Consider the following 57671-nt stretch of genomic DNA (forward strand, 5'->3'; position numbering starts at 1 on the left):
AAAACCGGCGGAAAATCGACGGTTTTCCAGCGAATGCCCGATACAGTCCGGCATATTCAGGGGCCGTTTTGCCGGGTACAGGGACGGCGTCCAACGCCCCGGAAGGACCTTGGAACCTCACGGCCAGACGTCTGTGCGGCTTGCGCACATGTCTCTGGATCGCAGTGCGCTTGGGTTGCGGCCCACCAAAAGGCGGACCGCCTTAGGATTGCCACGGAACGACCATGTCCTCCTGTGAAAACCCTTGATAAAACTTGCTTGCGTGTCATCGGCCACAAAAAAATCCAATATTTTCAAGGGTTTTCGCTGGACGAACCGACAAAAGGTCAGTAATATTCGTCACAAATCGGGCCGGTGGGCGGCCCGGGTCTTTTGCAAGGAGGTTTGTAATGGCCAAACTTACGAAATCGGCCACCGCCAAGACGCTTGCAGAAAAGGTTGGGATTACCCGCAAGCAGGCAATGCTGTTCATGGAAGAATTGGCGACACTGGCCTACAAGGAGGCCAAGAACAGCTTCACGCTGCCGGGTCTTGGCAAGCTCGTGCTGGTCAATCGGAAAGCCCGTATGGGCCGCAATCCGGCGACCGGCGAAGCGATCAAGATCCCGGCCAAGAAGGTCGTGAAGTTCCGTGTTGCCAAGGCATGCAAGGATGCGATCCTTGGGACCGCCGGCAAGAAGCCTCCCAAGAAGAAGAAGTAAGCCCACAGGGTTCGGCCGTCGCAATGCCACGATTCGCGACGGATGACAGCCGAAACGAACCATTGCGTTGAGAGGCTCCTTGGGAGCAGCCGGCGCCGATCGCCGCGAAACTCCGGACTGGAATACGCGAGTCCAGGGTCTTGCGGCGATTCGTTTTATGGGGAAGTGATGCCGGCTTCGTCTTCCGACGTGATCGGCGCGAAGGCGAGTAGCGCCGGCGGGGAGTCAATCGTCTGACCGCGCACTTCCGGCGGTCGCAGTTGCCGCATTTCGCCACATTGTTGTGTTGACTTCGGGCGAAACAATAATGTCGGTATCGCGGTGGCGACGGAGTAAACGATCCGACCGTTGGTCGAAGCGGAACAGGAAACTGCTTCTGCTCAATCAGTCTTGGCGATTACCAAGGTGCGGGTTGCGCCGTTGCCCGTCGGCACATGGAAACCAGTTCCGCGACTTCCGCAGCGACGTCGCTGACGCACGTGGCTGCTCTTGCCGACTGTTCGAGAGCCGCCGCCATGGCACCGATCGTTTCAAAGCCAAATCCGCCGCTTGCCCCTTTCAACTGGTGTGCCAATCGCACCAGTTCGGCGGGGTTGTTCGAAGCCACGGCTTGCTCGATCGCCTGAACACGATGTTGCAGGTTGCCGACAAACTCCTCGATCAGTTCCACCATGTCGGGATCGTCCTTCAAAGAGCTATAGATCGGTGAAGTATCCGTGTTGGCCATCGGGTTTGTCCCCGCGGTTTTCGAGCCCTGCAATTGTGCGTTTTGAGCCTGATACGGGCACAGGACGCATTGTTTATATCGGTTCACAAGAGGTGCCGGGTGACTACACGAATCACAGTGGCGTCTGACGGCCGGTTATCGGCCCACGCGAATTATGCGGACACATGGCAAAGCCGGGGCCACCCAAGGTGGAGAATCTGCTGTACGAGAGCGGCGAGGGCTTTACTTGCCCGCGTAGTCAATGATCCGGGCAATCTCGGTCCGCAGATTTCTTCGGTGGACGATCCGATCCACGAACCCGTGTTCGAGCATGAACTCCGCGGACTGGAATCCTTTGGGCAGCTTAGCTTTGATGGTGTTCTCGATCACCCGCGGACCCGCAAAACCGATCATGGCACCGGGCTCAGCCAAGTGAATATCGCCCAGTGATGCAAAGCTTGCGGCCACCCCTGCGGTGGTCGGGTCAGTCATGACCACGATGTATAATCCCCCGGCGTCGTCCATTCGAGCGACGGCCGAGGCGGTCTTGGCCATCTGGACCAACGAAACCATACCCTCCTGCATCCGGGCACCTCCGGAGGCGGTTACGATGACAAACGGGATGTTCTCGTCCGTGGCCCGTTCGAGGGAAGCCGTGACCTTCTCGCCGACGACCGCGCCCATGGAAGCCATGATGAAGAACGGATCCATGACGGCCAGGATCACCGGTCGGCCGCGAATAAAGGCCTTACCCGTCACGACGGCCTCGATCTCGCCGGATTTTTCCTGTGCCTGCTTAAGTCGATCCTTGTACTTCCCGCGATCGGAGAACTTCAGCGGGTCGGTGCTGACCAAGTCTCCCAGGAACTCCTCGAAGGTGTCCGGGTCGACAAGCTGCCTGATCCTCGTCCTGGCCGGAATGCGATGGTGGTATCCGCACTCCGGACAGACGTGAAGGTTTTCCTCCAACGCCTTCTGGTAGACGGTCGCCTGACAAGACGGACACTGCGTCCACAGTCCTGCCGGGACGTCCACACGATTCAAAACCGGCGGCGAAGTGGCCGCCGGGGTGGTGCTGGGTACGTCTGGGTCTGCCAAATGAAATCTCCCGCATGCCGACCGGATGCCACGAGACCGCTCCCGACGCCCGGTGGGGGCTCCATTATTACGGCTTCCGGGCACGGTTGTCCACCCCGGGGATCCGCCGGGGCAGGCCGGGTCCGTAATGGTTCGGCCGGATGTCGCGGTCGCCCGTTACAGGACGCGGCGAGTAAGTCACAGGCCCTTGACCGACCACCGCAACTCGGTCAACGGACGATTGTTTACCTGCCTAAAAGTAGCGAGGCTGCTTCGCTGGGGGACGGCGATCGGCAAGCTGTGTCAGAGCCTACTGATCGGCGTCGTCCTGCAGTTCCTGGCTGTTTGTCTTAGCGGGGGGAGTGCCCTCAATCACCACGGTCCTGGCCAAGAGATCGCCGATTCGCTGCCGGTAAGGCGTAAAGAACACAATCGCCAGGAAGAAGATCATGGCAGGTTCGAGCTCCAATGGCCGGGTCAGGTTGCGGGCCAATACCTGCAAACGACTGGGCCGGTCGAGCGACTCGGTCACAACGGAGAAACCCATCAGCCGCTTGCCCGGCGTTGCCGACCAGAATAGCTCGAAAACAAGGCAGTACGCTGCATAAATCAGCCGAAACGCCAACCCGGCCCAGAACAGCGCGTGGGGTACGGGAATATCGTTCGGGAATCGTCCGAGGAGCCCGATCGTGGAGAGGTCGTCCCAAAAATCCGCGATTGGCGTCCGCCAGAGCCAACCGACGAGGATCATGGCCGGAAGCATGTCGATGAGGGCCGCCACCACGCGCTTGCCCAGGTTTGCCACGACCACTTCGGCCGGCAACATCGCCGGGGCTATGGTATGCTCGTGGCGTCTGCGGAAAATCACGAGGACCACCGCCATCAACACCCCAATGATGATGACATCCGCCAGGTTACGATACGAAGAGGGAGGTTTGGGTTCCCCCTGCCTTGTGGGGACATCCACAAACGGTTTGGCCGGCTTGCCATCCTTTAACGACCATAAGCCTGCCTCCGCCTTGTTGCCTGCCGGCCGGACCACCGCGAGATAGTCTCCAAAAGCCGCCACCGCAGCCCCCGCGTCCATCTCGAGCGGCTTCCCATCGTCCAGGACCGGCGAAGAGACGGCGAGCCATTCTCCCCGCATACCCGTGTTGGGCGGTGACATCCGCCACACCCAGCATCGCAGCCCCCCGGCGTTAATCCGCTCACGTATGATCGCGGCAAACAACAGGTCGTTGCCGCTGGACATCGCGAAAGCAGCCGTCGGGGCCTCAGGCAGTCTCAGTGTTTCGTTCGCCCGCCACTGGTCGTCGATCCTCCACGACGAGAGAATCTCATCAGACTTGGCGTCCACCTGCCACAGAAGAATCTGACGGTTCTCGTGGGCGCACAACCACACGCGGGCCGCCGTCGTGAATTCCGGAGCGGCGTCGAAGCCGGGACGCCAACCCAAACCGTCGTATCGAACCAGGGAGTAACCGCCCAGTGATTGAGTCGTGCGTTTTGGTTCTTCAATCACCGGTAAGGAGGAAGCTGGTGAAGACCGTCCGAGCTCTCGGGTCGCCGGCTTGGAGGCCTGACGCCGTTGCTGTTCCAACCACTCAGCCTCAACGCGGCCGGCCGTGTGCGAGGTGACCAAGGCCCATAGCAAAGGCGGCCGACCGGTGGGTGTTCCGGCAATCGCCGCCGGGACCGCGGATTCCGGCAGGCGCAGCTCGCGACGATCGCCCGACTTCGAATAGGAGTAATGAACGCCGTCGGCAAAGAAGACGTGAATCGTATCCTGGACCGTGGCGACGCGGGCGATCCGGCCGAGCTGAGGAGAGACCGGTGCCGCGCGAGGCGGATCGTCCGGCTTATCCAGATAGGAGAACCATTGTAGCAGCGTCTGTCCGCCAGGTTCGCGGATGCCGGTGACCAGCCAAAGGACGTGCTCGCCCCCCGATGCGTGCAGTTGAACAATTGCCCGCTCGGCCCGGGCCGCAGCCGTTGGCGCTCCCACGGCCGCCAGTGCCGTCAACCAGCAAATGATCTTCGGAAACCTCGGCGAGTCGGTCATCGTGTTTCCACCGCATCTGGCTGCGTCGCGGGCTCGCACGGCCGGCTCGTTTGCGGGAACCGGGAAGTGGCGGTGTCGGCCGCGGGGGCCGTCTTGGGAGCCGGCCGGCTCACCGGTTGCCGCTGGGCTTTCCATCCATCCACGCGGCGCACGTAGCTGAGGCCCGCACCGCCCTTCTGCATCGGCGAAACAAACAACTGGTCGGCCGCCGGTTGGTCAAAACGTTTCAACGAGGGAAATCGCAGAGTCATGTGATTGTCGTTTCCCGCTTCCATCGAATTCATCTCGATCTTGTGGGGGGCGCGCACCTCACTCCCTTCGACCAACCGATAGTCGGACAGCAACACTTGCATCACCGGCCGGCCGTCAGGATGAAAATAGAGAATTCTCTGCACCAGGTAGGGTTCGCGCCGGCCAATCTCCATCACTTTGCTGATATACCCCTGTCCCTGTTCGTCGTAATCCAGGAAAACAAGCTGGTAACCGTTCTCACACACCCAGAGTACCGGGCCCTGCGAGCCGGTAGTATCAGTGGGCAAATCGCCGACGCCCAGAACGTCAAGCAACACGTCCGGCCGCACGGGCAGGTCAATCTCAGCGTCATTCGTCAGCCATTGGTGCTCGCCCCAATAGTAGCGATTCTCCTTGGCCCGCTCCCAGACCCAGAACTCACGGCTGTTGGAGCCGGCCTCGATCATGCCGCCCAGCGTGTGCTCCATCCGTAAATAAAGGTTGCGCGGCTTTCGATAAAGCAAGACTACTTTCATGTCGAAGGAAGTGCTTGGGGTGGTGTCGTCAGAGCTGCGCCGCCACCGCCCGACAGCCGACCCGTTCACTCCCCGTAACAAGAAATCCATCCGCCCGCTGTTCCAGTTCACTCGCTCAATCACCGCTTGCAGCGGCAACGGCTCTTCGGGCGGGCCGAGCCCGGGCTCGACACGTGGGCATCCGGCGATCCCGCAGGCCAAGACAAGCATCCCCGCAAGTTGGGCAAACGATCCAGGCTTGGCCACTCCCGGCAGCCGGCCCGCACCGGGCCTGAATGAGCGATCAGGTTGACTGGGCATCAGTCTCGACTGCTCCGTAAGATCGGTTTTCTTCATCGCCGGCCGGGGATGGTTCGGTATCCGGCTGTTCGACCACCTGCAGGGCATCAACCTCGCCGCTGAGAATGGCCGTGAGCTGGGCGCTGAGCCGCTCGATCTGTTCCTTTTCCAGCCGGGGGTTGAGCACCCGGTGCACGGTCTGGTCGCTGCTCATCCGCAGGTGCCAGTACTCACGGCCTTCTTCGGTCGTACTCCGGTCCATCTTCAGCAGCCGTTTGCGCATCAGCAGAAGGGCGAGGACGAAGCGCAATTGTTGCTTCGACTCCGATTGGGCGTCTTCCAGTTGTGTGAACAGTTGCGACAAGATGGCCATATCCACCGCGTAGGTGCCCGGCTTCTTCTCGCGAACCGGCACCCGGCCTCGCCAATAACAGAACGTGCCTTCCGGTGGGCCCTGCCAGACATCGACGGCATAATCGCGGCGTTCAAACCCGCTCGCCGTCTCGAGCAACACCGCGTAATAGGCCTCACCCTCGGCCAGCACCCGATCCGACGCCGCGCACCTGCCCGTCGTCCGTGATACTTCCCAATCCTCGACCATCGATCCTGCTCGTGCCTACCTGTGACCGTGATACCACCCGGCCGCCAGAGACAAAGGTACACGATCCGCGGCAAGGCGTAAATGCGGGAGGGTCCGCGCCCACAAGCCGGAATCCGGGACCAGCGAACGGAAATCATCGAACCGGCAACTTGGCCCGGGGCGGTACCATGGGGCTCAGGGGTTGGGATACCTCGCCGCCGCAGTGCCTCTCTGGACAAACATAAGGCAGACCGCCTTTTTGCGGGCCGCAACCCAAGTGCTCTGCGATCGAGAAACATGCGCGCAAGCCGCACCCCTCTCTGGCCGTAAGGTTGTAAAGCAGATCACCAGCCATGCCGGTCACGGCTGGGCGGCAACCTGAATCTGATGCTTGAGGATGCTCGGATGGCGAATGGCCGTGGCGACAGAGGGCCGCCAGGTTCTCAGGCTGCCACCGTGGGCATACCTTCGTCAGAAGCTTCAATCCTTGCGCCGCATGAGGAGCCGATGCCTCCGGCACCGGGGTCGTTGTACCGAGTTCCTCATCCACCAACGAACCCTCGATCAGGCAATCCATCGCCATCACCTTGGCGCTGCCCGGGCTTCATCTCGGGTCTTCGGTCAACTCCGATACCATTTGCTCGTAAGCCTTTCTGACGAGGCTGGCTTCCAGGCCGTTCGCGGCACTGGCATGCGAGGATGACCATTTCATGCTGGTGGTATCGGCTTCAAGGGCCTTCGCCAGACGCTTCATTTCAGGCAGCAGGGTCTTGGCCTTGTCTCGACGGCCGGCCTGAACAAGCCGGCGGGCCCGGACAAGCGCGTCGAAGAAGTGCAACGTGTCAGCAGCGTAACGGATGGGGCCGGCATCCTCCATGATTCGCGACCGCACGCGCTCCGGCCACTGCTGCGACTGCACTTCCTCCATCAGCTTCACACATTTGTCGATGGATGCGACCATCTCGACCAGATCGGGCCCGTCGTCGGCGTCAAAACGCGCGGCCTCATGCTTGAGGTGACGTGTCGGGAAGAGCTCCTTGTTATCACGGTTGAGCCGGTCGACCAGATGGTATTTCAGCGGCGTGGCGTTACACAAAGCGGTGTCGAGTATGCCGTACAGTTCTCGCAGCTTTCCGGCAGCCGGACCATACCGGTGGGCGAAGTAGTCATCGAGCAGGGCCTTGCTGTCGAGCTTCGGATCCCACAGCATGCGGGCGAACTGCCAGTTGGTCAGAGTCCTGGTGCCCCAATCCCTGGTCGTGCAGTGCATGTAGTGCATGTGCCGGGCGCCTTGCTCGAAGTAATAAGGGATGTCCACAGACATGGTCCGCTCGAAGACGATTGGCAGGCACTTGTATCGGCTCACATTATAGTATTCGCCGATGAAGATCTGCCCGCGGTAATGGCGGTCCGGATTGACGAACCAGTTGATGAAGTGGTTCATGTAGCTGCGGTTGAACTCGGTGCAGGCCGGATCGTCGAAGCGGTGGACATAGCAGCGCCGGATGGGGAAGAACGTCGCGATGCAGTTCTCGTAGTCGAAGTCGTCCGGCAGCGGCCGGGTCGGTGGTTCGATGACGTCGGAGTATGCAAGGAAGTAGATGCGGATGTTGCGGTGCAGGCGGTTTTCCTGGGTCGCCCGTTCTGTCTCCTGTCGCAGCCGGTGCACCAGCAGTAGATTGCGATCCGTCGGGGTGCCGAGGGTCTTGCATGAGTCGCATTGGCACCATTTGCCGGCGTCGAGCGTCCAGAAGTTGATGCTGTCGGCGTCCTTCCACTCGCCGTCTATCAAGTCTTTCACGAGGTTCTTGAAAAACTCGTCGCATGCGTGGTGATTGGAGGTGCAGAAGTTGTCGCCGAAATCGTCCCGGATGCGAAAGCTCCGCTTGCCGCCGATGAAGCCGTACCATTCGGGGTGGGCCTCGCTGTAGCTGAGCTTGCCGTCTTCATCCGCATCGCCCTTGAAATCGGGGCTGACCGGATATGGGTCGGCCGGACGGTCATCGTCACCCGCAAAGCCGCTGTGGTTGTAGGGATACGCAGCGTCCGGGCTGATAAACCGGTGCGTGAGCAGATGCCCGCCGCAGTTCATCTGAATGCCGCGTTTCTTGAGGGCGGCCTTGTCGGGCACTTGGACGCACCAGTAGTTCATCCGGTTACGGGCCATCCAGTCAAAGAACTCCGGATCACCGCGATCTTCCCAGGCGTGAAACCCGCGCGAGACAAAAGCCGGTTTCTCTTTGATGTTCAAGGACCGGTCCAGACTGCGTAGCCGACGATCGGGGATCTCCTCGCCGATCTTGCCGGGTGACAGCCACCGGACACCCAGGTGATCGAGGAAGCGGTAGACGCCGTAGAGTGTGCCGATTCGTCGCTCACCGCCGATGTGCGTCGACCGCTCTGCGCTCCGGATGATGTAGCCTTCCGGTCCGAGGTCGCCGAAGTCTGCAGGCGGCAGCTTCACCGCCTTGTTTGTTTGCGGGTTGCCGAGCAGGATGATCTCGCCCTTTGCAGGCAAGTGATCGTCATCGACGATCCGGTAGTCTTCTTGCCCTTCCGGCCCGGCCATCATTCGCAGGTATCGTTGCAGTTCGAGGGCCGCGAAATTCTCCGTGCAGATGACGTCGTCGGCATCGTCTCCATCGTCCCACTTGACGTTGGCTTCGTCGTTGCCGGCTTGTTCGGCGGACTTGTATTCTCCGCGGTTGACCACGATGAAGGTAGTGGCGGGCGCGGCCGGGGCGGCAAAGCCGAGAAGGGCAAGTGTCACGGGCAGAGACCGCATGCGTGATGCTCCTGTGCTGCGAGACCACGGGTGAGAAATCCAGAATGACGAAATCCGGATGACGAATGAAGCCCGAATGATGAACGTCGAACACCGGCCTTGGGCAATTCGACATTCGGGTTTCGTCATTCCTTCGTCATTCGGATTTCGACATTCGTCATTCCTTGGCTGTTCAATTCGTCGCGACTACTGCGCGAGGACGGGGATCTCCGTCACCCGCAGGCGCGTATTGCCGTAGGGGATGAGTTCAACGTCAGCCAAAGGCTGGTCCGACGTCACCGGACTGACGGGCGGATCGTCGGCCGAGTTGTCCACCATGCCCCACTGGGGGATCAGCCGCCCCTTGGCCTTGAGGACCACAGGCGGGTTGCGCTGATCAAACGGCAACTTGCTGATCGAGCGTTTTTCGACGGCGATCGACTTTTCCGGATTCTCGCGATCGACCAGCAGGCCGTAGTTCCAGGGGGTCGTCGGCTCGATCGACCAGTCGATTGCCGGCAGCGTCTCGTGATGCCGCTTAATCTCCTTATACTGCTCGCCGATCTTGAGCGAGAAGTACAGCGGCCCCCGGAGGATCGAAACCGCGTTGTTGTAGCGAGTCTCGGTTCTCAGGTTCATCGGCAAGGTCACTTCAAGCATGTCGCCCTGTTTCCAGAGTCGATCGACAACGGCAAATGACCCCGGCCGCGTGTCGACGGTCTGTTCTGGAGTCTTGATCCGGGCGCCGGCAGCCCATGCCGGGATCCGCAGGTGTAGCGGGAACTTCGCGGGTTGCGGCGAATCCATGCGGATGCGGACCAAGCCGTCGAACGGGTAGTCCGTCAGCTCGACGAGCGTCACCTCGACCCCCTCGCCGACCTTCGCTTTCACGATGCTGGGGCCGTAGGCGATGACCGCAAGACCCTGGTCGTGCGTTGCCATCCACAGGTGAGCCACGAATTTTGGCCAGCCCTGGTGCATGTTCGCGGTACAGCAACCGAAGTTCGGTTCCAGCCCGTAGACGTTCGATGCGTCGCCGTTCGTACTCCAGCGGCGTTTGGCCACGCTGACCAGCACCTGGTTGGCCTGCTGGTCGTACTGATGGGCCCAGTAATCCGGTGTGCACGTGCCGGGATTGGCACTGTAGGCCAGCATTTCCAGGCGGTCGGCATAGTACACATCTCCCAGTTGGGCCGCGAGATTTTCCAGGGAGAACATGAACTCGACCACGGCGCATAGCTCGGTGCCTTGTGTCGGGCGTCGGCCGGAAAGATGTTCATCGCCGGCAAAGCGCCCGGTCACCTGCCCGTGGTATTTGTCGAGGCTGGCCAAGCCGGTTTTGACGGCTTCTACCAGTCTCGGGTCGTGAGCCTGAATGTACCGCATACCGGGGTGCTTGACGGCCATCGCAATGTTCACCACGTGGGTGGGGTGGCCGTACTTGACACCCATGGCCATGACGTCATCGGTGTACGGGAAGTTGAGAAAGTAGTCGGTCCACTTGAAGCTGTTGTTGTAGATCGAGTCGGCCACTTCCAGGATGGTCTTGTCGCCGGTGCGGTTGTAGAGCCAATAGGCCGTGATGATGTTTTCCATCGCCCGGACGCCACGCCACTCCTTGTCGGGCCAGTCTGGGGGGGCCGCCTTCAGGTAGTTGAAGTAGTTCTGCAGCAAGGGGATGACGCGCGGGTCGCCGGTGGCCTCCTGGTATTGGATCAACACCTTCATCGCCACCGCCAGGGGCCAGCGATCGGTGTTCTTCTCAGGGCCGAACCATCCGTCCGGTCTGGCCGAGGCGATGATCGGCTCGATCCACGACTTGACCTTGGCGATCAAACGCTGGTCGTTGAGCAGATACGCCAGGGGAACCAAACCGTCGAGGTAGTAAGGCCCTCGCTCCCAGGCTTCTGCATCCTTGTCCTTGCTGCCTCTCCAGGCGTTGTTGGCCAGGCTGGGCCAGAACTCATCGAGGCGGCCGGTCAATCCGTTGGCCTGGACAGTCAGTTGATCTTTGAGCCAACCTTCGGGCCTGACGGTTCCCAAGGGTAGGGGCACAAACTTGCTTTGAAGCAGCGGTTCACGGTTGACCGGATAGTGCTTGTTGGCCGGCTCGGCCGCCAGCCCGCTGGTCACCAGTAATACGATTACACACAGTCCAATCACCAACGATTGCATCATGGTCATTACTCCGTCACAGCGGGGGCAAGGAACACGCAAACGAAGATGACTATATACTGCCAACTGCGTCCCATTGCCATGTGTCATACGAGAGGCGCGTGGACGGGCAGTCCATCAGACAGGCGAAGCCGCCGCTCATAAATGGTTTCGCGGTAATGGTTAACGGGCCGAGCGGATCATGAGGGAGTGCTGACGGGGGCGTCGGCGCCGCTTGCTACACCTCCAGCTTCCATGGTGCCCGATACGGATACCGGAGCAGGTCGTCCAGATCGGTTCGGCCGACCGGTCGCTCGTTCTTGGCGTCCCAGATGATCGTGGACCTGCTCCGCAGGGCCAGGTTGCCCAAGTGGGCGGCGGTGCTGATCGCGTGGCCGAGTTCGAAATCCTCGACCGGGCGCTGCCGCGATCGCATGCAATCCAGGAAGTTGCGAACGTGCTGCGGACGGCCGGCCTCCGCGAATTTGCTCTCGTGCTTCTCGGCGGGGAGAGGTTCTTCCTCGGATGGCACCCGCTTGTCCTTCACCGCAGGCGCGACTTCCCAGCCGTAAGCCCCGACAGTCAGCGTTCCCTCGGTGCCGTAGAATGCGATGCCGTGCTCCTTGCCGTCGACGCCGCAGCCTGCGGTCATCTGGTGCTCCCATATCAGGGCAAAGCCGGGGTATTCGTACACGGCGAACTGCGTGTCGGGCGTATCGGAGATGTCGTCGTAGATGTACTTGCCTCCGGACGAGGAGACGCGCTCGGGCATCCCGACCTTCATGCCCCAGAGGGCGATGTTGATCAGATGCACGCCCCAGTCGGTCATCAGGCCGCCGGCGTAATCCCAGAACCAGCGGAAGCTGAAATGGAATCTTGCCGGGTTGAACGGCCGTTTGGGCGCCGGCCCGAGCCACATGTCATAATCGACACCGTCCGGGGCCTTGTCTTGGTCGGCCGGCTTCCCGACGCTGTGGACCCAGTTCAGATAGGCCCAGCAGCGGACCATGCGTATCTTACCCAGCTTGCCGGAATGAACGTACGCAATCGCCTCGGTGAAGTCCGGGTTGCTGCGCCACTGGGTGCCCATCTGCACCACGCGGTTGTACTTGCGGGCGGCATTCAGCATCGCCCGGCCCTCGCCGACGCTGGTGGCCAAGGGCTTCTCACAGTAGACGTCCTTGCCGGCCTGGCAAGCCATGATCGTCGGAATGGCGTGCCAGTGGTCGGGCGTGGCCACGACGACGGCGTCAACGTCCTTGCGGTCGATGACCGTGCGGAAGTCCTTCACCGTCTCGGGGGCCTTGCCGCGGGCTTTCTCGATCTCCTTGACGCCCTCGGCTAGCATCTTGTCGTCCACGTCGCAGATGATCGGGCACTCGACGTCGCCATATTTGAGAAAAGTCAGAATGTCGCCCCGGCCCATCCCGCCGCTGCCGATCAGGCCGACGCGGATCTTCTCGTTGGCCCCCAGCACGGACCGGGGGGCGGCCAATGATGACCAGACGGCCGAGCTGGCGGCCGCGGCCATGGAACTGTTGATAAAGTGACGACGAGTGATGCGGGACATGGAAGATCTCCTAAAAGAAGCTGTCAGCCGTCAGCTTTCAGCGGTCAGCTTGAGAACCAAGATTGCGATATCTGCCCGAATACCGTACTCGGCCGCCTGGACGACCGCAACAGCAGAACCTCAAGCCTCGGCGGGCGTAGCGCATCCGGCTCGCAGATGATCTCGCGTCCTTCTTCGGCTGATGGTTGAACAAGTTGGCTCGGGGCTCTTCTGCAGCGTCGAGGCATTCAGTGATTCAAGTCGAGTAGCGCGCATCGCCTTGTCGCGAAAGCCCTGTCTGTGGTATGAATGCATCCATGAGAGGCAAACAAATCATCAGCGTCCTCATTCCAGTTGTCTCACTCTGGCCCTGGATTGCCCTGGCCGAGTTTCCCGGCGAGCGGCCTTACCCGGGAATCACATACGTGCAGGAAACCCGTCAGGATCCGCCCATGCGCCTGTTTATTGCTCAGGTGGATTTGGCCGACCCGAAAGTGCGTGTCGATGTTGCCCCGGGCGGGCCTGACCCGGACGGGCCCGGCGAGTGGGAGACGACGCTGATGGTTCCAAGCAAGGTTGCGTCCCGCGAGCGATTCGACCTGGCGGTCAACGGCGATTTCTTCAGCATTCCCAAGCCCGCCAGCTCCGCAGCTCAGCCGTCATATCGCCCCGAGGTCTGGGCCAACGCGATCGGGCCGGCGGTGACGGACGGAAAGGCTTGGTCCGTTGCCGAGAAGAAGACGCCCTGCCTGATCGTTCGTAAGAACGGACGTGTTTCGATCGAGATGATCGACCGGCCACCGTCTGACGCGGCCGAGGTTGTCGCAGGCAACGTGATGCTGGTTGAGAACGGCAAGCCGGTGCGGCACGAGAGCAAAGCCAGACATCCCCGAACGGTTGTCGGTCTGGACAAGAAAAAAAACCGGTTAACCATCCTGGTGGTCGATGGTCGCCGGCCGGGCGCGTCGATCGGCATGAGCTACGAGGAACTCGCCAAGGAAATGATCCGCCTTGGCTGCCACACGGCGGTTAATCTCGACGGCGGCGGCAGTTCGGTCATGGTCATGCGCGATCCGGAAACCAACGAGTATAAGATCCTCAATAAACCCAGTGACGGGCGGGAAAGGCCGGTCGCCAACGTGCTGGGGATTACCGTCGGGAATGGGGAGAAGAAGTAGTCAGTTATCAGTTCTCAGTGATCAGTCGAGCGACTTGCGTCTTGCCTTGCCGACAGCTACATGCTGATGGCTGACCGCTCTCCTCAGTGCCCCGGCAACAACTCGATCAGTTGGTCGATTTCCTCGAGCGTGTTGTAAGCATGTGGGCTGGCGCGCAGACGGCCTTCACGGCAGGAAATGATGACGCGGTGTTGCTCCTGCAGACGCTTTCGGATCTCTCCATGGTCGTGGTGGTCTGAGACGAATGCGACGATGCTGCTGGCCTCACCGGGGAGTCTGGATGAAACCACCCGGTAGCCCTTGCCCCTCACGCCTTCGACCAGCCGATCGGTCAGCGCGAGCGCCCATTGGGCCACGACATCGATCCCTGCTTCGAGCCACATCTCAATCGACGCGCCCAGGCCGCAGATGCCCGCGAGATTGTAACTGCCGGTGTCGAACTTGCGGGCCGATCGCAGGAACTCAAAACGGTAGTTGCCGAAGTCTAGCGCGTCCTCCATGCACAACCAACCGGCAAAAACCGGCGTCAGCCTGTCAAGCAGTTCGCGCCGGCAGTAGAAGATGCCGCAACCCTCGGGCCCGCACAACCACTTGTGCCCGTCGGCCGAGAGGAAATCGATTTGCATCGCTCGAACATCGATCGGCAAGACTCCCAGGGCCTGGATCGCGTCCACGCAGAGAAGAACGTCTCGCTCACGGCAAACCTGCCCCAGGCGTGGCAGATCCATGCGAAATCCGCTGGCGTATTGGACGGCTGAGACGCTCACCACGCGCGTCCGCTCATCGATGGCCGCGATGACGTCCTCCGCCGGCACGCGTCCGTCGACCTCCTTCACCATTCGCAGATCGACGCCCTGCCTGCCGAGCCCCATCCATGGGTAAACGTTGGCCGGAAACTCCACCGCCGTGATCACGACGTTGTCTCCGGCCCGCCAGGGCAACCCGCCGGCCACCCAGCCGATGCCTTCGGTGGTGTTTTTCGTGAAGGTGACCTCATCGGGATCGGCACCGATCAAGGCGGCGGCGAGGGAGCGGGTTTGCTCGGCATTCATATAGAAATCCGCGCCGATCGTGGCCTGCCCGCAAGTATGTTCGATGTAGCGGCACATGGCCTGGGACGCCGGACTGCTGAGCGGGGCCACCGCCGCGGCGTTCAGAAAGTTGTACCTTCGCGTTATCGGAAACAGTTCTCGGAGTTGGCGCACATTCATTCGTTGGCAATCTCCCGTGCTTCCACCGTTATCGGCACGTCCGATCATCTCTTGACGGCCAAGACCGATAGGTAAAGGTTCCCTGAAAACAAGGAAAGCAACATCATATCAGACGTCCTGTTTCTCCGCTCGCGCCAATTTGCCTGAATTGCCTGTCTTCTTTGCCCGGTGGGGCAACTGAATCGTAAGTTTTCCCTGCGAGCAAGTTGCTCACGGGGAAAGCGAGCCACCTCCGCACCGCGGCGGGTCTGGCCGCGGAACCAAAGAGTGCTTTGACGACAGCTTTCGCACGTTGCAAGGGGGGACAACCGTGTCGCGCTCTGCCTCATTCATTCGGATCGCCATACTCTCATCCGTCGTGCCGGCATGCCTGGTCGGATGCCTGCCACTTGATTTCAGCGGCTGGGGAGATCAAGTTCTGTCATTCCCCGCACCACAACCGCTTTCCGGACCGCAAATCAATGAGGTCGAACCCAACGACGACATGGCTGCGGCCAATGCAGTTGTTTTCGATGGCCAGGTGACGCTGGTCGGAAGCATAGCGGCCAAGGGCAGCTTCGACTTCGACGTCTTTGCGCTTGGACCGGTGAACGCCGGTGACCGGGTGGTTGCCGAGCTCGCTGCCAGCGCCGGCAGTGACGTCGTGCTCGGGCTGTTTGACGGCGGCTTCAACCTGCTGGGCTACGTGGATTACTCGCGGGGAACCGCGGCTCCCGGACGCATCGACCTGGTTCTGCGCGACTCGGTCGACACGCTTTATGCCATCGCCGGCACGCGTTCCTTATCGGAAGCGACCCGACTGTACAATGTCGGCATCAGTGTCACACCGAACGTGGGTGTTCCGCAGCCCAATCCGCAGATGGTAGTGCTGAACTTCATCGGGGCCTCCGGAGTTCGAATCGGACGCCAGGCACCGGTCAACGTGCCGCCGTTTGATGTGGCCACCATTGATTCGCGCTTCGCCGGAAAGACCCAGGAGGTCATCCAGTCCATCCTGCAAATGGTCCGCGAGGACTATGCAGGCCTCAACGTCGTCTTCTACCTGGCCGGTGATCCGAACATCCCGGCCGGCGACCTGACCGTTATTCACTTTGGCACCTACAGCGACCGCTATCTCGGGCTGGCCGACAACGTCGATCCGTTCAATCGAGACAGCACGCAAAACGCGATCATTTACACTGACACGTTCTCGCTGTTCAGCACCTTGTGGCCGACGCAGGAGCAGATTGCCCAGGTATTGGCGAACGTGGCCAGTCACGAACTCGGCCATCTCCTTGGCCTGCGGCACACTGCTGACATTCAGGACCTGATGGACATCACCGCGAGCGCCCGGCAAATGCTTAGCGACCAGTGGCACAAGGTGGCCGATCTGCATCCCTCGATCATGGCGATCGGATACCAGGATGCCGCCACGATGCTGTCTTGGTGCGTGGGCGGCACACCGCCGGCACCTCCTGCGAACTTGTCGGCCAAGACACAACGGATGGCCAAAACGGCCTACGACCCGGACGATTTCTACATTCCACGAGGGTGGCTGGCAGAGAACTCCGCTGAGGCTGATGAAGCCGTCGAGGATCCGGCCGAGGAGTAGCTGACCAAAGCCGGCGGCTGCCCGGGGGGTCAACTCTTCATGCAGCTTGGATCAACCGATACGCCCCTGCCGCTGATGCACTGCCGGAACAGGGCAAAGTCGCTTTCGTCCACGTCGTTGTCGCCGTCGAACTTGGCGTTCTGGCATCTGGGCTCGTTTTGCGACGTGCCGGACCCGGACAGACATGACTGAAAGTGTCCGAAATCCTCCTGATCGACGTCGCCGTCTTGGTCGAAATCGGCCTGGACCGGCCTCGGCCCCTCGACAGTCAGCGATGCCGCGTTGGACGCTGCGCTGCCCTCCGAATTGCTCACGACACAGCGGTAGAAGCCGACGTCCGACCCATCCGCGTTCGACACAGTCAGCAGAGCAGTCGTGACGCCTGAGCAATGGCCTGCCTCGGCCAAGTCAATCAAATCCTTCTGCCACTGGTAACTTACGGGCGGAAAGCCGCTTGCGGTCACGCTGAACACGGCGGTCTCACCCAAGTAGACGGTTTGCGAAACGGGGTGTTGGCTGATCACCGGTGGTTCGACCACCGGACCGATGGTCACGTTGTCCACGAGGGTCTTGGCTCCGCTGATGCTACTCCGGTAATTGTAAATGAACGGCCGGCCCTTCAACAGCGAGCTATCATGGATCGGGGTCGCGGTCAACAGTTGGTCGTCGACCCAAACGCTCAGTTCCTGTCCCTCCATGGAAAGCCGCATCTTGTGCCAGCCGGCTACGTCCGGGTAGGTCCAGTTTGCCAGCACGGTTTCGATTTCGTTCTGCCGCCTTATAAGCACACAGTGGCCGTCGGCCGCCAGGTTGTCATTGCGCACAAATGCGAGCGCGTAGTAGCTACGCTCGGCCGCGGAGAAGAACAGGCGGCCGCGCAGGCCAACGCCGAACCGGTTCTTCACGGATGTGCTGTTGTCGTAGTATACCTGGGCTTCAATGCTCTGATTGGTGAGCGCCTCATCGGCCAGCATCGGGTAGGCGTACTGGTGGCCGCTGGTGTCAGCGACCTCGAATACATATCCATCCCCGCTCGGGTTGCCGGGACGGGCAACGAGCCCGCACTGACTCCCGAAGTTCCACGGGGCGATCCAGTTCAGTTGTGGGCCGGCGGCCGGAAAGGCATCCTGCCAGGGCATCGCGATGGCCGGCTTGTCGATCTGGAAACCGTCCAGAACGGTCCCATCTGAGGTCTTGAGGCACCGGCCAAGCAGGCGGCTGCCCTGGATATCGAGGCGTGTGAAGCAGTAATACTGGTCCGCGTACGCCCGAACGTAGGGCTGGCTGTCATCGGCATGCTTCGTCGACCACGGCTGGCCACCGGTACCCTGATCGATGTAGCACACGCCGTTGACGACGTTGCGCTGATAGTTGTGGTAGTGGCCGTGCAGATAAAGATCGACACCGTGCTGCTCGAAAAGCGGTACCAGGCTGGTTCGCATCGTCGTGCTGCCGTTCGAGCCTCCGTCCTCGCTGACGTACGGGCCGTTGTGCCCGAAGACGATCTTCCATGGCTGGGTGGTACCGGTGAGGTCGCCGGCCAGCCAGTTGCTTTGCGCCGAACCCACACCGTAGGAGGACCAGAACGTGTCGATGCTCGCGAAATGCACATGGGCTTTGTCGAACGAGTAGTAGAATTCGGTGCCCGAACTAGCCTTTGGGAGCGACCAATTGGCCAGGTACCGGGCGGGATACACGTAGGTGGCCGTTTCATCGTACAGCTCGTGATTTCCAATGGCTGTATACATGCAAATGTGTTTGATGAAGCCGGCCGCCGGCGTGAAGAAGTGCGATTGCCAGTAGTCGGTGATGTTGTCCTCACCGCGACCTGCCAGATCACCGAGAGTCAAGCAGAACCCGTTAGGCGATTGCGACAGCATTGCATTATAGGTTGCCGCGCAGTTGCTCGGGGCGCTGCACGAATCCCCCACAAAACTGAACGAGACAGCCGAGGCACCGGGCGGCGGGGCGGTCCTGAAAGTGGCATCACCGCTGAGGGGCGTGCCGTCGCTGCGAGCGCGGTAGTGGTAGAGCGTGTCCGGGGACAGGCCCGTCACCGCGATTTCGTGATAGGTGCCGGGCTGAGTTGATTGGGCAAGATTACCGTAGCTCGCGGTCAAGCCCCACTCGACTTCGCCGGTGCAGGTGCTATCCGTGAACCACACCACGCTGACCGAGTCCGGGGTCTGGAGTTGAAGATAGGGCCCACGAGTGATTTGCACGCCCCACGCCGGCAGCGCCGCCCAGGCGCACAATACGGCGAAGGTAATCAGAAGTCGCCGCCCTATCCTTTTTTGGGGAGCCATTTGGACTGACCTCGCCTGATTGGCTGGCCCGGCCGGACCGCCGGGTCGCACATGACCATTGTACAGCATAACTCCCCCCGGTGATCGCGCCTTCCGTGTTCTTCTCGGGGCAGTTCCGTGCGCAGTCCGCGGCGAATCATCTTGAGTCAGAGATCGTTCTTGCTCTCTCGGCCGTGATGGTCTCAGTGGCCTGGGCGCGCAAAGCGCGGATTGTCATGTCCCCAACCCGGCGGGTTCCCTCAGAATCGGATCTGGCTGGCATGGGTTATATCGAGATCCGGAGGCCCGATATCCGCGGCCCCCATGTCGGCCCATCCGGGGAGAATCGGCAAGATAGCTCTCGTCTGGTTGCCTCCTCGCCCTCGGCCGGTTAAACTGCACGGAGAACGCATGTCGCAGGAAGGGCTCGTGGGTGCTCAGGGTCGAGCGGTCAAAACCGGCGGGCGGTCGGTTACGTAATATCAGCGCATCGTTTGGGGACATGCCCGTCGCAACGGAAGTGAGGTCGCCATATGCCAAGCGGAAGTCGTACAGGTCAGCCACCAAGCTCTCCCGTTCATGATTCGAGTGCGCCGACGTATATGCCGCCGGCGGGAGGGGGCAGTCCTCCGTCCAGTCAGTCTTCATCGGTTGAATCGCCAGGACAAAAGGCCCCGACCGTCGGCCCCGGTGGGGGGCTGGTCGACCTCCACATCACCGAGCAGAATGCCCGGGAGGTCATGGACCGTCTGCTGAGAGGCATGGGGCAATCCAGCGGTGAGGGTGGCCAGGCGCATGCTCGTGCGACCGATCTCCACATCAATCCCGGGCGACCGCCGGACTACCGTATCGCCCGGGTGATTCGCAGCGTGGCCGCTCGTCCCCTGAGCCAAAAGGATGTGATTCTCCTGTCCAATGCCATCATGAACCCGGCCCAGCAGGAGCGGTTCAATCGCAACCACTGCATCGACTTCTCCTATCACGTGGACCGAAACCGTTTTCGCGTTAACATCGTCGAGAGTTTCATTGGACGAAGCATTTCCATCCGGCGGTTCGAGGAGATCAAGAACTTCGAAGATTACAACCTTCCCAGCAACTACATCGATATTTGCGAGAATGCCCGGGGGTTCGTTATCATGTCCGGCTCAACGGGCAGCGGCAAGACCACCTCCATCGCCGCGATGCTCGACCATGTCAACCGGAACTTTCACCGCAAGATCGTGACCATTGAGGACCCGATCGAGTACGTTTACACCCCGAAGAAGTCGATCGTAGTCCAGATCGAGATCGGCGAGGACGGGATCCCGAATGAGGACATTGCCTTGCGCAATCTGGTCCGTATGGACCCGGATGCGGGCCTTGCCGGCGAGATGCGTGATCGACAGTCGCTGGAGGCGGCGTTGAAGACCGCCCAAGCCGGTCACCTGATTTTCGGCACGCTGCACTGCGAAGGCGTCGGGCAGGCCTTCGACCGCGTTCTGGCATATTACGATACCATCGAGCAGCAACGCATCCTGGGCACGCTGGCCGACAACCTCGCGGCAATCATCAACCAACGGCTGTTACCGTGCATCAAGCCGGGCATCGACGTGGTGCCGGCCTACGAGATCTTCCGGCCCAACCCGCTGACCCGCCGGTACATCCGTGAACGGCGGTACACAGAAGCGGTCGCTGAAATGGAGAAGCAGTCCATGAAGGAACTCGGTTGTGTGACCTACGTGGACTCGCTGTACAAGCTGGTAACCGAGGAATGGATCGATTACCACACCGCCCTCGAACACTCCGGCGATCAGGCCGAGAAGCTCAAAGCCAAACTGAAGGGCATTGATATGAAATGATCGGGGGCGTCATCGTCCCACGCTCTGCACCCCTTGGCGGCAAGTCGCCGTCACGTGACCGAGCGGTTCAATAACCGATCCCGGCCGATCGTTCGAGGGGAGGAACTACATGCGTCTTTTTCGCTTGGCGGCTATCCATGCCCGCAATCGGGCTACCGGCAACGTATTGAGGATATGCTCGGGCGTCGCCCAGCCTCGACGTGCGGTTTGAACCCCCAATGGCATCTGGTCGAGCTGATCGGTCGAATGGGCATCCGTGCTGATCGCCAGGCGGCACCCCGCATCGATCGCCTGCCGAATATGAACGTCTTTCAGGTCCAGACGCTGCCACGAGGCACTGATCTCGAGGGCGCAGCCCGTCCGTGCGGCGGTGGCGAAGAGCTCATCCCAATCAAGATCCATGGCATCGCGCCGGCCGAGCAGACGACCCGACGGATGCCCGAGACAGCAAACGTACGGGTTCTCCATGGCCGCGATCGAGCGACGGGTGAGGCTGGCGCGATCCTGCTGCTGGGCCGAGTGAATACTGGCGATCACCCAGTCGAGCTGAGCAAGAATGTCATCCGGATAGTCGAGGCTCCCGTTGGCCAGGATATCGCACTCGATGCCCGCCAGCAGCGTGAGGCCCTTGACCCGCTCGCCCGCGGCCCGGATGTCCTGAATATGCCGCAGCAGGCGGGTCTCATCGAGACCGTTGGCGATCACCGAGCTTTTTGAGTGATCGCAGATCGCCAGGTAACGGTAGCCTCGCTTGCCGGCCGCCTCGGCCATCTCCTCGATGGTGCTTCGCCCGTCGCTGGCAGTCGAGTGAACGTGCATGTCACCCTTGATGTCCGCCAAGGATACGAGCCGGGGAATCTCGCCTCTGCACTCGATCTCCCCGCGATCCTCGCGCAATTCCGGCGGTATCGGGCGCAGATCAAGCTTCTCGTAGATCTCCTCCTCTTCCCGTCCGGCGATCCGGCGATCCCCATCAAAGAGGCCGTATTCGTTAAGTTTCCAGCCTCTCCGGACGGCCAGTTCCCGCAAACGCACGTTGTGCTCCTTCGATCCGGTGAAGTACTGCAGCGCCGCTCCGAATGACTCCTCGGGCACGACGCGAAGGTCGACCTGAATTTCTCCGCGGACAGGACCGGCGACCAGCACGGAACCCTTCGTCCCGCCGGCCGCACGAACGCCGGTCACCTCGGGCAGCTTGGTGAACGCGTTGACCACCCTCTCGCCGTCGTCGGCGATGCACAACAGGTCGATGTCCCCCACCGTCTCACAGCCTCGTCGTGCCGACCCGGCAATCTCGATGCGCCGGACGCCCGTGAATTCGCGCACCGCATCCCGAAGCCCCTCGGCAAGCGGCAGCGCGGCACCCAACGGCGTGCGACCTGCCGAACGTTTGAGAAACGCCAACCCCTCGGCGATCTTTTCGACGCTCTTCTTGCCGAATCCGGGCAGCCTCTCCGCGCGGCCGTCGGCAATGACCGCCTCCAGGTCCGCCATGCTGTTGACGCCCAGCTCGCGGTGTAGGGCCTGCACCTTCTTGGGCCCCAGCCCCGGAACGGTGAGCAGCTCGGGCAGTCCCCGCGGAATCGAATTCAGCAGTTCCTGGTGGACGGCCACCTTGCCTGTCTTCAGGTACTGCATAATGCGCTCGGCTGTCCCCTTGCCGACGCCGGGGATGTTCTGCAACTCGCCGCGATTCGCCACGTCGGCGATGTCCTCCGTCAAGTCCTCGATGGAGCGAGCCGCTTTTCTGTATGAATTGACCCGGAACGGGTCGCCGCCGGTCAGTTCCAGCAAATCGGCAATCTCGTTGAAAACAGCCGCTATCTCCGGGTTAACCATGTTCTTTTTCCATTATCCTGCGAGCCTGCGTCCGTGCGCCGATCCAACGTGCGATTGACACCCGCTGCCCGAGGAATGATATTATAGCGGTCTCGAACGACTGGTGGGCAGTCGCTAGACAGTGAGCATTGAATGGGCCTGACCCTGACGCAATTGACCGAGTTCCTCGCATCTCAGAGTATCCCTTGTGAAGTGGACGGAGACGGCTCTGTGGTTGTCTCGTCAGTGGCTACTCTGGAGGACGCCGGCGAGGGACAGCTCAGCTTCTTGTCAAACCCCAAGTACGAGAAAGAACTGGCGGCGACAAGGGCCTCAGCCGTGCTGGTTCGCCCTGACGTCAGAGTGTCACGCACGATGAACCTTCTTCGGACACCGGACCCTTATGCGGCGCTGACGGCGGCGATCGTCCGGATCCACGGCTATCGGCAACACCCGCAATGGGGCCGCTCGGCCCAGGCCTGCATTCACCCCTCGGCGGTCATCGGCGAGAAGCCGAACATTGCGCCGGGCGTCCACATCGATGAGAACGTGCGGATTGGCCGTCATGCGACCATTTATCCGGGCGTTTACATTGCCCGTGGCTGCAGGATCGGCGATGACGTGGTGCTGATGCCCAACGTGGTCATCTATGAGGCCTGCGTGCTCGGCAACCGGGTCACCATTCATGCGGGCTCGATCATCGGTGAGGATGGACTGGGCTACGCCCCGGTCGGCGAAAAATGGGTCAAGATCCCGCAGATCGGCAACGTGGTCATCGGAGACGACGTGGAAATCGGAGCCAACTGCACTATTGACCGGGCCACGCTCGGCAGTTCGGTCATTGGCAGCGGCACCAAGTTCAGCAACCTGATCGCCATCGGACACGGCACCAAGATCGGCGAGGATTGCCTGTTTGTCGCTCAGGTCGGCATTGCCGGTTCGGTCAGCGTCGGGCGTCACGTGACCATGGCTGGACAGGCCGGCGTGGTGGGGCATATCAGCATCGGCGACAACGCGGTCATCGGAGCCAAAGCCGGCGTGACCAACGATGTGGAACCAGGCCTGACCATGTTGGGGCAACCGGCCGTCCCCATCAACGAGTGCAAACGGCAGGTGGCGATCGTGCAGCGACTTCCTCAACTCAAAAACGAGATCAAGCGCCTGCGGCGCGACCTGGATCAACTCATGAAGCAGGTCGGCGGAGGATGAGCGATCATCTGTACAATCCTTTGGGCATCATCGCCGGCGCGGGGCGGTTTCCATTCCTCGCTGCCCAGGGTGCTCACCAGGCCGGCCGAGCGGTTGTGATCGTCGCCCTCAGAGGCCTGGCCAATCCGGAGCTCCGGACAGTGGCCGACCGGTTCCACTGGTCGGGAATCGTGCGGCTCGGCCGGTGGATCCGCCTGTTTCGCAAGTCGGGCGTAAATGAGGCGATCATGGCCGGGTCCGTGATAAAATCGGAGATGTACGGACGGCTCCGCATTCTGCGATACGTACCCGATTGGACCAGCATCCGGCTGTGGTTCTTCGAGGTGGCCGATCGGCGGAACGACACCATCCTCCGTGCGGTCGCCGAGCATATGCAGCGGGAGGGCATCACTTTGACCGATTCCCTGCAATACTGTCGCAAGCACCTGCCTGCGCCCGGCGTGCTTACCAGGAACCGGCCCTCGAAAGCGCTGGACAAGGACATCGAGTTCGGGTGGCACATCGCCAAGGAGATGGGCCGACTGGACATCGGACAGTCGATCGCCGTCAAGGAACAGGAAGTCATCGCGGTGGAGGCGATCGAAGGCACCGATCGCATGATCGAGCGGGCGGGCGAACTCTGCCGTCACGGCGGTTGGACGCTGATCAAGGTCGCCAAACCTAACCAGGATCTCCGCTTCGACGTGCCGACCGTCGGGCCAAACACGATCGAGAACCTGCATCGTCACGGCGCCAAAGCGCTGGTTTTCGAAGCCGGAGTCACGCTGGCCATCGACGTGAATCAGATGATCGCCCTGGCAGACCGATATGGCATGATCGTCGTTGCCCATGAGCCGGGCAACGCAACTCACACGCAACAGACCGCGTGAGGATGTCTGGCGAAGCTGATCGACGCTGCAGGAGAACCCGCCACAACCGGCCGGCCTTGCAAAAAGACCGTCAGAAGCCGATCTTCAGATAATTGCAGGTTGGACGCCCCAGAGCAGCATCGCGGCCGGGTTTCAGTAGGCATGCACAAGTCCGAGCCCCGCGCGGGGAGGGTGACGCCCCCTCAGCAAAGGGCGGCGTACATCAGGACCGTCAAGAGAATGATCTTTGTCTTACGAGCGAGAAACATGTAGACCATCGTGGCGTAGGCGTACATCTCTTCTTCTGCCTCCTCTACCTCCACCGGCCTCGCTCTCGGTTCCGGGCCGGTCTGCTAAGCTGAGGAAGCAACCAATGTTCCGAGGTGTGCCAGAGCGTTCTCTTCGATCAGTATGGCATAAGTCTTTATGCCACAATGCTTTGTGAGCCGAAAAGTGATGTTGTTAAAATGGGTGATTTGTGCGGCTCGTGAGGGCTGTTGGAATGCCTCGTCGACACTCAGTCCTGAGCAGGTAGTAACTTCGCGCAAGTCCTTGCACATCCAGTAGTAACACCTATGATGCCGGCCGCCGACGTCTGCGGAGCTTCCGGCAGGCGTCCGCTTCTGGACAGCGCTGTTATCGCTCTCGCCGGTTCGGAGGACGGGTATGCACAGCCCGGACGAGCTGATTGCCTTGCTTAGAGAAGAGATTCGCCAGCGGCGCGAAGAGGGATGCAATGTAGTGGGGCACGCTCAACGGATGCGAAAGGCAGGCAAGCGCATCGATGAGCTCAACGCGCTCTACGACGACCTGATGACCTTGAAACCCGAACCAAGATTGGCGAGGCGCGAGCCGAACGACCTCGCGGGGATTCGGCGGCTTCGGCCGCGCAGACCACGGCGAATCAAGTCGCCGGCCTCAACCGCGCGATTGCGCGATCGGCTCCGAGGAGCTTTTCTCGGACGCTGTGCCGGCTGCATGCTGGGTAAACCCGTGGAAGACTGGCACCGTGACCGAATCTTCAAGGCCCTGAAAAAAGCTGATCGCTTCCCGTTGGCCTACTACTTCGAGTCGTCGACGATCGAGGCCGGAGGTAAACCGATCCATCCGGCCGGGGTAACATACTGCACCCTCGGTCACTTCAAGCACATGGAACGCGATGACGATACCGACTACACCATACTCGGCATTCACTGCCTCAAGACCTACGGACCGAAGTTCACCACCGCCAACGTCGCCCACGAGTGGCAGATGAGATTGCCCTATTTCATGACCTATACGGCCGAGCGGGCGGCGTATCGCAATCTCGTCAACAGACTGCCGCTCGATCAGGTTCCGCTCTACCGTAACCCCTTCCGCGAGTGGATCGGGGCACAGATCCGGGCCGACGGCTTCGGCTACTGTGCCGCCGGCATGCCGGAGCTGGCGGCGGAGTTCGCCTACCGCGACGCGACGTTATCGCACGCGAAAAACGGGGTTTACGGCGAGATGCTTTTTGCGGCTATGATCGCCGCAGCCGCGGTGTGCGACGACGTGCGTGAGGTGATCGAGATCGGCCTGTCAGAAATCCCGGCTGGTTGCCGATTGGCGACAGCGGTCCGTGACGTCACCAGGTGGGCCGACGAAAACCGCAACTGGCAGGACACCCTGCACGCGATCCATGACCGATATGGCCACTACCACTCGGTCCACACCATCAACAACGCCTGCCTGGTGATCATGGGGTTGCTGTATGGGCAGATGGATTTCGGCAAGACGATCTGCATAACGGTGATGGGCGGCTGGGACACTGATTGCACGGGGGCCACCGCCGGTTCGGTCCTCGGTGCCATGCTGGGAGCCGACCGTCTGCCTCGCAGATGGATCAAGCCGCTGAACAATCGCCTTGAGTCAATCGTGATCGGATACAACGATGTGAGGATCACCGATATCGCCGATGCGGCGTTCGAGGTAAACAGAAAGATCAGGCTTGGTGGTCCGCGATTCAGCAAAGGCTAAGGCGGAGCGCCTTTTTGCGGGTCGCAACCCAAGCGCTCTGCGATCCAGAAACATGCGCGCAAGCCGCACAGATGTCCGGCCATAAGGTTCGAAAGACAAGCCCTTCCGTGAGACCAAAGCCGATAAGGGACAATCGGATGGAACCCCGGAGACAACCTTCTTCGCAGGCTTCTTGGCTTGCACTGGCGCACCACCGCCGGTGCACGTCGTCGATCGCGTTAGAGCCGACCCCGTTCTCAATTCTGGATGGGCCATTCGCCATTCCCCAGCGCCGCCGTGTGCAATGCTGGTGTGAACGCGGCTTTCCCGACCGCGCAGCCTTGCCTGACAATAGTCCTGGCCTGGCGCAAGGCTTGCCAGAGCCGACCTGTGTGTCTGTTTCTTCCTGACAAGATATGCTGCCAAATTGGGCATGCCAGAATGACCCTTTCCGACTCCCGATATCACCTTGGCGAGTGCAACTCTTTTGCAAATCATGATTTACGTAAAGGCATCTACCCAGAGCACCGCTGGTACGGTACTTGCCATTGTTTGGTGGAAACAACCGTTAGCACACCGGTGTCGTATCAAGGGTGGTTGGCGGGATCTGATGGTTGGCGCGGAGGCGGCGAACGCCGCGTCGCAAGCGGTACCGTACTGCCGTTGCCCGGACCTCCGCCGGAATGTTGCGACCCGTCGTCGCGAAAGGAGAAGAGCCATGCAGGTGCGTCGATACAACCGAATCTCGCCCTTTGAACAACTGCGGCGCGAGATCGCCGGACTGCTGGATGAATTTGACCCCCTGGGTGTTCGCGGGGCGCTGTTCGGATCGCCAGGTTTTCCTGCGATCAACGTCTGGGAAAGCGGCGATTGCCTTTACGCCGAAGCCGAAATACCCGGCGTTACTCAGGAGGATCTCGAGATCCTTGTTGTCGGTAACGAGCTGACCATCAAGGGTCGCCGCGGCACGGCCGAGGAAGAAGACGCGTCTTACCACCGGCGCGAGCGCGGTACGGGCGAGTTCTCGCGAACAGTGACCCTGCCGGTCGATATCAAGGCGGAGGCCGTCGATGCGACGCTCAAGGATGGGGTCTTGACACTCAGCCTGCCCAAGGCCGACGAGGCTCGGCCCCGAAAGATCACGGTCAAGGAAGTCTAGGCCGTCTTTCACAAGGCTCGTGCGGGACCGGCATCTCACCGGTCTTTGCAGCAGGCCGGAAGCCCGTCGTGCAGGTTCTTGGGAGCGCTTGGACGGCGGACGAGCAGCTCCCGGCATCGTAAGCAGGAACAGGAAAACAATAACGGAGCTCATGTGTCATGAGAAAGCACAAAGCGATCGTGAGAACAGAGGGTGATGTGGCGCAGGCCGAGCAGACCCGTGATCGGCAGGTCTACTCGCCGCAGGTGGACATCATCGAAAAAGACAACGGCCTGTTGCTGTTGGCGGACATGCCGGGTGTCAAGGCCGCCGATATCGACATCCAATATGAGGACGGTCAATTGACCATTTACGGCAAAGTGGAGCCGCGGCAGGATGATTCCAAAACCAGCTATCTCCTTCACGAGTACGGAGTGGGCGACTTCTATCGCTCGTTCCGCATCGGCGACGGCATTGATGTGGACAGTATCCGCGCCGAGCTGAAGAACGGCGTCATGACCCTGCATCTGCCCAAGACCGAGGCGTTCAGGCCGAGAAAGATCGCCGTGCAAGCGAAGTGAGTGGTTCGGGCGAGCGGCAGGCGCCCGTTCTCCCGCTCATCGAGCAGACTTTACCGAGCCTGCCGCCTGGCCCTTTCTGCTTTCCACTGGCGAATTCTGCGCGGCAGCCACCGGAGCAGGCGGCGCGGGCCGGAGAACTCGGTGGCGAGAATAGCCAGCCCGGCGATAATCACGGCGAACCCCGGGCCGGGAATCAGCGGTATGCTCAAACCGATGCCGGCCAGCACCACCGCCGAGCCGACAATGGCCACCAGGATGCGCCAAATGAGCCGCCAGATGCGACGCATTCGGGTCGCTGGTACCGTCTGCGCCGAGGAGGCCTCTCCGCAGTCGGTGTCTTCGTGCCGGCGGCCTGCGTCAGGCGGTAGTCCCTGTAACTCCGTCATTCGTGGTCCCTTTCTGTCGCTTGCCTGCTATGATCGAGGCCACCACGCCGATCGTCAGGATCGTCACGATGATCGCCAGCGAGAGATTAATGTCGAGGCGAATGCCGAAGGCCACGATGAGCATCTTCACACCGACGAACGCCAGGATGATCACCAGCGCCAGTTTGAGATACTCAAACTCGCGCATCATGCCGGCCAGAGCGAAATAGAGAGCCCGCAACCCGAGAATGGCCATGATATTCGAGGTGAACACGATGAAGGTGTCCGCGGTCAGGCCGATGATCGCCGGAATCGAGTCGATGGCAAACAACAGGTCGGTCGTCTCCACGACAAGAAGAGCCAGAAGCAGGGGCGTAATGGCCCACCGGCCGTTCTGTCGCACGACAAAACGCGCTCCCTGAAACTGGGACGTCACCGGGTAAAAGTGCCGGACCAGCCGGACGAGAGGATTACGATCGGGATCGATATGCTCCTCTTTAGAAAAAAGCATCTTGACAGCCGTCAGAATCAACAACAACCCGAAGACGTAAGTCATCCAATGAAGATGATGAACCACCCAGGTTACCCCGCCGATCATGATGCCGCGCATGACCAGCGCCCCGAGAATACCCCAGAAAAGCACGCGGTGCTGATGCTCTGCCTTGATACCGAAGAATGAGAAGATCACCGCCATGACGAAAAGGTTGTCTACGCTCAGCGATTTCTCGAGGATGTAGCCGCCGAAGTACTCCTTGGCGGCGGTGGCCGCCACCTTGGCGTCCGCTTGGGCCACCGGCATCGGGTACCTGGCCGGATCACTGGCGATGCGCTGTGCCGCAATGCCCATCCAGTCGTGCTTGTAGATGTAGTAAAGCGCGACGTTGAAAGAGAGCGCCACCGCGATCCACATGGCCGACCAGAGCAGCGCCTGCTTGAGCCCGATGACCACCGCCCTGCGGTGCAAGACGCACAGGTCAAAAACGAGCATCAGGACGACAAGGGTGACGAACCCGATCCACAACAACAGCATGAAGGCTTCCTCTGGGGCCGGCGGTTCTCAGGACTCATGGCGAATCTTCCTGATTCGCGGGAATAGCGTAACGGGATTCGTGGGCGGGCGGAATAGGCGGAAGCCGGCCTCCGTTTGTCAGGCTCCGCGAGGACGGGGCCATCCTGCGACGTTGCCTTTCATTCATCCGGTTTCTGGGACGACCGACCCAGGCGGCGAATCTCATCGAAAAACGGCGTTCGCCCTTGTTCAACGCATTCGGCCGCATAGAGGTACATCGCCGCGGACCAGGTTTGCCAGTCGTGGCCGCGAGGTCGACCTGTCTGGGCCTTGATCCACTCGTTGAACCCGTAGCTTACCTTGGCCTTTTTCGCCGGGCGGACAAGCTCGGTCAGTATGGCCAGCTTCTGAGCCGCCAGTCGGCTGCGACCTGCGGCGACCAGCGCGGCAATGTAGAAGCCGCAGACGAACGGCCAGACGCCGCCGTTGTGGTAGTTCCCCGGCCGATTGTACCGCTGGTAGCGCGGCCGCCAGTCCTGGTCTTCGGGTTGAATATACGGGATCAGACAGGGCGGCAGGTCCACGGCCAGTTCCCCGCGACGGCGCAAGCGGCGACATTGCGTTTCCGTCCAGTTGATGATCCGCTGGGCCCGGGCTTGCGGGGCGATGCCGGTGAGAATCGCAAGACTGTTGCCCAGCAGATCGAACCGCCGGCTGTGGTAGACCTTAAACGACCAGAGCGCATAGTAGGGCTTTCCCGGAATGACGAAACCCTCGTGAACATAGCGCTGTCGTTTTGAGCCGCGAAGGTCGGGATGATCGATCAGGCAACGAAGCAGGTCGGCCTTGCGATGCTGACCGTGAAGCCGAAGACACGCGTACACAATCGTGTTGACGTAAAGCCCGTAGCCCAGCACCCACTGCTCATCACGCCAGTCAGTAGTCGGTTGTTGGTCGACCATGACCATGTCATCCGCTCCCTGGTACTCCATCCAGCGAAGGGCTTTCATGGCCGCGTTGCGGAGAAACCGCTTGTCGCCGGTGACCTTGCGATACAATCCCAACCCGAAAAGGAACAGCGGCGTGGTGTCACTTGCGCCGAGATCTTTCGGGTCGTGAGCCAATGAGGCGATATGCCCATGCGGCGTCTGAGTCCGGGCCAGCGACAGCAGCACCCGCCGCAGCGCATCTCGCAGTACGGAATCCCCGGAGGAAAGAAAGCCCAGCGCGGAAATCATCATGTCACGGGTGTACGGCTCGGGGTAACCCCACGCGGCCGTCCGCGGTAGCCTCTGGCAAGGCCCCCGAACGTTGTTCAGGAGCACCTCCATCGCCGCCGCCTTGGCCTCGGCGGTCTGCTCCAGGCTTGCCGACGTACGACTCATTGGATACCCAACTTCTCACGGACATAGTCGACAAACTGGCGCGCCACCACCCGGTAGTCGTACTTGCTTACCACGCGCTCCCGTCCCTTCGTTCCCATTCGGGCACGCAAGTCGGCATCAGTCATCAGAGTCTTGAGATGCTCGGCAATGTCGTAGATGCTGGCCCGGTAGTCGACGATACGCAGGTTCTCGAAAACTACCCGCTGCGCCTTGTTGAAACCCGACTCTTCTCCCAGAATGGCCTCCGCGATTCGGATTTCCTGTGCCACTCCCGCAAGAAGCGCCGTCTCACCGTGGACCAACGTCTCGGCCGGGGCCATCGCATTGATACTGACCACCGGGCGTGCGCACGCACCCGCCTCCACCTGCGGCATCCCGAAGCCTTCCAGTCGCGACGGGGCGGCGTATATGTCACAGGCGGCGATGAGATAAGGCATGAAGTTCCGCGACACCTTGTTCGTCGTGTAGATGACGTTCTTCTCGATACCCAGTTGCGTGGCCAACTCCCGATCCATACGGTTCTGAATTTCGGTTCGCTGCTGCGGCCAGACCTTGCAAACGTATTTCCACTTGGGGACGTCCTTGGCGATCAAGGCCAGGGCCTGCATGACCTCCTGCGCGCCCTTCGACGCCGCGTCCCCGCCCACCGTCAGGATCATCAGATCATCGGGCTCGACGCCCAGTGCCTCCCGCACGACCCTGACCTTCGCATCACTGATGTCCCTGGGTATGAAGCTGTCGGTGTCGCAGCCCACCGGCAGCACGCACATGTTCTCGCCGTTGATACCGTCGCGGATATAGACGTTTTTTACCCATTCAGAGGTGGTCAGAATCAATGGGAGAGAGTTGAGAACCTCGCGGTAGTTGGCCACGAAGCCGTCCGCCACCAGCCACGGCACCGCCTGGACACCATGCCTTTGCGGATGGAGAATCAGATGCGGCGTGTGGCCCCAATACCCGACACCTACCACTACGTCCGGCTTGAACCACCGGTAATACCATTCTTTCTCCTGGGCCGACTCGAAATTCACCGGGTAAACATCGACGCCCAGTTGCTGGAGTCCCCGGTAAAGCAGATCCCCCTGAGTCGCCAACCCGCCGGGTGACGGCGGGTAGTCATACAGAACCAGTGCTTTCATCGACAGGATCCTTCCTCGCTTCCAATCCATCCATTCAGCGCGTCGGGAGACTCAAAATGCCAAACCGCCTCTTGTCGGGGCGTTGCCTGGGCCTCCCAACTGTCGGGCGCAAAGGCGTAAAGGCCGGTGATAATATCGTATTTCTGTTGCCATATCTCTTGCGAGAGCGTCTCAACCAGGTGGGCATTTGCTCGGGGTCGGGGCAGGTATGCCCGTTGCCCGTCCTCGAAGGCGAACAGGAACAAACGGCCGGCCGTCAGCCGCCCATTCCGCCATAAACGGGTAACCGCCTGCGAAGCCTCCTCATGACGCCGGTGCCGGGTGTATTCCCCCCACGGCCCGTGTGTCAGGACCGCGTCGAATGCCGTTCCGCATAATAACGACAGGATGGCGTCCTCAACTTCAGCCCAAGGCAGCGGAGTCTGCTCCGGCCCGTCATCCAGGTCGGCCATGGCCCCACGGGCGTTCAGGCGCTCTAACACCCGCCGGAACTTGGGAGCCCGGTCCGGGTCATTGCCCCGACACAGAGTCACAATGGTCCAATCCCAGTCCGGTCGAGCCAATATCTGGCCGCCGGCCCACAGCGTTTCGTCGTCGGGGTGCGCTACAATGACCGCCACCCTGGGCGGCCGGTAGGAGGAATCAAGAATAGTGTCCAGCAGCATGCCCCTACGGCTCCAGCCAGGCGTCTGCCAAGTCGGCATGGTCGCCGACAATCCCGTCATCGGCATCGGTCACGATGATAGTCAGCGTCTTGGCCCCGGCAACAGAGACACTGAACTCTCTGGCGGGCTCGTGACGCGCCATCCGCCCGCTATCCCAGCGTTTCTCGCCGTCCACGTGAATCTCAACAGTGATGGTGCCGTTCGCGGCCGCGTCTTGGCCCGCCAGGCCGTGAAAGGCCTTGTACTTCCCGCCAAGATCGTAGACCACCTCGGCCGGTGCATGCGTGCCGAGCCCACGGTGGTAGACCTGGGAGCCGATGCACATCGTTTTGTCCCACACGCTCTTGTTTTTCATAAGCCTGCCCCAGCCCTGCTTGACCGAAACCGGCTCCAGCCGGTCGAGGTAGATCCCAGGGATCCTCTTGATCCTGGGCTCAAAGGTAATGACCTCCATATCCGGAGTCAGCAGTCTCGTCGGAGCAATCGCAACCACCGATATCTGCGATCTACAGTCGGGCGGCAGGGGAAATGGCGGCATGCGGCCCTTATGTGGCCCCGGTTGTGTGATGGCTGCCGGCGGATCGAACTCTCGGACCAACCATGCGGATGCCGAGATGTCATGTTGCGGCGTGTTCATGGCCGCAGACACTTGCCATTGTCCTGATGGAAGATCAACCACGTACCACTTCCATCCGTGCTTTGACTTCAATCCCGAGGCGCACCACTGGCCCGCCGAGTCGATCAGCGTGCTTTCAGCGGCCAAGCCGTTGATCGTGAACACTGGATCCAGGACTTCCGGCGATTTGTCCGATTCAAGAAGGTAGTAAACCTTCCAGCCGCGCCCAGGGCTCCGTCCTTCGATCGTCGAGGTCCACCGCAAGCCTTCCGGCGGCGTCACGATTGTGTAGTCATCGCCGAAGGGTTGCGTCCCAGGGGATTGAGCAGTCGTCTTAACCGCCTTGCTCTTCGCCGAGGCGACTTTTGCCCCGCACACCTGTCCGCTGGAGGAGTCGGGCAGATCCTCCCTGATTGACGGACAAAGGCGGATGACCTTCGTCTCATACGGTCCCATGCTCAGCGTCAGCCTGTCGCCATGATTCAGTCCGACGGCCACGCAACGGCGATGGGGGTATTCCTGTATTGCGGAGTATCTCTCGAACCTCACGTCCGCGCCGATGGTCGCTTCGTCAAGCAGCACCTCGACCAAGTCCATCTGAATCCACGGGTTGCGCAGGCAGATCAGGCCCTGGCCGTCGTTCCAATGAGCATATCCGTAGGTCTCACGTTGCATCGCCTTGGTGTCGTGGACTGTCGGCAAGCCCTTCTCCCGCCACGTTCGCGGCCAGACGAGTTTCGTTCGCTCAAGCAACGACGCATTGGCCCGCGACCACGTCATGAGCTCGGCAAGGAAGCGGTACTCGTCCGGCCGCATGTGCTTGGGATTGAGGTACAGGCTGATGAACTGGTGCCCACGCAGAACCGTGACCACGGCGTCGTTGCACAGCGGGTCGGGCGTCTGGTGCACGATGCCGAGCACCTCTTGAGCGGCAATCGGGACGGGCGTTGCCGCCCCACGCAGATTGTAAAAGTCGCGGGAGGTCGTATAGCTCTCGCGGTAAACAGGTGCGGGGACTGCGCCGGCCGGTGCGTCGTCGCCGAACGGACCGATCACCGACTCGACGTAGCGCAGCCACCACGGGCTGGCGTCGTATCCGAAACAGGTTGGCTCCATCCAGATGTCCGGGCTCGCCTCGCGGACCGCCGCAAAGATATCGATGATCCCTTCGGCCGTGACCTCGCGCGAGAGCTCGTTGGGCAGATGGCCGTGATCCGCTTCCTTGCATTCGTGCCTGTAGCCGTCGAACTTCATCTGCCCGAGCTTGAACCGGTTGGCCAGCCCGGCGATCGCCTCCTTTGCAGCAGCCTGGTATCGCGTTCCCTTCGCAAGGCAGCAAACGCGGTAGTCCCTGATGGTGGAACTGGCCAGCGACTGCGTCTCATAGCCTTGCTTGGCGGCCCAAAGACTGTCAAACGACTGCGGTGTGTAGTTGTTGCTGGGCGACCACCACAGGCCCAAGCGGCAGGATTGCGCGGCCAAGGCACGGTTCAGCGTCGCGAACTCGCCGGGGAATCTCGAACGATCGATCTGCCAAATGCCTGTTCGAGCCGACCAGCCCATGTCGAGGGTGAATGAATCCATCGCCGCGCCGAACGGGCGGTAAAGCTGATCTTCGAACGTCTTGATCAGGCTGAGGACGTCTTTCTCGGAGAAAGGGACCGGCGCCGTCCACCAACTGTTGTAGTTGAAGTGGGGACCTTTTCCTTTGCGGCGAAACGAATCGACGTATCGCTCGAACGATTCTCGCACCCGTCCGGGCGGACAGACACCGACGACCGCCTCGCGCGAACGATAGGAGGTCGGCAGGGTCATGACTCTACCAGGGGCATGCGACAGAACGATGCGCCCGTCCTTGACCATGGCACTGGCCACCGGGAACTCCACGCCGAAAAAGAGGCTCTCGGTGAAGACGGGGTAGCTCTGCCATCCCGGCATCGTGAACTCCACCGGCTCGGGCAGGGGTTCGTCGAGCAGGACGACTCGTTCCAGCGTCAACTGGGGTGCCCTGGGGCTGCCTGGAAGATCAACAGCATCGAACTCAACATGCTGGCGGAACCACGCGGATTCACCGCGCAGGGTAATGATCTTCCGTATCAATATCTCCCCGAGACCAACTCGTTGCCGCGGGTATTCGATGACGAGTGACGAACCGCCCGGGAAGAAGCGAGCGGCCGCGCGAGTCGGCCGGACCTGAGGACCGCCGGCTTGCCCCTCTGTGAACTGTAGGAGAGGCGCGGTTGTCGATATGGCGAAAGATCGACCCGCTCGCCGGTTGATGACTTGGAGTGGTTCTGCCGGCCCATCGGCGTTGAACAGCAGGCGCATGTGCGCGTTCTCGAGCGGGCGGGCGCAACCTGCAGCGACCAGAGCCGCCAGATAGCCCGACCCGCACCACAAAAGGCGCAGAACTCCACGCCGGATTCTGTTCATCGCTCGCTCGCCAAGTTACAGGCCGACTCTGTAGGAATCGCCACTTCACGCGGTGTCATTCGACATGCAACACATTTTCGTCCCGGCAGGAAGCATGGTCAAATCAGGTTGTTTGAGAGCTCTCAGGAGCAGGACGTATCGTGCGGCTTGTGGTATTATGGACCCCATTCGCGACGGAGGATTCTGACATGTTGTTCAATGGCCTGTGGCGCCGTATCATTCGGATGACCGTCGGTTTGCTCGTGCTTACGATTCTTCTCGCCGGCCCGGCGATGGCCGCCGAAAGCAGCCGCCCTAACGTGCTCTTTCTGTTCACAGACGACCAGCGGCCGGACGGTATTGCCGCGCTCGGCAATTCTGCGATCAAGACGCCTGTCATGGACTCGCTGGCCCGGCAAGGGCTCGTGTTCCGCAACGCCTATATCTTCGGCAGCAACGTCGGCGCCGTCTGTCAGCCGAGCCGCAACATGCTGCTCAGCGGTCGGGCATACTTCCGATGGAATGGGCCCTATGCCCCTGCCGACCAGCCGAATTTCCCCGCGTCCATGAAGCAGGCGGGCTACTTCACTTATCATCACGGCAAGAAGGGCAACAACGCCGTGCTCATTCAGAAGCTGTTTGACGTCGACAAGTACGTCGACGAGAGCCAGGATCGCAAGAGCGGTGAACCCGGCAGGATTATCGTTGACGAGGCCATCGCCTTCCTCAGGAACCGGCCCGTAGACAGACCATTTTTCATGTACCTGGCTTTCGGAAACCCCCACGACCCCCGTGTGGCCGACCGGAAATACCTTGATCTCTACCAGCGCGACAAGATCCCTCTGCCAAGAAACTACATGCCGCTTCACCCCTTCGACAACGGCGAAATGGTGATTCGGGACGAGCTCCTGGCCCCTTGGCCACGAACCGAGGACGAAATCCGGCGCCAACTCCACGAGTACTATGCCGTCATTAGCGGGTTGGACCACAACTTGGGCCGGCTGCTCGATGCCGTCAGGCAGCTTGGCTTGTTCGACAACACCATCATTATCTTCTCGTCCGACAACGGCTTGGCTCTCGGCAGCCACGGTTTGATGGGCAAGCAGAGCTTGTACGATCACAGCGCCAAGGTGCCGCTTATCATCGTCGGACCGGGCGTTCCTCGCGGCAGCAGCGACGCCCTCGTCTACCTGATGGACATTTTCCCCACGATCTGCGAAATGACGGGTACGGCGGTTCCCGACGGCCTTGACGGCAAGAGTTTCAAGCCGGTGATCGATGAAAAGGTAAAGAGCGTCCGCGATTCTGTTTTCATGTCATACGGCAACTGCCAGCGCGGGATCCGCGACGAACGATTCAAGCTGATCCGCTACCCCCTCATTGACAAGACGCAGCTTTTCGATCTGCAGGCCGACCCCGACGAGTTACACGACTTGGCCGACGACACGGGGCAGAAGGAGCGAATCGAGAAGATGATGGTCCAACTGGCCGAATGGCAAAAGCGTCTCGGCGACAAGGCCCCCCTCACGGTGGCCGAGCCAAAGAACCCCAAGTTCACGCCGCCGACGGGCGAAGCGCTGAATAAGCTGCTTGAGCAGTGGAAGATCAAACCTTAGGGAATGCTCCACTTGGACGTGCGGAGATTCTGGTCGTTAAGCCAGAAGAGATCGACGTCATCTGCGTACTGCTTGGCATCCCATTCCATCGTGCGCTTCATCCGTTGAATCCGTTCCCGTCGTGTGTACGCTACGCCGTCCCCGCCGCATCCGGACTGAGCAAGGGCAAGAAGACCCAGCAGTGCCAAGAGTATCCAACGTCGCATGGTGAACCTCGCCCATGGGGGTTAATTATCGGCCGCGGACCCCCAAGTCCGCGGAAAGGCATGTCCACAGCGACACGCATTCTAGAGACCGGTCGCCACTGCTGTCAACCTGCGGGGCCAAGGGCGGCCGAGTCGCCGGCCCGAGGCGGTCACGGCCCTGGTACGGTGGCCGTTTCGGGAAACTTCAGGTGCTTGGCCAGCTTGGCAACGGTCTTGGGACCAATCCCGCGAACCGCTTCCAGGTCTGCGGGTTGCCGAAAAACGACCTTGTCGGGCCGACCGGCCTTGCCTTGGCGATACTCGACAATCCGCTTGGCAAGAACCTCTCCGATCCCCGGCAGGCTGGCCAACTCTGCCCAAGTGGCAGTGTTCGGGTCAACCCTGGAGTCCACCTCAGCAGGTGCAGCCGCAGGAAATGCCCCGGGAACAAGCGGGAGCAAGGTCATCGATGCGCTCCCCTCCTGACCGGCTTCCAGGTAGGGAAGGCAACCGCGCCGAGTCGCCCAAGCCATCGCAAGTACCACTCCGAACAGAAGATAGCAGATCACGTAGGCCGGCAGAGGGGCCGACGCGGACTTGCTGTCAGTTGAGCAATCTGGCTGAGGCACGTGTCACAACCGCGTTGGGTCAATTTCCCCGAAATGGCGGTTCGTCAGCGGACCCGCTGGCCCGGGGGCCGCCTCGCCGTGGCCACCAATTCCGCTCTGAAGTCCTTAAGTACTCTGTATGCCGGTTTCGGCGATAAGTCCTCTTTGAGAAGTCCGCCGAACGGAATCAGGCGGTTTGATGGCCGGTCGGCAAGATCTATCCATGTAATGCTGTCGACGAACGGCTTGCTTAGGGCAACCGTGTAGAAGCCCCTCGCCCATTTTGCCTGAACCGCTTCGTCCCAAGGCTTGAGCCAGCATCCTCCGCCCAGGCTGCCCTTCTCGCCAATCATCTTCGAGGGTACCTGAACAGCAGTGATATGAACAGGTTTGCCCAGATTGCCAAGACGATCAAGTTTATCCGAGATCTGGAACATGTCTCGAACAAACATCCCGTCCCGCGGCGCCCCAAAAACAAACTGAGCGGCAATGCCGTCAAAACCGACGCCGCTCTGGCTGATCATATCGGCGTAGAACATGGGCGGAATCGTCCGCTGGTTACGAGCATAGTACTCGCCCCAAGGTGCGACCAGATCGATAGCCACCTGCGACGACTTGGCTGCCAACTGTTTCACCAGCGACACGGTCACCCGGGTCAGGTCCATGATCTGCTCAAAGGTGAAATTGAACGCGTTCTCCGCATGAATGCCGCTGACCGCGTCCCAGCAATACACGTAGTTCCCATACCGTTCGACGGTTCGCCGAACGTGCTCGACAATTGCACTGCGGACAGACTCGTAGTCGTCTTCGTACTGGCTCAGCCAGTCGGGAATATGTTCCGCATCAAGACTCACGAGGGGGCCCATTCGGACCGGCAGTCGCGATTTCGCCAACCATTCAATCCAATTGTCGATCAATTGCCATTCGCGGGTCTGCTGCTTGGGCTCCACCAGCCGCCAAGGCACCGGAATGTAAGCAAAGTCGAAGGTCTCTTTGAATCGCTCACGATATTCATCGGAGTTGTTGTGCAGGTCTACCGTGCAGCCGAAAACGCGCTTGGTGAACCCCGGAGTTTGCTTGCGGCGGCCGAGAAACAAGTCGGCATGAAACTGACAGAGCTGCTCCCCGGCAACGAAAGCCAGTTTCAGCGCCTCCTCCGCCACCTTCGATTGCTCCACGGGCGAATCCGCGCACAGCGCCGCGATGAACAGATCCCGCGCCTTGTCGACCTGCTCGGCAACCTGCTCGACCCCTTCGAAGTCAAACAGACCCCAATCCTCGCGTTTCTGGTTGATGCGCGTCAACCGCCCGCGGACCAGCTCAAGCAGGAGGTTATAGGGCTGGTCGCGATCCATGAGACGGCTGGTCTCGCTGAGTATGGCCCCGCAACCGGGAATAGGCCAAAGCACGGCCAGCCCTGCCGGTCCGTCGGCCCGCTTCGCGCAAACAATTTGTGAGTCGCGAAACTCCAATTCGGCGCGCAGCGGAACCCCGTCACTGCCAACAAGGTAAGTGCCGGCGAGATCCATGTCGCTGACTGGCCGACCATTGTGGTGCACCTGGAATCTTAACATCAGTAGTTACCGGTAGTTATGGTATAAGCTTATGACAAGTATGAATCCGAAAAAAGCCCCGATGGGCAATGACACCCTATCGGTCAACCGGTACCACCTTGTTGAGCGCCAGATGTCCACCTCCACTTTTTGCAGCCGTCCACCATTACCCCCATATCCATCGGAATCCTAAGGTATTCCAAGTGCCAACACAAGCCTTGGACTTGTCATCCCGTCCGAGGTTCCTTACACTCCATTAGTTCGCCGGGGGTGACTGGCACGCGGCCAGCCTGAGATGGGCGACACGAGCGGTCGCCGTACCCTTGGAACCTGATCAGTGAAACCCGCCGTCCGCTCAGGCTTGCGCGGCTGCCGGCGGGGAGACCTGCGTAGGGAAGGCGAGAGCACTCCAGACTGCGACCAGACTTGCGGTCAGCGACTCCCCCTTCCAGATTTGATTCGCGATGCGGTGTCGGGCACGACCCTGCCCAGATCGCTTGAGGATAGGCACCGATGAAAGCGACCACCCCTGTGATGGATGCGGGTAAACCGCCCCTTTTTTCTTCGCGGGGCCCGCTTCCCGGCTCCAGGAAAGTCTATCTTTCCGGCACGATCCACCCCGACGTCCGTGTGCCCATGCGCGAGATCCGGCTTTGTGGCGGCCCAGCCAGGTTCATTACCGTCTACGACACTTCCGGACCCTACAGCGATCCCGACATGGTTATCGACGCCGGCAGAGGCCTGCCACCTATTCGCTCTCGGTGGGTTGATGCCCGCGGCGACACCGTAGTGGCCGGCCTCCGAGCCGGCCATTCGGTTCGACGTGCCAAACCCGGCCGATGCGTAACCCAGATGTACTACGCCCGCCGGGGAATCATCACGCCCGAGATGGAATTCGTCGCCATCCGGGAGAACCAGGCAAACGAGGCGCTTAGCCGTCCGATCGCGGCCCAGCATCCCGGCCGGCCGTGGGGGGCAAGTATCCCTTCCGTCATTACGCCCGAGTTCGTCCGCGACGAGGTTGCCCGAGGCCGGGCCATCATTCCGGCCAACGTCAACCACCCAGAGTCCGAGCCGATGATCATCGGCCGCAATTTTCTGGTGAAGATCAACGCCAACATCGGAAATTCCGCCGTTGCATCCTGCATTCAGGAAGAGATCGAAAAGATGATCTGGGCGACCCGCTGGGGCGCCGACACCGTCATGGACCTTTCTACGGGAGCGGACATCGACGAAACACGCGAGTGGATCGTTCGCAACAGCCCGGTGCCGATTGGAACGGTACCGATCTACCAGGCACTTGAGAAAGTCGACGGTCGCGTCGAGGAGTTGACCTGGGAGGTTTTCCGCGACACGCTGATCGCCCAGGCTGAACAGGGTGTTGACTACTTCACTATTCACGCGGCTCTTCTTCGCGAGCACATCCCACTGACCACAGGTCGTGTTTGCGGCATCGTTTCTCGCGGAGGCTCGATTCACGCCAAGTGGTCCCTGGCTCACGACGCCGAGAATTTCGCGTACCTTCACTGGGACGAGATTTGCGAAATCGTGGCCGCTTACGACGTGGCCATCTCCATTGGCGACGGCCTGCGGCCCGGGTGTCTGGCCGACGCCAACGACGAGGCCCAGTTCGCCGAACTGAAGACTCAGGGCGAGCTGACCCGCCGCGCATGGGAACACAACGTCCAGATCATGAACGAAGGCCCCGGGCACGTTCCCATGCACATGATCCAGGAGAACGTGACCCGCCAGCTTGAGTGGTGCGACGAGGCCCCGTTCTACACGCTCGGCCCGGTGATCTCCGATATCGCCGCCGGCTACGACCACTTGGCCAGTGCCATCGGGGCAGCCATGATCGGCTGGTACGGTGCGGCCATGCTGTGCTATGTCACCCCCAAAGAGCATCTCGGCTTGCCCAATCGCGACGACGTCCGCGAAGGCGTGTTGGCCTACAAAATCGCCGCCCACGCGGCCGATCTGGCCAAGGGTCACCCCGGAGCACAGTACCGCGACAACCTGTTGGCCCAGGCCCGTTTTGATTTTCGATGGGAGGACCAGTTCAACCTGTCGCTCGATCCCGAGAAAGCCCGATTGTTCCACGCGGAAAGCCTGTCGAAAGACGAAGCCCGCACAGGGCACTTCTGCAGCATGTGCGGTCCCAAGTTCTGCAGCATGGAGATGAATCGGGACATCCGCAAGAAGGCAACGTCACCCGCGCCAACCCAGGGCGTTTCACGATCGGGTGCGACTGCAGCGGCCGACCCGTGAGTCGGCGGGCGGGTCTGTCACGGGGCTGCATCTCCGCGTGTGAGACGGTTATCGACTTTCTTTCAACTGCCGGTCAAGCCATTCATACATCTCCGGCTTGTCCTGTTCGGCAATCGCGTGTCTGCCCGGTCTTAGAACGTTGGCCGGCAAATCCTCTTTTCCGTAAAGGCGCCATATCGCGCGGGCCGTCTCGCCTGCATCGAACGCGCTCTCGGACTCGATGAAGATCTCATCGTCCCGGGTGTTGTACTGGAAAACCGCCCGCGGAGCTGCCAGACGCAAGACGTCGTCCCAATCCCAGTGCGGCAACCGACCCGCCTGAAAGACCGGTCGCAATCCGGGCATGTAGCTGAACCAGTGGTCCCTGGCCCAGCGGAGACGGCTCTCCGCGGTTTCTGCTCTGAAAGTCGCATAACCGCAACTGGCAACCGCAGCCGCCACGCGATCGTCGAAGGCCGCCAGCATGAGCGTCTCCTCCGCCCCCAGCGAATGCCCGATCGCCCCGATGCGGTTTCGATCCACCCCCTCGACGGCCACAAGCACGTCCAGAGCCCGTTGTGCGTCATGAAGCATCTTGCCCATCGCCGACATGTCGGGATGCCGCAGGTAATGGCCGCGGGTATCGAACGCACCGTAGCCGTCGATCCGCTCGCCCGCGGTGATCGAGTCCGGCGAAAGTGTGACGTAGCCTCGCTCCGCCAGCTCCATACCGAAGGCAAGAGACTTGTCGCCCGCCAGCCCTGCGGCTTCGCGTTTGCCCTCGGCGGCGGTCTGATGGAACACCAGTACGGCCGGCGTCGGTTCGGATCGTTCGGAGGGGACGCACAGAAACGCCCGTATCCGCTCACCCTGATCAACCGAGTATTCGATGAGCCGCCGCTCGTACTTCGGCAGGGTTTCCTGGGAGATCGTTTCCACCTCGGGTGACACCGGCCGTGTTGAAGGCGCCCCGATGGTTCGCCGAATTACGCGCTTGAGCATCTCCCGACGGTTCTGCCATTCCTTGAGATCGGCCGGCTGTGCATGCAAGTCTCCCACGGCGAAGAATCGTTGGTCGAGCCACCGGTATGCCGCTTCGCGGGCTGCGGTGGGAAACTCGTGCCCGCTTTCCTCAAAGCTCCAGGTCAGATCATTTGCCGCCCCGTACAGTCCGTACACCGAGCGAACATCCTTGAACAGCGCCTCCAGGTTGTCGGTGTTCGGAAAAATCGAGTCCCGGGTGGTGTACCACACGTACAGCGGCCGTGGAGCTACAAGCGCGCAGATCTGCTGCCAGTCGAAGGGAATTGAGGCCACATCAGGAAGGTATATCCCGAGCTGCGGGATGAGGGCGGTCTTGTGCGACCATCGATCGGGATCAGGGTCGCTACGAAGCGTGGTGAAACCGCAACTGGCGATGACCGCCGAAATGCGCATCTCGAACGCTCCCGCAAAGATCGAGCCGTACGCTCCGTGCGAGTGGCCAATGCAGCCGATCTGCAGGGGATCGACGTACGGCTGCGTCTCCAGCCAGTCCACGATCCGCGAGACGTCCCAGATCATCTTGCCCATGAACGACCAGCCCGGATGCTTGCGATAAAAGGCAATGCTGTTGTGATAAGGGGCGCTGCCGGCCGGAATCCGCTCGCCAAAGCCGATGACGTCCGGGGCGATGCAGACGTAGCCTCGGCGAACAAGCTGGAGAGCCAGCGACAGATCGCCACTGCCCTTGATGCCACACGGCTCGTCCTTTCCCTGGGCAACCGTTTGGTGCAGGCAGATCATCGTCGGTAAACGTCCCTGGGGCACGTCTTTGGGTAGCAACAGGTATGCAGGAATCCAGTCATCGGCCTCGGTACGAATGCGTACATGCCGGCGGATGTGATCCGGCAGCGTTTCCTCACCCAGCACCTTTGCCTCCGGCCGCGGTGGCGTCAGGCCCGATGGTCGTCCCAAAACGGCCTGGATCGCAGCAGCAATCTCCGTCCGCCGCTGCTCCCAGCCGCGAATCTCGTCGACTCGTCTCAATGGCGTGCCCTCGACCGCCAGCAGCTCGACCAGCTCCTTTCGACCCGTCTGGCTGGTCTTGAGTTCAGGCTTCGTCCAGGTCGTGGTTGCCTTCCACTCGTTCCAATCGTGGCCTTCCCAAGCGCGGCACACGCGCACGATCGAGCAGGCAACCATCACAAGAGCGACCGCGTTAATCACTGTTCTGCAGCGGGAACCGGAAACCGATTTCATTGCCTGACCCTCGCGTCCATACCTGTGGTGCTTGGCCACTCAGCAAAATCCGCGCCGGCTGGGATGGCGAACGTCCAATCCTTCGAGGTCAGTCGGGTCCCGTGGCATGCGATGGCATACTCGACACTACCCTCGGCTGTGAGGCGAACGAGTACGAGTTCAGCATCCGTGCGAACATCGAAATCAGCCGACCGAATCATGCCTGCGGCGGTCTTGTCCTCTGGATCCCGAGCAATCACAACGTCGCGCCGTCCGTCGGCAAGCTGAATCACAAGGGCGACATGCGAGTCTGAGAGCGGCTCATCTTGTTCAGACAACAACGGCAGCCGCCTGACGGCGGACGCGATCGCCCGGGTCTCGTAGGGTTCGATGACTGCCACAAATGTCGATTCGAGGCCTCCGTTTCCGGGGGCCTGCCTGCGAACGGCCATCCGGGGGATCCATTGCTCCTGCGATTCGTCGTACAGCCCGGCGACAATCCAGCCTTCGATGAGGCCCACCTGTGCATCGTTGGTCAAATCGGTGCAGCGGACGCGAACCTGCTGACCCTCGGGCAGGTACTTGTAATGGTCCTGAATGATCCAATCAACATGACGCTCTGGCCGGGGCTGCTTGTCCATCCGGTAGTTGCGCATTTGCGTGCCGTGGCCGAAATCGGGCTCCGGCTGTAGATTCAGGCTTCTACTGCTCACCTCGGCGAAATGACTGTGCATGAAGCGAGTGTGCTCCTTGCCGCCGGCCGCTCGGAAGATATCGACGACGTAGCAGTCTGCGGCGCTCACGTCGATCAGGGCCACGGTTCGCTCGAATCGTCGGCCGGCGTTCAGCGCCGGACCGGCCACCCGAATCGCGTGTAACATACTCCCGTCGGCCCAGAGCGTCGTCTGTCCGGCCCCGGGCGAAGTATTCGCGCCGTCAACGGTCACCGTGTTGTGGGCGGCCGTCATCGTGTACCATCGGGCGCGCGGCGAGTCCCATCCGCCGAACTGAACCGGCGGATAGCCCAAATCAGGCATCAAGTCGAGTCCCTTGGCGTAGAGGCCCAGGTTCATGCCGTCCGCATGGCCGTGACCTCCGCCGGAATCGTAGTCCAGCCACGCCGCTCGGGCGTCGCGGCCTTGTCCCGAGCGAAGAATCGCCAGATGCCACTGCTGCTTGTTCACGCTTCGCAGGCGAACCTCCGCTCCTTCCTTCTCGATGACCTCGCCGATCGCCTTTCGGAGTGCAGCCGGATCCTTGGCGTACAGGTCAAAAGGCAGACCGTCGAGGCGATCTCCGTTCGCCCGGTAAAGCGTTTGAACGTAGGCGACGTCGCCCGTGCAACAGTAGAAATCCCACAACAGGCTGTGACACGACGGGGCCACACACGTCCACGAAGGGAAAGAGGTCGGACGCGCAAACGACGTTGTGAGCGGCATGCCTGCGTAACCCCCGCCGGCCGACGCGAAACTGCCCGCGTCGCCGCATGTCGGGTAATACCGCCCGAGACAGTGCGTATCGATGTGGAAGCGGTAGGTTTCCTTCAGGCGGGGATGCCGTTCGAGTAGCCGCGGCAGAAGACCGGGGTCGGCCTTGCTGAACTCCGCGAGGAACATGGCCAGCCCCTGAATAGTGAAGACCGCGTAGCCGGACAAGCCCTTCTCGCCTGTAACGCCGTCGACGGCCGTGGCCTTTTCGAGCATCGCGTCCACGGTCCGGTCGAATGCGGCCTTGCTGTCGCCTCCGCCCAGCACTGCATAAATGATGGCAACGGTGATCTCGGTGCGCGGATAGTTGGAAGTTATTTTCGGACGCTGGGCGAGAGGATCTCGCAGAATGCGGTCCTCGATGTTCCGCTGGATGTTGGCAAAGCTGCTCTTGGGATTCTCCAGCCCGATCTCGCGGGCCTTGCCGGACAGGAACCTGACCAGATCGGTATCATCTCTTGAGGCCTCAAAGATCATGTCATACGCCATGACCAGCTCGCGAGTCTCTTCGCAGGCGTCGTGCCAGACGGAGACGTAGCCGCTGGAACCCAGCCGGCGTTCGTAGACCACCGCCTGCTCCTTGAAGTCGAACAGCGGATACAGATCGGCTACGCGGTCGAGCATCACCGCGGCCTTGTGAGCGTACACCGGATCGCCGGTCAGAAGGTGTGCCCCGCTTAGCGTGCGGATGCCGCCCAGAACCGCCTGCTTCCATTGGCCGTAGATCTCATACGCTCCGGCGAACCGCCAGCGTTTATCGCCCTCGACGTATCCTTCGCCGTCGTCCACGCCGAACTTGTGCTTGGGGTCGGCGGGGTCCGGATGCTCGGTGTTGAACAGTAGCGAGCGGTCGGCACGAGCCGGATCGAAGACGCCTTTCTTGTCCAAGCCTGACTTGAAGAACCTGAGGAAGTCGTTTTTCGGAAAGAACTCCTGGCAATGTGGGCACTGGATTTTCCACGGCCGGTTCAGGGCGTCGCACTTCCAGTTGTACATCGGGACGCTCTGGCCGCAGGCCGGGCAATGGCCGTTGGACCAGACCATCCAGGAGCGCGTGATTCCCGGGCCGAACATCAGAGCCCAGAGCTCATCATCCGACCTGTCCATCCAGGGTTGGGCGGCCTGAATCAGGCTGTCACGCACGCCGGCCGCCCACGGATCCTCGGCCACGTTGTCGCGAAGCCGCTGCACGACGTCGGGAGGGTACAGGCTACTGCCCTGCTTGGCTGTCCCGAAAGACCGACTCGACGTCGGTTCCGCCGATGCCCAGGCACATAAGGATGGCACGATCACGACCAAGGATAGTCGCATGATCAGACTCCACGTTACCACTGCTGGGCCGAGACTACCGCCTCGCCCTCCGAATCTCCGGGACTCACATTCTCCATGTGCCGCGATGGCTTCTCGCTGCCATGCGCTCCGTTCCGCGTGATCGAATCCGGCCACGTTGCTCGCCGGGTTGTTCCATGTTGCGCCGGTCCCGAACCCGACGCGATTGGCGCCCACCTGCCCCATCCCCAGTTGGCGCACAATCTCCGACTCGATGATCCGCAGCAACCATGCCGTTCCTGCACGCCGGCATCACAATCGCCCCATTCCGGCAGGATTCATGCTGACGCGGCCTGTTCTCGACAGGGCTTTCTTAAGCCGTATCTCAGTAAGAGCTATATGCTCCTTTTCTGCCCGTCGCGAGACGTCAGCGCGAACAGGTCCATGGGCAGTCCATGCCACACCTCGTCGCGCAGACTGTCCAGCAGACCCAGTACCCGGCCGAAGAGCTCAAGCCTGCGGGGGTCGAGGCTCACCGCCGGTTCTGGGTGAACCAGCAGGTGAATCACGCCGTGAAGACTGAACTGACGTCTGACCTGCCGCTCCTGGAGTTCCAGCCAGTTCTCGATCGGCCAACTATCAGACAGGAAACAATCAGGGGTGACGGTCGTGGGCAACTGCCACAAGCCGCTATCCATGCGGAATGGCAGACCGGTTGCACACCCGCGCCCCCGTTCGGTGAATGGGAAGGCGTCCACCATGCTGGTGTCGTATTTGAGCACGCCCCTCAAGTCGTCGAAGAGGGCTCGCGACCAGAGGAAATTGTCGGCGCGCATCCCGCAGACCTGGTAGCGCTCGAAGAAGGCTCTGGCGTGGTCGATGCGGCGCAGGCGTGCCCGCCGGCCAACGAAGGCCATACGATGATCATGATTGTGGCCATGCCATCCGATTTCGTGACCGGCGGCCCTCAGGTCATCGAGGTGGCCGTGGTCCAGTTTGTACCTGCCGGTCAGGAAGAACCAAGCGGCGCGGAACCCGTGTTCCTCCAGCATCCTTCGGATCCGGTTGTCGCGGCTTGCGAAGATGTATTCGCTGTCCACATCCGCGGTGAAGATCAGAGCCGCGCGCTTCCGATCCGGCCAGACCGGCGACCGGAGGTCGCTGAGCGCCCCGCCGTCCTGGAGCGAGCCCATGGCAGCAGCCAGACGTTGCACACCCGAACTGCGATCCGGGGCATCAGTGGGAGGCTTCTTGCCTGTCCGGCTGAAAACGCTCCGAAAGATGACGGCACGCAAACGGGCAGGAACCCTGTAAACATCAAAACCCGGAACCCGTGTGTAGATGGGCCGGCGCGGCTCCCGCCCGCGCATGTTAAGGCAGCCCCTGAGCCACTCGCCCATCTCAAACGCCCAATGAACCGGACCCTGGGCTGTGGCCCGGCTGCCGATCAGCCGACGACCCCGACCGTCGTCGGCCCACAACAGGGGTTGGCCGGGGGGACGGGCAACGATCTCCGGCAATGACACCGGCAGATAGAACTCGTCAGAAGGGTTCTCATCGAGCCATACCCTCGTCCACTTTACCCTGCTTGCTGCCATTGTGCGCCTCGGACCTGGTGGCCACCACGAGAACTCTCATCGCCAGCTTGCGTATCAGTGGGGTCGCGTTCAAGAGAGGGTTCATCGCTCTCAGCGCCCTGAATACCCGTCCCTGCGTGGCATGCGGAACAAAGTTGAGCGTGCGAATGAGTTCCACGGCGTACCCACACCGCTGAAACAGAAATCTGAGATTGCCGGGGGTCATCTCCTTGATGGCTCCCCACCACTGCCGCATCTCGTTCCGCCCCATCAGAACGCAAAACCAGTACACCGGGCTGAGAGCATTCATATCCAGAATGATCAGGCGTCCTTGCGGTCTCAATAAGCGACTCAGGTCATGCAGGACCCTCGCCTTGTCGGGAAGATAGCTGAAGGCATTGAATGAAACGATAACATCAAAACCGCCGAGGTCCTGCGCCCCGGCAATCTCCATGATGTCGAGGCAACGGAAGGTGGTGTTGGCAATGCCTCGTGCGGCGGCGACCTTAAGCATTTTTTCGCAGATATCGGTGGCGACAAGCTTCACCCCATAACTGGCCAGCATCTCGGTGGACGCCCCGTTGCCGCAGCCCAGTTCAAGCACCTCCATCCCGGGCTTGAAGTACGGCGACAGAATCCGTCGATAAAGCTGGCCGAAGCTGTACTGCCCTCCGGGCATGTCGGCACCGTGCTTCACGCCGTATTCCGGAGCAACCCGATTGAAGTACTCGATGATGGCCTCGCGACCGTTCTGCACGAGACAATTCCTTCCTGAAGGCCGGCCAAACGCGGAGAACCTGCACCTGCCGGCGGCAATCTACCATGCCCCATCTCCCGTCTCAAGCGCCGCAAGAGGTCTGTCCGGTCGCATCGCGCGAGTCCGGCACGGAGGCTTCGCGACAGTGCTCAGGAGGGCACGGCATTCCGACGGGAAGTCCTTGTTTGTCCGGGTTGTCTATCTCCAGTTCGTGAGCGTGCAGAGGATGGTGCAGCCGGCCAGCCCCAGTATGAAGGCGATGACACTTATGATGGCCAACCCGCGAGTGACCCTTCGCGGCCTTTGAAACCGCAGAGAAACGCCACAGAGAATGCCGCTCAGCGCAGAGACCAGCAGCACACCGACGGTCAGCCAAAACACCCATAGTGTGAACGTGTCGCGAACGTGTGTGTTTTTCAAGCTCAGGATGGTGCCCGTGCCGATGATACCGGGAATCCCAATCCCGGTGAGGGCGACGCAGCCCTTCGCGAAATGAAGTCGACGGCTCCCTTCTCATGTTTGCTCAGTGCTTCTTCCGGCATCTCCGGCTTCCTCAGATCTCCGTAAGAGTGTGCCATGAGCTCGGAAGACGATCGCGGCTCCGGCATATCTGCAGATGATACCTGTGTTCCGTTTCGCGTTTCAACGTGGTGCCTGTGTCTGCGGACGTTCTGCCCCGCGCTTGTAGTTGAGCCCGTTGGCGGCTACAAACCACACTCGATGTTTGCCAGATTAGGACAATTGATTGGTCGGCGACCGGGTGCCCTGATTACCATCTGGGCGCTGGTCGTCGCGGGCAGTGCCCTGTGGGCATTTCGCACCGACCCGCCGCCGCCACCGAAGACCGACTCGCTTCTGCCCGCCGATTGTGCTTACAACCGGGCCCTGGAACTGATCCACAGGGAATTCCCCGCTCTGGCGGCCCGCAGTCGGGTGGTGATCGTAGGTTACCGCGATACCGGCCTGGAACCGGCCGACCTCACGTGGCTGGGCACAGCCGCCCGGCAAGCGGCCCAAGCCGCGGCGTCGGTCACCGGCGTTGACTCTTGCGAGCGCGTTCTGTCTCCAGATGTGCCCTACCTCAAGCCGCGGTTGGTCAGCCCCGACGGTCAGGCCGCCATGGCCTTGGTCAACCTGCCCACGAACTTCATCAGCCCCATCACTGCCCGGGCGGTGAATGCGATCGACGAAGCCCTTGGCCGGATGCCGCGTCCCGTGGGCCTGACTGTCGAGATGACTGACAGCGCGGTTGGCGGCCGTGACTACGCTCTGAAAGCCGAGGAGGCCCTGGACCGCACCACCTTGGTCACGATCGTCGCCGTTCTGGCGATTCTGACTCTCGTGTATCGCTCGCCGGTGGGCGTGGTTGTGCCGCTTGTGTCCATTGGGGCGAGCGTGTTCCTGGCCTTCGTGGTGCTGGCCGCCCTGGCCAAAGGGGGCTGGGAAGTCTCCGACATGGAACGGATCTTCGCGGTGGTACTTATCTTTGGTGCCGGCGTGGACTATGCCCTGTTCTGGATCTCGCGGTATCGCGAGTCGCTCCAGACGAAGATCGAGTACGGACCCGCCGCCGTCCTGGCCACGCGCTTTGCCGGGCCGGCCATTCTGGCGGGAGCAGCCACCACCATCTGCGGCCTGTCAACCCTGATTCTCACTGATCTGGGACCAACTCGCAGCGCCGGCAAGGTTCTTGCCATCGTGCTGACCATCGGCCTGCTTGCCGCCCTGACGTTGGCCCCGCCCTTGTGCAGAGCGTTGCGGGGTGCCTTCTTCTGGCCGGTCGGTGCGGCCGGAGGCTCCAGCATCGGCCAGCGGCACCTGTGGCCCAGACTGGCTAGGATCGTGGCCGACAAACCCGTGCTCTGTTTGCTGGCCGGCACACTGCTCCTGGGGTTGCCGGCGTTGTATTCATTGCGGCTGCCTGCCCGATTCGATTCATTGAGCGAATTGCCGCCTGATTCGCCGTCCGCCCGCGGATTCGAGTTGATGACCCGGCATTTCAAGAAATCACAGCTCTATGCCGGCCCTTTGATGATCGAGTTCGAACATCCGCTGGCATTGCCGGACGCGCGGCAGCTCAGCCAGTCCATCTCCGACCGGATCGTCCCAATCAGCGGCGTCGATGATGTCTACTCGCTCGGTGCACCTCTGGGTCGCAAACAGAAGGCCGGAATGCCCCCACAGCTGGCGGGCCTTCTGTCACAGCTTGCCGCGGAGTTCTACATCTCGAAGTCCTCGGAGGTGCTGCGGCTGGAAATCCTCATCGATCACCTGCCTTTCTCGCCCGAGGCGATGAACATCGTGGAACAGGCCGCGTCGATAAGCCGGGAGGAAGCCGCTGAATATGCAGACAGGTACGGTCAGGCCCGGATTCTTGGCTCGGGATTGACGGCCTATGTGCTCTCGGTTCGCGACGTGGTCCAAGCCGACCAGCGGCGGGTTATGATTCTGGCCACGCTGGTGATCGGGCTTATCGTCCTGGGTCTCATTCGCCACCTGCGGTTGACCGTGTTCATGCTGTTGGCGACGTGGCTGACCTTTGGGGCAACCGTCACCTTCAGCGACCTGTTCTTCACTCGCGTAATGGGAACATACGGTCTGGACTGGAAAGTTCGGCTGATCGTGTTTGTCATCGTGGTGGCGGTGGGGCAGGATTATAATATCTTTCTGGCGGCTCGGCTGTTCCAGGAACTTCCGCAGGCGGGGCGGGCTGAAGCGGCTCGGCGGGCGATCGTGAGCACGGGCGCGGTGATCAGCAATTGCGGGCTCATCATGGCCGCCACGCTCGGATCTTTGTGGGCCGGCAAGCTGACGCTGTTGCAGCAGGCCGGGTTCAGCCTGGCCCTCGGAGTGCTGATCGACACGTTCTTTGTAAGACCGATTCTGATCCCGAGTTTCTTCCTGGTCGTCATGCGTTCCCGGGATCAAGGACAGGCGGAGGTCTCGCCGGTCGCCACTGCCGGTCAGACCGCGGGAGGCTTCGCGGTGCAGGCGCGTACGTATGCGGATCCCGAGAATACTGGCTCTGACTGATGTGAACATGGCCTCGCCGCCGGACCAGGCCGAGGAGCTGGTCGCCTTCTACACACAACTGGTGGGCCTGGATCATCTGCTCGATGAGTCAGACGAACGTCGCCAGGTCTTCCGCGGGGATCGCCGACGAGGACCGCGCATCGTGGTGTGGCTGCGCAGTCCTTTGAGAGAAGAGGACCGCCGGCGAGTTCTCATCCAAGTTGCTTCCCTGCGCGATTACGTCGAGCGCCTCAGCGAGGAGCGGATCTTCTGGCAGGAGATTCGGGGTTGGGGCTATTATGATCGACGGGTGTATGTTTTCGACCCCGCAGGCAACTTGGTCGAGTTGGTGTGCTATCATCCGTTCTAAGGCGGACCGTCTTTTTGCGGGCCGCAACCCAAGTGCTCTGCGATCCAGAAACATGCGCGCAAAACGCGCACCAGCCGCGACGGAAGAGGCTAATGTAACATACTTACTGACAACAAGTTACGAGATTGTGGCGCATACTGCAGCGGCGCAACAGGGGGCAGGATTACCCCACCGCTTGCAAAACGCGGCAGAATCATTTATATAAGAGATGACAACAGCCGAACTTGCCGTTATACTGTGAGTACCTTGTTTGAGTTTTGGCGGCACTCCCGGGTGACGCAAGACTCGGGAGCAGCAGGTATCATCTCCATCACTCGTCGGTTTCCCTTTTGGACCGTAGGTGAGTACTACTCCTGACGAGGATGCTTGTTGCGAGAGGCCGCGCCCGTTGCGGGTTTTCCGTCAAGACCGTCAAACGGGATGCTGACGATGGAGGAACAACGGGGTCAATGGGGTGGTGAGAAGCTCAAGGACGGTGTCGGATCACGTGCCGTGTTATATGTGGGCACGAGGCCGACCGCCTGAAGATGTCTCTCCCAGCAGTGTTGGCATCATAGATCGAAGGGAACGACGGATTGTGAAGCCCGGCAAGCCGATCATCGGTCTTACCGGCGGCATAGGGTCGGGCAAGAGCACTGTGGCGGGGTTTCTTCGGGATCTGGGAGCCGGGGTGATCGACGCCGACCGGCTCTCTCATGAGGAGCTCGATTCGCCTGAGGTCCTCCGGCAAATCCGCCTGTGGTGGGGCGACGACGTGGTGACGCCCGACGGGCGTGCCGACCGCTCGGCAATCCGCCGAATCGTGAGTGCCGACGCGGGTCAAAGGAAACGACTGGAGGACCTGGTTCATCCGCGAATCGACCGGCGGCGGCGAGAGTTGGCGGAGCAATACCGGATCGATCCGTCCGTGCGGGCAATCGTCCTGGATGCTCCTCTGTTGCACGAGGTAGGCCTTGACCGGGAATGTGATTGCCTCGTTTTCGTGGATGCGGATCGGGCCGTCCGCCTGGATCGGGTCCGGAAGCGGGGCTGGGGCCCACAGGATCTGGAGCGATTCGAAGAATCGCAGTTGCCACTGGACACGAAAAGAGATCGTGCCGATTACAGGGTGGTCAACAACTCGGACGTAGCCGACCTCCGCAGGCAGGTGGAAGAGGTTTTTTCCCGGATACTCGCCGGTTAGCAGACCCCGCACTCCAAACCATAGCGGTTTCCGGGTGTGATGCCGGTACGACAGCTTGAACTTGAAATGACTTTTGCAGGGGTGAGTACCCTAGCCAGTAAGTAGCAGGAGGAATGCCAGTATGGCGAGAGCCAGCGACAAGCCGAGAAGTTCGGCCAACCGCAACGGCGGACGCCGTAGAACCGTAAAGGACGACCCGCCGGTAGCGGCGGCCCCGGAAAAAGACGAGGAGGTCTTGTTTGGGGCCGACATCGACGACACCTCCTCCGAGGACTCGTCTCAGGATACCGTCGCAGCCGAGGAGCCGATTCCCACCACCAGCACTATCGACGCCGAGACACACGCCAAGTACGAGGAGGTCAAGCGGGGCGAACTGCACATCAGAGACCTCCAGAAGCTCAGCGTGGACGCCCTGCATGAAATCGCCAGGCAGGAAGGCCTCTCGGAGTATACAGGTCTGACCAAGTCGGAATTGATCTTCCGCATCCTCAAGGAGCGGATCCGCCAGAACGGCCTGATGTACGGCGAGGGCGTGCTTGAAATCCTGCCCGACGGCTTCGGTTTCCTCCGCAACCCCGAGTACAACTACCTTCCCTGCCCGGACGACATTTATGTCAGCCCGTCGCAGATCAGACGCTTCGGCCTGCGTACCGGGCACATCGTGGCCGGCCAGATCCGCCCGCCCAAGGAGTCGGAGCGGTATTTCGCCCTGCTTCGTGTCGAGGCGATCAACCTTGAGGATCCCGATCGCGTCACCGAGAAAACCAATTTCGAGGACCTGACCCCCCTGCACCCCGGCCCCAAGGATCCGAAGACCGCCAGGCTCGGCGTGGATGGTCGTCTGCGCTTCGAGACCACGCCGGACGAAATCAACATGCGCGTCGTCGATCTGGTGACGCCGATCGGCAAGGGCCAGCGTATGCTGATCGTGGCCCCGCCGCGCACCGGCAAAACCGTCCTTATGCAAAAGATGGCCAACGCCATCGCCGCCAACCACCCCGAGTGCTATGTGATCATCCTGCTGATCGACGAGCGCCCCGAGGAAGTGACCGAAATGCAGCGGGCGACCAAGGCCGAGGTGATCTCCTCGACCTTCGATGAGCCTGCCAGCCGGCACGTGCAGGTGGCCGAGATGGTCATCGAGAAGGCCAAGCGCATGGTCGAATACGGTCATGACGTCGTGATCCTGCTCGACTCGATCACCCGCCTGGCCCGGGCTTACAACACCGAAGTCCCGCACTCCGGCAAGATCCTGACCGGCGGTGTCGACGCCAACGCCCTGCAGAAGCCCAAGCGGTTTTTCGGCGCTGCCCGTAACATCGAGGAAGGCGGTTCGCTGACCATCATCGGTACCGCCCTGGTCGATACCGGCAGCAAGATGGATGAAGTGATCTTCGAGGAGTTCAAGGGCACCGGCAACAGCGAGTTGCATCTGGACCGCCGCCTCGTTGATCGCCGCACCTGGCCGGCCATCGACATCAATGCCAGCGGCACCCGCAAGGAAGAACTGCTGCTCGATCCGAACGAGCTCGAATTGGTCTACAAGCTTCGCCGCGTCTTGAGCGACATGAACGTGGTCGAGGCCATGGAACTGCTCCGCAGCCGCCTGCTGAAGGTCCGGACCAACGCGGAATTCCTCATGACCATGAACTTCTGACGCCAATATGACTTCACACGAGAAAGAGGATGGGACCCGCGCGGGTCTACCTCTGCGCAGGTTGCACTGATTGCCTGTCTGGCAACGGCTTGCGCATGCGACTGCCGATGCGTTGCAGACCCAGAACGTGCCATCGCGGTCCGGGTTGATTCTCCCACCCATCGCCTGTCCGGCGAATGAATCAGTTGTTGAGCATTCGATGCGCGGGCAGCAAGCTTTATCGTGATTCGACGCGATGCTCAAATCACCCAGGGCGCTCGCATGGGCCGGGAACGAAAGCCGTTCGCGTCCGCATCGGCGAACTCTTTCCGGGCCGGGTCGTATTTCATGTCCCGCTTGAGCCACATGCAGATATTCGCGGCATGCACCGTGGCCATCGAGTGATACATGACCTCGGCGTTGGCCACCGTCGGTTTTCGCGATCGGACGCAATCAAGGAAGTTCCGTGCGTGGTTCATGGGGCGGCCGGTCCGCTCCATGTACTCCTTCACGATCTTGTCGAAGTCCGCGAGCATGGCCGGGTTGGACACTTCTGGCTGCTTATCTCTGTCCGCTGCAGAGACCCAGCCCTCGGAGCCCTCGAACCGCATGCCGCACGACCCTTTCCACCAGCCCTCGCGGTGCAGAATCATCTTCACGCCGTTGGCAAACCTGGTGACCATGCCGTCGCCGGTGGAGTTCTTCACATATTGATATTCCACCGGCGAGGTGTCGAGCAGGTTAAGACCGGCCTGGGCTTGGGCAAACGTATGGGCGCCCCACTCGCCGATGCAACTGGTGTGGAAGTCATAATGACCTCGCCAGCCGCCGCGTGTGTACGTCGAGTTGAACGGCCGCCATGGGCACGGGCCAAGCCATAAATCCCAGTCGATTTCCTCCTTGGGCGGCAGCGGCTCCGGCGGCAGCCAGTCGTGCGTCAATTCAGCCGCGTCCCAAGGGGCGATGTGCGCCCGGGCGGTATGAACCTCTCCCAGTCGGCCGCTGCGGGCCATCTCGATGCAGAACACGAAGTTGGCTTCGCTGAGCCGCTGCGTGCCGGTTTGATAGATGCGCCCGTGCTTCTTCGCGGCGTCCACCACCGCCTGTCCTTCCGCAATAGTCATGCACGAGGGTTTCTCGCTGTAAACGTCCTTGCCGGCACGCATGGCCATCACCGTGGCCGGCGCGTGCCATCGATCACCCGTGGCGATGATCAAAGCGTCAATGTCGGTGCGCGTGGCTAGGAATTCCCGCATGTCCGCGTAGACGGCACAATCGTTGTTTCCGTAGTGAGCGTCCACGAGCTTCTTGACCGCTTCGCGCCGCGACTTCTGAGCGTCGCACACGGCCACGAACTGTACATCCTTCTCCGGCAGCATCCACTTGACGATGTGCGTTCCCCGTCCGCCGATGCCCAGGCCGCCGAGCACGATCTTCTCGCTCGGTGGAATCGCACCATTCCGGCCCAGCACCGACGCCGGCACGATATACGGCGCCGCCAGCACACCCGCGCCGCCGGCAAGAACCGTGCGCTTCAACACCTGTCGCCGGCTAAGCGCGGCTTGAGCGGATCCGGAAGAGAACTTGCGTGATTGCCCCAGCTTCTGATCGCTGCCGTTCTGAGTTGAATGTTGTGAGGACATATGGACGATTATACGTCCCCGCCAACAAACCGCAAGCATGTTAGTCAAAACTCCTACCGGCCGGAGGAGAGGGGAGTGGGTACGAGTTGGTGTCAGCCAAAGCGGCCTTACCACGAGTGATCGCGGCCTCACAGCCGCCGCATTGCACATGAATCCCGCTATCAGGTTTCCCGTCCGCACGGGTTTGACGACGATCTTCCAGGCTGGATTTCGATGTGTCGATCTGCTAGAGAGGGGTGGGGGGGGTTGCTATGGCCACACTGACACTGGAAATGCCTGAAGACGTTTTTGCCGCCATGCGAAGCTCACCCGAGGAGTTCGCCCGCGAGATGCGTCTGGCAGCAGCGATCTTCTGGTACGCCCGCGGAGATGTCTCTCAGGAAGAAGGAGCCCGCATTGCCGGT

Annotated in this window: 40 protein-coding genes, 2 pseudogenes and 1 riboswitch (1 of these 43 only partly in view); of the genes and pseudogenes, 16 read left to right on the plus strand and 26 right to left on the minus strand. The window is 61.1% G+C overall.

Going from position 1 to position 57671, the window contains the following annotated elements:
* Positions 1-389: 389 nt before the first annotated feature.
* Positions 390-701, plus strand: a complete 312-nt coding sequence (locus PLL20_03015) for an HU family DNA-binding protein (GenBank protein HPD28940.1) — start codon at positions 390-392, stop codon at positions 699-701.
* Positions 702-1098: 397 nt separating this feature from the next.
* Here PLL20_03015 and PLL20_03020 read toward each other — a convergent pair whose 3' ends face one another.
* The 8 genes from PLL20_03020 to PLL20_03055 form a co-directional block, all read right to left on the minus strand.
* Entirely contained in the window at positions 1099-1428 is a 330-nt protein-coding gene (locus tag PLL20_03020) for an Hpt domain-containing protein (GenBank protein ID HPD28941.1), read from the minus strand.
* 222 nt (positions 1429-1650) lie between these two features.
* On the minus strand, positions 1651-2505 hold the full coding sequence (accD, locus tag PLL20_03025) for an acetyl-CoA carboxylase, carboxyltransferase subunit beta (GenBank protein HPD28942.1): 855 nt from the start codon (positions 2503-2505) through the stop codon (positions 1651-1653).
* Between the two features lie 289 nt (positions 2506-2794).
* On the minus strand, positions 2795-4546 hold the full coding sequence (locus PLL20_03030; GenBank protein HPD28943.1) for an RDD family protein: 1752 nt from the start codon (positions 4544-4546) through the stop codon (positions 2795-2797).
* Positions 4543-5613, minus strand: a complete 1071-nt coding sequence (locus PLL20_03035) for a hypothetical protein (protein HPD28944.1) — start codon at positions 5611-5613, stop codon at positions 4543-4545. The genes PLL20_03030 and PLL20_03035 overlap by 4 nt, the downstream gene beginning before the upstream one ends.
* Positions 5597-6193, minus strand: coding sequence for a hypothetical protein (locus PLL20_03040; GenBank protein HPD28945.1), 597 nt, complete (start codon positions 6191-6193; stop codon positions 5597-5599). Before PLL20_03040 ends, PLL20_03035 begins: the two co-directional genes overlap by 17 nt.
* Before the next feature lie 583 nt (positions 6194-6776).
* Complete coding sequence (locus PLL20_03045; GenBank protein HPD28946.1) at positions 6777-8957, minus strand: DUF4838 domain-containing protein; 2181 nt, start codon at positions 8955-8957, stop codon at positions 6777-6779.
* Between the two features lie 186 nt (positions 8958-9143).
* Positions 9144-11114: a glycoside hydrolase family 127 protein gene (locus tag PLL20_03050; protein HPD28947.1), complete on the minus strand. Its 1971-nt coding sequence runs from the start codon at positions 11112-11114 to the stop codon at positions 9144-9146.
* Between the two features lie 214 nt (positions 11115-11328).
* A complete protein-coding gene (locus PLL20_03055; protein HPD28948.1) occupies positions 11329-12660 on the minus strand; it encodes a Gfo/Idh/MocA family oxidoreductase in 1332 nt (443 codons plus the stop codon).
* A 296-nt stretch (positions 12661-12956) separates the two neighbouring features.
* Between PLL20_03055 and PLL20_03060 the strand changes: the two genes are divergently transcribed.
* Complete coding sequence (locus PLL20_03060; protein ID HPD28949.1) at positions 12957-13817, plus strand: phosphodiester glycosidase family protein; 861 nt, start codon at positions 12957-12959, stop codon at positions 13815-13817.
* Between the two features lie 83 nt (positions 13818-13900).
* On the opposite strand, the gene PLL20_03065 is transcribed toward PLL20_03060, so the two are convergent.
* Entirely contained in the window at positions 13901-15028 is a 1128-nt protein-coding gene (locus PLL20_03065; GenBank protein ID HPD28950.1) for an aminotransferase class V-fold PLP-dependent enzyme, read from the minus strand.
* Between the two features lie 310 nt (positions 15029-15338).
* Here PLL20_03065 and PLL20_03070 point away from each other — a divergent pair, with 310 nt between their 5' ends.
* Positions 15339-16619 (plus strand): matrixin family metalloprotease, encoded by a 1281-nt coding sequence (locus PLL20_03070; protein ID HPD28951.1) that lies wholly within the window; start codon positions 15339-15341, stop codon positions 16617-16619.
* Between the two features lie 29 nt (positions 16620-16648).
* Here PLL20_03070 and PLL20_03075 read toward each other — a convergent pair whose 3' ends face one another.
* Entirely contained in the window at positions 16649-18925 is a 2277-nt protein-coding gene (locus tag PLL20_03075; GenBank protein ID HPD28952.1) for a metallophosphoesterase, read from the minus strand.
* A gap of 719 nt (positions 18926-19644) precedes the next feature.
* Here PLL20_03075 and PLL20_03080 point away from each other — a divergent pair.
* Complete coding sequence (locus tag PLL20_03080) at positions 19645-20742, plus strand: ATPase, T2SS/T4P/T4SS family (GenBank protein ID HPD28953.1); 1098 nt, start codon at positions 19645-19647, stop codon at positions 20740-20742.
* A gap of 105 nt (positions 20743-20847) precedes the next feature.
* Here the strand turns inward: PLL20_03080 and polX are convergent, their stop codons facing one another.
* Positions 20848-22581: a DNA polymerase/3'-5' exonuclease PolX gene (gene polX / locus PLL20_03085; protein ID HPD28954.1), complete on the minus strand. Its 1734-nt coding sequence runs from the start codon at positions 22579-22581 to the stop codon at positions 20848-20850.
* Positions 22582-22713: 132 nt separating this feature from the next.
* Between polX and lpxD the strand changes: the two genes are divergently transcribed.
* The 5 genes from lpxD to PLL20_03110 all read left to right on the plus strand — a co-directional run bounded on the left by lpxD (position 22714) and on the right by PLL20_03110 (position 28313).
* Positions 22714-23769 (plus strand): UDP-3-O-(3-hydroxymyristoyl)glucosamine N-acyltransferase, encoded by a 1056-nt coding sequence (gene lpxD, locus PLL20_03090; protein ID HPD28955.1) that lies wholly within the window; start codon positions 22714-22716, stop codon positions 23767-23769.
* Positions 23766-24638: a UDP-2,3-diacylglucosamine diphosphatase LpxI gene (gene lpxI, locus PLL20_03095; protein HPD28956.1), complete on the plus strand. Its 873-nt coding sequence runs from the start codon at positions 23766-23768 to the stop codon at positions 24636-24638. The genes lpxD and lpxI overlap by 4 nt, the downstream gene beginning before the upstream one ends.
* Before the next feature lie 645 nt (positions 24639-25283).
* Positions 25284-26615, plus strand: coding sequence for an ADP-ribosylglycohydrolase family protein (locus PLL20_03100; GenBank protein HPD28957.1), 1332 nt, complete (start codon positions 25284-25286; stop codon positions 26613-26615).
* A 697-nt stretch (positions 26616-27312) separates the two neighbouring features.
* Positions 27313-27753, plus strand: a complete 441-nt coding sequence (locus PLL20_03105; GenBank protein ID HPD28958.1) for an Hsp20/alpha crystallin family protein — start codon at positions 27313-27315, stop codon at positions 27751-27753.
* Between the two features lie 158 nt (positions 27754-27911).
* Positions 27912-28313 (plus strand): Hsp20/alpha crystallin family protein, encoded by a 402-nt coding sequence (locus PLL20_03110; GenBank protein HPD28959.1) that lies wholly within the window; start codon positions 27912-27914, stop codon positions 28311-28313.
* A 50-nt stretch (positions 28314-28363) separates the two neighbouring features.
* Here the strand turns inward: PLL20_03110 and PLL20_03115 are convergent, their stop codons facing one another.
* The 6 genes from PLL20_03115 to PLL20_03140 all read right to left on the minus strand — a co-directional run bounded on the left by PLL20_03115 (position 28364) and on the right by PLL20_03140 (position 35592).
* Positions 28364-28600, minus strand: coding sequence for a PGPGW domain-containing protein (locus tag PLL20_03115; protein HPD28960.1), 237 nt, complete (start codon positions 28598-28600; stop codon positions 28364-28366).
* A gap of 70 nt (positions 28601-28670) precedes the next feature.
* Positions 28671-29708 carry a TerC family protein gene (locus tag PLL20_03120; GenBank protein ID HPD28961.1) on the minus strand — a complete coding sequence of 346 codons (1038 nt, stop codon included), beginning with the start codon at positions 29706-29708 and terminating at the stop codon, positions 28671-28673.
* Positions 29709-29866: 158 nt separating this feature from the next.
* Positions 29867-31072 carry a glycoside hydrolase 100 family protein gene (locus PLL20_03125; protein HPD28962.1) on the minus strand — a complete coding sequence of 402 codons (1206 nt, stop codon included), beginning with the start codon at positions 31070-31072 and terminating at the stop codon, positions 29867-29869.
* The gene (locus PLL20_03130) at positions 31069-32211 is read right to left on the minus strand and encodes a glycosyltransferase family 4 protein (protein HPD28963.1); all 1143 of its coding nucleotides are present in this window, start codon (positions 32209-32211) and stop codon (positions 31069-31071) included. The genes PLL20_03125 and PLL20_03130 overlap by 4 nt, the downstream gene beginning before the upstream one ends.
* A complete protein-coding gene (locus PLL20_03135) occupies positions 32208-32876 on the minus strand; it encodes a PIG-L family deacetylase (protein HPD28964.1) in 669 nt (222 codons plus the stop codon). Before PLL20_03135 ends, PLL20_03130 begins: the two co-directional genes overlap by 4 nt.
* 4 nt (positions 32877-32880) lie before the next feature.
* On the minus strand, positions 32881-35592 hold the full coding sequence (locus tag PLL20_03140; protein ID HPD28965.1) for an NPCBM/NEW2 domain-containing protein: 2712 nt from the start codon (positions 35590-35592) through the stop codon (positions 32881-32883).
* A 521-nt stretch (positions 35593-36113) separates the two neighbouring features.
* On the opposite strand from PLL20_03140, the gene PLL20_03145 reads away from it, so the two are divergent.
* Entirely contained in the window at positions 36114-37520 is a 1407-nt protein-coding gene (locus tag PLL20_03145; protein HPD28966.1) for a sulfatase-like hydrolase/transferase, read from the plus strand.
* Here the strand turns inward: PLL20_03145 and PLL20_03150 are convergent.
* From PLL20_03150 to PLL20_03160, 3 genes are all read right to left on the minus strand, one after another.
* On the minus strand, positions 37517-37726 hold the full coding sequence (locus PLL20_03150) for a hypothetical protein (protein HPD28967.1): 210 nt from the start codon (positions 37724-37726) through the stop codon (positions 37517-37519). The two genes, PLL20_03145 and PLL20_03150, sit on opposite strands and share 4 nt — an antisense overlap.
* 149 nt (positions 37727-37875) lie before the next feature.
* Positions 37876-38172 carry a helix-hairpin-helix domain-containing protein gene (locus PLL20_03155; GenBank protein ID HPD28968.1) on the minus strand — a complete coding sequence of 99 codons (297 nt, stop codon included), beginning with the start codon at positions 38170-38172 and terminating at the stop codon, positions 37876-37878.
* A gap of 206 nt (positions 38173-38378) precedes the next feature.
* Positions 38379-39887: an endo-1,4-beta-xylanase gene (locus tag PLL20_03160; GenBank protein ID HPD28969.1), complete on the minus strand. Its 1509-nt coding sequence runs from the start codon at positions 39885-39887 to the stop codon at positions 38379-38381.
* Between the two features lie 235 nt (positions 39888-40122).
* A riboswitch (TPP riboswitch) is annotated at positions 40123-40280 on the plus strand.
* Between the two features lie 99 nt (positions 40281-40379).
* On the opposite strand from PLL20_03160, the pseudogene thiC reads away from it, so the two are divergent.
* Positions 40380-42062, plus strand: a pseudogene (gene thiC, locus PLL20_03165) (phosphomethylpyrimidine synthase ThiC).
* A gap of 120 nt (positions 42063-42182) precedes the next feature.
* Here thiC and PLL20_03170 read toward each other — a convergent pair.
* From PLL20_03170 to PLL20_03190, 5 genes are all read right to left on the minus strand, one after another.
* Positions 42183-44354 (minus strand): acetylxylan esterase, encoded by a 2172-nt coding sequence (locus PLL20_03170; GenBank protein HPD28970.1) that lies wholly within the window; start codon positions 44352-44354, stop codon positions 42183-42185.
* Positions 44351-47131, minus strand: a complete 2781-nt coding sequence (locus PLL20_03175; protein HPD28971.1) for a heparinase II/III family protein — start codon at positions 47129-47131, stop codon at positions 44351-44353. Before PLL20_03175 ends, PLL20_03170 begins: the two co-directional genes overlap by 4 nt.
* 353 nt (positions 47132-47484) lie before the next feature.
* Entirely contained in the window at positions 47485-48687 is a 1203-nt protein-coding gene (locus PLL20_03180; GenBank protein ID HPD28972.1) for a polysaccharide deacetylase family protein, read from the minus strand.
* On the minus strand, positions 48644-49423 hold the full coding sequence (locus PLL20_03185) for a class I SAM-dependent methyltransferase (protein ID HPD28973.1): 780 nt from the start codon (positions 49421-49423) through the stop codon (positions 48644-48646). Before PLL20_03185 ends, PLL20_03180 begins: the two co-directional genes overlap by 44 nt.
* A 198-nt stretch (positions 49424-49621) precedes the next feature.
* The gene (locus PLL20_03190; GenBank protein ID HPD28974.1) at positions 49622-49843 is read right to left on the minus strand and encodes a hypothetical protein; all 222 of its coding nucleotides are present in this window, start codon (positions 49841-49843) and stop codon (positions 49622-49624) included.
* A 156-nt stretch (positions 49844-49999) separates the two neighbouring features.
* Here PLL20_03190 and PLL20_03195 point away from each other — a divergent pair, with 156 nt between their 5' ends.
* The 4 genes from PLL20_03195 to rho all read left to right on the plus strand — a co-directional run bounded on the left by PLL20_03195 (position 50000) and on the right by rho (position 55645).
* Positions 50000-52456, plus strand: a complete 2457-nt coding sequence (locus PLL20_03195; protein HPD28975.1) for an MMPL family transporter — start codon at positions 50000-50002, stop codon at positions 52454-52456.
* Complete coding sequence (locus PLL20_03200) at positions 52425-52805, plus strand: VOC family protein (GenBank protein ID HPD28976.1); 381 nt, start codon at positions 52425-52427, stop codon at positions 52803-52805. The genes PLL20_03195 and PLL20_03200 overlap by 32 nt, the downstream gene beginning before the upstream one ends.
* A 577-nt stretch (positions 52806-53382) precedes the next feature.
* Positions 53383-53988 (plus strand): dephospho-CoA kinase, encoded by a 606-nt coding sequence (gene coaE / locus PLL20_03205; protein HPD28977.1) that lies wholly within the window; start codon positions 53383-53385, stop codon positions 53986-53988.
* Positions 53989-54109: 121 nt separating this feature from the next.
* The gene (rho, locus tag PLL20_03210) at positions 54110-55645 is read left to right on the plus strand and encodes a transcription termination factor Rho (GenBank protein HPD28978.1); all 1536 of its coding nucleotides are present in this window, start codon (positions 54110-54112) and stop codon (positions 55643-55645) included.
* Positions 55646-55884: 239 nt separating this feature from the next.
* Here rho and PLL20_03215 read toward each other — a convergent pair whose 3' ends face one another.
* Positions 55885-57162 carry a Gfo/Idh/MocA family oxidoreductase gene (locus PLL20_03215; GenBank protein HPD28979.1) on the minus strand — a complete coding sequence of 426 codons (1278 nt, stop codon included), beginning with the start codon at positions 57160-57162 and terminating at the stop codon, positions 55885-55887.
* A 356-nt stretch (positions 57163-57518) separates the two neighbouring features.
* On the opposite strand from PLL20_03215, the pseudogene PLL20_03220 reads away from it, so the two are divergent.
* Positions 57519-57671 (plus strand): annotated as a pseudogene (locus PLL20_03220) (UPF0175 family protein) (it continues 78 nt past the right edge of the window).

The sequence above is a fragment of the Phycisphaerae bacterium genome, from assembly GCA_035384605.1.
Classification (GTDB): domain Bacteria; phylum Planctomycetota; class Phycisphaerae; order UBA1845; family PWPN01; genus JAUCQB01.

Excerpts from the sequence above, each read along its gene's own strand:
- PLL20_03015 (HPD28940.1), top strand. The coding sequence starts at position 390 with ATGGCCAAACTTACGAAATCGGCCACCGCCAAGACGCTTGCAGAAAAG.
- PLL20_03020 (HPD28941.1), bottom strand. The coding sequence starts at position 1,428 with ATGGCCAACACGGATACTTCACCGATCTATAGCTCTTTGAAGGACGAT.
- PLL20_03030 (HPD28943.1), bottom strand. The coding sequence starts at position 4,546 with ATGACCGACTCGCCGAGGTTTCCGAAGATCATTTGCTGGTTGACGGCA.
- PLL20_03035 (HPD28944.1), bottom strand. The coding sequence starts at position 5,613 with ATGCCCAGTCAACCTGATCGCTCATTCAGGCCCGGTGCGGGCCGGCTG.
- PLL20_03040 (HPD28945.1), bottom strand. The coding sequence starts at position 6,193 with ATGGTCGAGGATTGGGAAGTATCACGGACGACGGGCAGGTGCGCGGCG.
- PLL20_03045 (HPD28946.1), bottom strand. The coding sequence starts at position 8,957 with ATGCGGTCTCTGCCCGTGACACTTGCCCTTCTCGGCTTTGCCGCCCCG.
- PLL20_03050 (HPD28947.1), bottom strand. The coding sequence starts at position 11,114 with ATGATGCAATCGTTGGTGATTGGACTGTGTGTAATCGTATTACTGGTG.
- PLL20_03055 (HPD28948.1), bottom strand. The coding sequence starts at position 12,660 with ATGTCCCGCATCACTCGTCGTCACTTTATCAACAGTTCCATGGCCGCG.
- PLL20_03060 (HPD28949.1), top strand. The coding sequence starts at position 12,957 with ATGAGAGGCAAACAAATCATCAGCGTCCTCATTCCAGTTGTCTCACTC.
- PLL20_03065 (HPD28950.1), bottom strand. The coding sequence starts at position 15,028 with ATGAATGTGCGCCAACTCCGAGAACTGTTTCCGATAACGCGAAGGTAC.
- PLL20_03075 (HPD28952.1), bottom strand. The coding sequence starts at position 18,925 with ATGGCTCCCCAAAAAAGGATAGGGCGGCGACTTCTGATTACCTTCGCC.
- PLL20_03080 (HPD28953.1), top strand. The coding sequence starts at position 19,645 with ATGGACCGTCTGCTGAGAGGCATGGGGCAATCCAGCGGTGAGGGTGGC.
- polX (HPD28954.1), bottom strand. The coding sequence starts at position 22,581 with ATGGTTAACCCGGAGATAGCGGCTGTTTTCAACGAGATTGCCGATTTG.
- lpxD (HPD28955.1), top strand. The coding sequence starts at position 22,714 with ATGGGCCTGACCCTGACGCAATTGACCGAGTTCCTCGCATCTCAGAGT.
- lpxI (HPD28956.1), top strand. The coding sequence starts at position 23,766 with ATGAGCGATCATCTGTACAATCCTTTGGGCATCATCGCCGGCGCGGGG.
- PLL20_03100 (HPD28957.1), top strand. The coding sequence starts at position 25,284 with ATGCACAGCCCGGACGAGCTGATTGCCTTGCTTAGAGAAGAGATTCGC.
- PLL20_03105 (HPD28958.1), top strand. The coding sequence starts at position 27,313 with ATGCAGGTGCGTCGATACAACCGAATCTCGCCCTTTGAACAACTGCGG.
- PLL20_03110 (HPD28959.1), top strand. The coding sequence starts at position 27,912 with ATGAGAAAGCACAAAGCGATCGTGAGAACAGAGGGTGATGTGGCGCAG.
- PLL20_03115 (HPD28960.1), bottom strand. The coding sequence starts at position 28,600 with ATGCGTCGCATCTGGCGGCTCATTTGGCGCATCCTGGTGGCCATTGTC.
- PLL20_03120 (HPD28961.1), bottom strand. The coding sequence starts at position 29,708 with ATGCTGTTGTTGTGGATCGGGTTCGTCACCCTTGTCGTCCTGATGCTC.
- PLL20_03125 (HPD28962.1), bottom strand. The coding sequence starts at position 31,072 with ATGAGTCGTACGTCGGCAAGCCTGGAGCAGACCGCCGAGGCCAAGGCG.
- PLL20_03130 (HPD28963.1), bottom strand. The coding sequence starts at position 32,211 with ATGAAAGCACTGGTTCTGTATGACTACCCGCCGTCACCCGGCGGGTTG.
- PLL20_03135 (HPD28964.1), bottom strand. The coding sequence starts at position 32,876 with ATGCTGCTGGACACTATTCTTGATTCCTCCTACCGGCCGCCCAGGGTG.
- PLL20_03145 (HPD28966.1), top strand. The coding sequence starts at position 36,114 with ATGTTGTTCAATGGCCTGTGGCGCCGTATCATTCGGATGACCGTCGGT.
- PLL20_03150 (HPD28967.1), bottom strand. The coding sequence starts at position 37,726 with ATGCGACGTTGGATACTCTTGGCACTGCTGGGTCTTCTTGCCCTTGCT.
- PLL20_03155 (HPD28968.1), bottom strand. The coding sequence starts at position 38,172 with ATGACCTTGCTCCCGCTTGTTCCCGGGGCATTTCCTGCGGCTGCACCT.
- PLL20_03160 (HPD28969.1), bottom strand. The coding sequence starts at position 39,887 with ATGTTAAGATTCCAGGTGCACCACAATGGTCGGCCAGTCAGCGACATG.
- PLL20_03170 (HPD28970.1), bottom strand. The coding sequence starts at position 44,354 with ATGAAATCGGTTTCCGGTTCCCGCTGCAGAACAGTGATTAACGCGGTC.
- PLL20_03175 (HPD28971.1), bottom strand. The coding sequence starts at position 47,131 with ATGCGACTATCCTTGGTCGTGATCGTGCCATCCTTATGTGCCTGGGCA.
- PLL20_03180 (HPD28972.1), bottom strand. The coding sequence starts at position 48,687 with ATGGCAGCAAGCAGGGTAAAGTGGACGAGGGTATGGCTCGATGAGAAC.
- PLL20_03195 (HPD28975.1), top strand. The coding sequence starts at position 50,000 with ATGAGCTCGGAAGACGATCGCGGCTCCGGCATATCTGCAGATGATACC.
- PLL20_03200 (HPD28976.1), top strand. The coding sequence starts at position 52,425 with ATGCGGATCCCGAGAATACTGGCTCTGACTGATGTGAACATGGCCTCG.
- rho (HPD28978.1), top strand. The coding sequence starts at position 54,110 with ATGGCGAGAGCCAGCGACAAGCCGAGAAGTTCGGCCAACCGCAACGGC.